The organism is Halomonas salipaludis, from assembly GCF_002286975.1.
GTDB classification, from domain to species: Bacteria; Pseudomonadota; Gammaproteobacteria; order Pseudomonadales; family Halomonadaceae; genus Franzmannia; species Franzmannia salipaludis.
Genome location: NZ_NSKB01000001.1, coordinates 1 through 55,240 on the forward strand (window position 1 = coordinate 1; position 55,240 = coordinate 55,240).

Sequence of the window (55,240 nt, forward strand, 5' to 3'; positions counted from 1 at the left end):
TGCCGTGGTGCCGGCAGCTCAGAGGACTCGGCCCGGCGTTCGAGGCGGCGAGCGGTTCTGACGGAGAGGCCGGCCTTGGCGGCGGCGACCTCCTGGGTCTGGCCTTGTTGGCGTTGCGACATATAGAGCGTGACCTGTTGGCTGGTGACCGCCATACCGGCTCCCTGGTGGGTCGGGACAAGCGGTCAAGCTTAGGGCAACCGGCCACAATAGTTGTCGTCGGCCGGCCAGAGTAATTGTCGCTCTATAGTATTGAAACTTTTTCGCTTTTCTTGACTTCATCATGCTCCTGACCTCGCTTTCATCACCCCTTGTGACGGGATGCTTTGGCTGTCGCATCGGTTCAGGCACATGCTAGGCTTGTTCTATAATGCAAGATATTCCATAAAAACGAGTACGAGCTTTGCAAAAACGTACAGGTGGGCAGCTCAGGCAACCCTCGGTTATTACACAGAAAACAAGGAGTCATCTGGCGTGGAATGACTTTGAGACCGTTCTTGCAATCGCAACCGCAGGGTCTCTGTCTGGTGCCTCACGCGTTCTAGGTGTCAGTCATGCCACGGTGTTCCGACGTCTAGGTGATATCGAACAGCGTCTGGGTGTTTCTCTTTTTGAGAGAAGCCGGACCGGTTACCGGCCAACCCTTGCAGGGGAAGAGCTCGCCGACACGGCGAAGATTATGGATGAGGCTGCTCTGGCAGCCGAACGTAAAGTCGCAGGACGCGACCTGGAACCCAGCGGAGAAATCTGGACAACTACAACGGACTCACTGCTGATGGGGCTGCTCTCTCCCCTGTTCACGCAATTCCGGCACAGATACCCTGGCATCATGCTTGACGTCGCCGTCTCCAACCAGTTATTCAATCTCACCCGCAGAGAAGCTGACGTCGCCATCCGTCCGTCAAATCATCCGCCTGAAAACCTGATCGGTCGACCGCTGACCAGCATTGGACAGGCCGTCTACGGACAGCGAAGCCTTGGTCTGACACCTGGGAGGGGCATCGAGAGCTTTGCCAGCCACCCCTGGATTGGTGCAGGACCACGACTGCAGGACTCAGCACTGGAGCAGTGGATGGAGAATCATGCGCTGCAGACAGCTTGTGTCTACCGTGTAGATACTCTGGTCAATATACTCAGCGCTGTTCGATCCGGTATGGGGCTGGCTGTCCTGCCCTGTTATCTTGCGGACGAAGATCCGAATATTGTCCAGCTCACCGACCCCATCCCCGAGTTGGAATACGGACTGTGGTTTCTGATGCACCCGGATCTGCGAGGCGTAGTGAGGATTCATGCCTTCATGGACTTTCTGACGGAAGCCGTCCGTGCACAGAAACAGCGCCTGGCCGGACCATTATTGAACTAAAGCGGTTCGCCAGTACGAAAACTTCGTAGTAGCGGAAAATGTAAATATGAGAGCTATTTGTTGGATAACCCATCCTCAAGCCTTTTCGGCAGTTGAGGTGGCTATTTAAAGAGCTAGGAAGGCTCTTGGCTTTGTCTAGCGATACATGTAGTTAGGCCAAATATGGTCTTGGCTTTTACATAATGAATTTGCCTCCACAACAGCGTTGCACATGGTGTTGGTCAAGAAAAAGGAACGTACAATTATGACGATACGAAATGCGCTAGAGCGGGATCTGGCAAGGGTGGTTGAAATCTATAATGCTGCTGTGCCGACTAGAAAGTCTACTGCAGATACTCAGCCTGTCAGTATCGAATCGAGGTCCGAGTGGTTTCGTAAGCACGATCCCGAACGACGCCCACTTCTCGTCTATGAAAAAAACGATGAAGTCGTTGCTTGGATGAGCTTCGAAGACTTCTATGGGCGTCCTGCCTATCGGCATACGGCTGAGCTCAGTATCTATATTGCACCTGACCATCAAGGGCAGCACCTTGGCCGTACTTTGCTTAGTGAGGCGATGTCCCTTGCGCCAACCTTGGGTGTGAAAGCCTTGGTTGGCTACGTTTTTTCCCACAACCTGCCCAGTATCGGACTGCTGCAAGCGTTCGGGTTTCAGGAGTGGGGGCGGCTACCTGACGTGGCAGAAATGGATGGCAGCGAGTTTAGCCTGTGTATCATGGGTAAGCGGCTTGCTGACGAGCAGTGAAGTTCCCGTCAATGCACATACTGCATGATAGTCGGTGTTCAATACAGAGGTTACTCAAGGAGCAGTGTTTTGAAAATAACTGATTTACCATTTGGGGTGACTGACTGGTCTGACGTTGAGAAGACCGAACACACCGGAGAACAGGGGATCGCTTACTGGCGCACGCGTAATTTTGGCGATATTCGAGTGCGCATGGTTGAGTATAGCCCCGGCTATCTGGCGGACCACTGGTGTTCAAAAGGGCACATTTTACTCTGCCTTGAAGGTGAACTTCACACTGAGCTTGAAGACGGGCGCTGCTTTGTTCTCCAGCCGGGCTCTAGCTATCAAGTGGCAGATAACGCTGAACGTCACCGCTCATCAACCAAGCAAGGTGCCAAGCTGTTCGTCGTAGATTGATGCAGGTAATCTGTATTATTTTGGATGGCGATAGCGTCTAGCCTAGAAACGTCAACTGGGGAGTCTCGGTTGACCCGATGTCATCAATTTTCTTTGCCTTTGAATTCCAGCGCAAGAATCGGAGTGTTATCCGGTGCGGCTGGCCCTAGCTTAAGTGCATTCCATTAGTAGAAGAGAGAATGCACATGAAAAGCGTCAATAGCTCAATGGGGCTGGTGGAGTGGTTGTTGTTAATCGCGTTGTCGGTGCTCTGGGGTGGTTCATTCTTTTTCGTTGAAGTTGCGGTTGATGCCTTTGGGCCACTAACCATTGTAGCGCTGCGTGTTGGGCTGGCGGCGGTGGCTCTCAACGTCATTGTAGTCGCAATGGGGTTGAGCATGCCAAAGGATAGGAAGGCATGGGCTGGCTTCCTAGGCATGGGATTTTTCAATAATATGATTCCGTTTAGTTTAATCGTCTGGGGGCAGACGCATATTGCGAGCGGGCTCGCTTCTATTCTCAATGCCTCAACGCCCTTTTTCACCGTGGTCGCTGCGCACTACTTGACCAGCGATGAAAGAATGACCGGGGGCCGCCTCATTGGCGTTTTGATGGGCATTTCGGGTGTTGCCTACATGATGGGGGCAGAGGCCCTTGAAGGGCTTGCCACTAACACTCTCGCACAGCTTGCTGTTCTTGGCGCTGCGATCTCCTATGCCTTCGCTGGTATTTTCGGTCGTCGGTTCCGACACTCAGGTTGCTCGCCCTTGGTCACGGCTAGTGGGCAAGTGACAGCTTCGACCGTGGTGTTGATTCCTTTAGCGCTCCTGGTCGAGCGGCCCTGGATCCTGCCTATGCCTACAGTGGAGGTGTGGTGGGCGGTGCTTGGGCTCGCTCTGTTATCCACGGCGCTCGCCTATATCTTATACTTCCGCATTCTTGCGACTGCCGGTGCGACGAATCTTTTACTCGTTACCTTTCTCATTCCGGTCAGCGCCATTCTGCTCGGAACCGCGGTGCTGGGTGAGCAACTCGAGCCGCAGCATGTGGTCGGGATGGCTCTTATTGGGCTCGGGCTCGCCGCGATCGACGGTCGGCCATTGGGCATCATACGGGGTATTTGGCCCCCTAGATCGTAGCGAATGAGTTGGATCTTACTCTCATGCCTCATGAATCGAAGCCGATGCCGAAACGGTCCAGTGTTTTTAGAAACAGTGAGCGATGCCCGGTGTGGTCCTCGCGGGCTAGGTGACGTTGCGCGAGTCGTACTGCGCCGCTGCGTATCGGCTCGGGTGGGAAGGGCACTGGAAAGCGGCGCAGCATGCCAAGGCGTGTGCGTTCTGTTTGTTGATCGTCGAGCATATCGAGCATGGCAAGTGCCGCGAAACGGCTGGCCGAGACGCCTTGTCCGGTGAATCCCATTGCGTAGGCCAGTCGACCCTTGAACGCAGTACCGGCGAAGCAGGTCGTGCGCGCCGAAGTGTCGATGATCCCACCCCACGCATGGCTAAAGCCGACATCCGCCAAGCTGGGGAAGGCGTCACTAAAGTTGGCCTCCAGGCGGGCGTAACTTTCCGGGCGGTGCAAGAGCGCCTCGTCCTGGCGACTGCCGTAGTGGTAGATGGCGTCGAAACCACCCCATAAGATACGGTTGTCAGCCGTCTTGCGGAAATAGTGAAATTGATTGCCAGTATCGGCGATGCCGTGTCTCTCTTGCCAGCCGGTGGCAGATAGCTGAGCGTCGCTCAGAGGCTCGGTGACCAGCGTATAATCGAATATCGGGATTAGCGCCATCCGCAGCCGCTTTAAAAGCGGTACTGCGGCATTGGTGGCCATTGCTACGCGTGAGGCGCGAAGTTGTGCTTGTGGGGTAGTAAGGCAGACCTCTTGGGGTGTTCGGGCCAGCCCAGTAACGGGCGTATGTTCGTGGATGGCTATCCCTTGTTCCAAACACGCCTGACGTAACCCCGCCACCAGCTTGCCGGGGTTGACCAGCGCGTAATTGGGTTCGAAGAGCCCCGTGGCATATTTTGGGCTATCGAAGCGTTCCCGCAGCGCGTCTCCTTCCAGTAACGTCGTTTCGATACCAAATCTCGCATAAGCGGCTTGCATCGATTCAAGCCCTTCGGCTTGCCACGGTGTGGCCGCGACATTGAGCTTTCCATGGCGCTCAAATTCCGCATCGATACCGTAACGTGCGAGGTCTTCTTGCAGTTCATCGAGATTTTCCCGCCCTAGACGTACCAGCGTTGCTGCTTCTTTGGGCCAGCGCGCCAGCGCGTTGGATACCCCGTGCGAAATGCTGGGTGCACAGAATCCCCCATTACGACCGCTGGCGGCGTTGCCACAATGCGAGGCTTCGAGCACGACGATGCTTGCATCTGGATGGCGCTCGCGAGCCTTGAGTGCGCACCATAGCCCTGTGAATCCGCCACCGATGATGGCGAAGTCACAGGTACTTTCGGCGCCGAGTGCCGGGCAGGCCGGCTGTGGCGGTACCGTTTCCGCCCAGTAAGGGGTCTGGATGGCGGCGTCGAAGCGTGTCCTACTCATCGAGATACCACCCCCACGTCTGACGATGGTCGAATCGCGTGATCTGCTTGAGTTCGCGGTAGGCTTCGAAGCCGGCTTCGCCTAGCTCTCGGCCGATGCCGGAACTCTTGTAGCCGCCCCAGGGAGCCTGAACGAAGGTGGGCTGCGAACAGTTGATCCAAATGATCCCGGCACGCAACTTGGCCGCGACTCGGTCGCAACGCTCAATATCATCGGACATGACTGCTGCTGCCAGGCCGTAGGGGCCGTCGTTGGCCATGGCGATGGCTTCGGGCTCTGTATCGAATGGGTTGATGCACACCACTGGACCAAAGACTTCTTCACGCCATATCTCAGCGTCTAATGGCACATCCGCATAAATAGTAGGGGCAATGTAGTAGCCGGTTTGCATGCCGGTTGGCCGTCCGCCGCCGGTGATTCGCCGTGCACCGCTACTGCGAGCACGCTCGAGGAAGCCCATGATCTTGTCGTACTGGCTTTTGGCAACGATTGGCCCGAGTTTGACGCCAGCGTTATCCCCCGGGCCAATGACGATATTCTCAGCCGCTTCTTTCAGCCGCTCCAGCAGTCGAGGGTAGAGGGGGCGTTCAATCAACACACGAGACGTGGCCGAGCAGACCTCGCCCTTGTTCCAAAAAATACCGAAGAGAACCCACTCTACGGCTTTGTCGATATCGCAGTCGGCAAAGATGACAAAGGGCGATTTGCCTCCCAATTCCAGCGATATGGTGCGGATGCCCGCCGCCGCTGCCTGCATCACCTTGCGGCCAGTGGGGACTGACCCGGTAAAGGCGACCTTATCCACCAACGCATGCTCGGTAAGCGGTGCGCCTGCCTCTGGGCCGGTGCCGGTGATTAGGTTGAATACACCGGCGGGTAGACCGGCGGCATCGATGATCTTGGCCAGTTCTACGCAGGACATGGAACACAGTTCTGAGGGTTTGAGCACCACCGTGCAGCCTGCTGCCAGCGCCGGCGCCACTTTCCATACTGCCATCAGCAATGGGAAGTTCCAGGGTGTGATCGCCGTCACGACACCCACGGGTTCACGGCGGATACGACTGTCGAAACGGTCGTCGCCCACGTCGACTGCCGTGTCGCCCCGCGCCTCGGCTGCATCAGCCAGGTCGGCATAATAGTCGAAGCAGAAAGCCGCATCCTCGATGTCCCATTCGGCCTCGGGCAGCGGCTTGCCGTTGTCACGCGTTTCGAGCGCAGCGATCTCTTTCAGGCGTGCGCGAATGCCGGCCGCGATACGTCGTAGTGCCGCCGTACGTTCGGCCACAGGCCGTTCTGACCAGCGGCCGTCATCGAAAGCACGGCGTGCTGCGCGTACCGCGAGATCCGCATCCACGGCATCACCGGCGGCGACAACGGCAAACGTCGCCTCGGTCGCCGGATCAACCGCTGGGAAGCTTCTGCCTGACGCGGGGGCAACGAAGGCTCCGTCGATGTAGAGTTGTGTGGTCATCGCCTATGGTCTCCTGTGGGGTGTCGACTCAGACGTGCTTGCGTCCGCCTCCGGTGTAAAACCAGTCGTCGGGGTAGGGGTACCACCACTCCTGTCGGATTGGTTGGTGATCGAGCACCACCATCTTGGTGCGACGGAAGGCATCCAGGCCTTGGCGGCCCAGCTCCCGGCCCAGGCCGGAGGCTTTCCAGCCACCGAAGGGTAGGGCGTCATTGTCGATCATCGGGTTGTTGATCCAGACCATGCCGGCCTCGAGCCGTTCCGATGCTTCGTGTGCCTCGGCCAGGTCGGTAGTGAAGATCGAGGCGCCGAGGCCGAAGCGGCTGTCATTGGCGGCCTGCAGAGCGGCATCGAAATCATCCACGCGCACCACAGCCACGACCGGACCGAAAAGTTCTTCATTGAGAATATCCATGGCCGGCGTGCAGTCGGTCAGGATCGTCGGCTCATAGAACCACCCCGTCTCGAGCCCGGGAGGGACCCGCCCGCCACAAGCGACCTTGGCGCCCTTGGCGATGGCATCGTTCACCAGGCGCTGGACTTTCTCCCGCGCGGCTTGGCTGACCAGCGGGCCGATCTCTGACTTCTCCAGTCCGTTGCCGATACGCAGGCGCTGTGTCTCGGCGACGAAGGCGTCGATGAAATCGTCATGAATACTGTCGACGACGTAGAGTCGCTCGGTAGAGGTGCAGACTTGCCCCGACATATGAAAGGCTCCGGTGACCGCACCGGCAGCCGCGACTGCCAAGGGCGCATTGGCGGTGATGATCATCGGGTCGGAGCCGCCAGCCTCGATCACCGCAGGCTTCATGCGTTGTGCGGCGGCGGCAGCGACGGCCTGAGCGGTGGCTACCGAGCCGGTAAAGGCGATGGCATGTGTCCGCTCGCTCTTGACCAGAGCCTCGCCTATCGCCGCATCGCCGGGTACGCAGGCTACTAGCCCTTCGGGCAGTTCGTCGAATACCCGCATGAATTCCAGCGTCGAGAGCGTGGTGGCGGCAGCGGGTTTGATAACGCAACCGTTGCCGGCGGCGAGTGACGCTGCGACCGTCCAGCACATCAGCAGGATGGGGAAGTTGAAGGGCATGATATGGGCGGAGACGCCATAGGGCTCGTAGCGGGCATATTGGAGCGAGCCTGATTGCGTCGTGCCTGCGACCTTGCCTGCCTCGTCACGCGCCATCTCAGCATAGTAGCGAAAGATTGCGGCACAGTTGGCCACCTCGCCGATGGCTTCAGGGTAGGGCTTGCCCATTTCGCGGCTCATCAGCACGGCACACTGGCGGACGTCGGCGGCTTCGATACGGTTGGCGAGTCGGTGCAGGTGGTGGGCGCGGGACTTGGCATCCAGGCGCTTCCAGGTGGCCTGAGCCGAGTTGACGCGAGTAAGCACCCAGTCGAGCTCCTCGTTGCTCACCTCGGCCCGTACCCCGACCTCTTCGAGGGTGGCAGGATCGATCACCGGTTGAGCCGGACTTTCGCTGATATGGTAGTTCGGCACCAGGTAGTACCGAGGGGTTGCCGTGTCAGTCATGGGGCGCTCCTTGAGTGTCATGGTAACCGTCGCCTAGGGCGGCGCCTTTGGCCTGCCAGCCGGGCAATTGCGTGTTCAGCAAGTCCCTGATATCGGTGAGTCCGGCACTCGCCAGGCTGTTTTCCAGCTGCACGAGAACGCGGGGCAGGTAGGTGAGATAGTGCGTTTTACCTTCACGCCGACTCAGGCGTAGGAAAGTGCCGGCAATGCGGGTGTGGCGCTGGGCCCCTAGGAGCGCATAGCGGCGACGAATCGCCGTCGCATCTCCCGGCCGTTTGGGGGCACCGCTGATGTAGCGCTCCAGCATCTGCTGCTCCAGCCCCGGTGCCAGATCTCGCCGAGCGTCCTGGAGCAAAGAGACCAGATCGTACTCGCAGGGCCCCAGCACGGCGTCCTGGAAGTCCAGTAGCCCGCAGCGGGCCACGCCTTGGCGCTGCGGTAGCAGCATCAGGTTGTCGACGTGGAAGTCGCGCAATACTAGCGCTTCGGCCTTGCCTGCTACCGGTGTCAGCGCCTTCGCCCATAGTGTGCGGAACTGTCGCGCGAACACAGTATGATCGATGGCCGGGTTGACCTCAGGAGCATACCAGTCGCAAAAAACGTCGAGTTCGTCGAGTAGTGTCGCCATCTCATAGACGGGCTGGGATACCTGTGTCGCACCGTTATGATGGTGCAGATACAAGAGGGCGTCGACGGCGAGGGCATACAGCGCGTGCTCATCTTCGCCCGCGCCGAGGCAAGCCGTGTAGGTGCGGTGGCCGAAGTCCTCCACCAGCGCGAGCCCATGGGCGGGGGCGGCGCCGTGAATTATCGGTGCCGATAGCCCCAGCGTGCTGAGATGGTATGACAGCCTCAGGTAGGCCGTGAAGGCGATGGGATCCTGTCGGTCTTCCATCAGCAATAGCCCGGCCTCCGGTAAACGGAAATAGCGTCGCGGTGAGGCATCGCCAGCCAGTGGCTCAAGGCGTGCCTGCGCATGGCCGTGCTGTGCCAGAAAGCTGGAAGCGGCCGGTGGTAGCGCTGCTAGGCTGTGATCCATCGTCGTCATCGGATCATATAGACCTTTTTTACCGTCTCGTGAATCGTGCATGTCCCTTTCCAGTCCTGCGGGAAGAACGCGGCGGTATCTGGCGTGATCTCGATCACTTCACCGCTCTCATGGACATAGGTGCAGCTGCCCTCAAGGAAGTGACAGAACTCGTCACGCGTGACATGACACGCCCACTTGCCGGGAGTGCAGACCCACAATCCGCACTCGGATTGGCCGTTCGGGCCTTTGTGAAGCAGTACCCCGGAAGTGTGGGACTCTCCCTCGATCATCGTCGGGACCGTACCCCAGTCCACCGTATCGGTGATGTCGAGCGGTTTGTGCATGATAGGTGTCGGCATTTGGATATCCCTTTTAGCTGAGCATGTAGACATTGCGGATGGTTTCGTGAACCTCGGCCTCTCCCTCCCACCCAGCGGGAAAGAGTACACAGTCACGGGTGAGTCCCCGCTAGTTCGATCAGCAGGCGAGCCGCTTTTGCCTGACCGTCTTGCGACTGCATGTGCTCCGAGGTTGCCTTGAGACGCCTGGCCATGGCGGTGTCGCTGAGGCAGGTCTCGATCATTTCGATCAGCTCTTCATCGGTCCAGTCGTAGCGTTCCGAACGGAAGCCGTGTCCGGTTTCTTGAACACGCATGGCATTATCGTGGCCATCCCATACATACGACATGATGATGGCAGGCTTGCCGAAATAGAGGCATTCGGTGAACGAGTTATTGCCACCGTGATGAATCACCGCATCAACCTGGGGTATGACAGACGGCTGGGGGAACCAGCTATCGATGACGATGTTGTCGGGGATGTTGGAGTAATCGTCCTTGTAGTCGCCGACATTCACCAGTGCCCGATAGCGGCTCTTGCCGATCAAAGTGATCAAGCGTTTGAGCAGTTCGGTGTCTCCCGAACCGAGTGAGCCAAAAGAGACGTATAGCAGTGGCCCGTCATCGTTCTTCTTGAATTCTGGAATCGCATAAGGCTTATCCTGGCGTACGCAGCCCTCGAGGTACTGGAAGCGTAAAGGGTCGAGTGGCTGAGCACGGCGATAGGTGACCGGTGCCGGGTATAGCAGCAGGTTAAGGTGAGGCGAGGCCTCAAAGAATTGCCCGAGCGGGTAGGGGGCTTCGCCGGCCGAGGTCAGGAAGTCGTTGAAGTCATCATGAATCGGCTTGATCACCTCATTGAACTTGGCGCGGAAGGCCTGGTGGCCTGCTGTGTCATGCTCGCTCATACCAGACAGATGCGGCGGGATCGCTTCGTCTTCTATTTCGTTTTCCGAACAGGAAATGATCCGTACCCAGGGTACGCCATACTGCTTGATGGCTGGGAAAAGAATAACGTTGTCGACGGCGATCACATCCGGCTTAATGCGCGCGAGAACCGATGGAAGATCCTCTTCTGCCCATTTGGCACTGTCGACGATGGCTTCCCAGCACTCCTTGACATAGTTATCAAGCTGATCGATGGGGGACTTACGGAAATTCGGGATATGCCCGTTGATGAACTCATCCCAGAACTTGGCCATCTGCTCTGGTGGCATCGGCTCCGAGAGGTTGACGGGATACGACTCGAAACCGTAACTCTCATACACCTCGATAAAGCCAGGGTCGGAGAGAAAGACGGCTTTGTGACCTAGCCGTTCGACGGCCTGGGCGATACCCACCGAGTTGAGCGCCGGGCCGTACGCGGCTTCGGGGAAAAAGGCGAAGGTTTTGGTTGTCATGTCGTTTCCTCTCTCGTTGGGGCTTGCGCAGATCGCGCAGCGCTTGTCGTTGTTATTTACGTCACACGCTGGGGTGACTTAGACAGTGAATACGCGGGTATCGTGGGCAGACCAGCCGACGGTGACTTTCTCGCCAACGGCAAACGGATGACCTTCCGCTGCGTCTGCCGTCAGTCGCACCATCAGCGGTTGCGATGAAAGTGGCGTATCGAGATGCAGGTGCAGGTCAAGGCCGTGGTAGGCCATGGCACGTATCTGCCCACTCAGGCAGTTCTCGGCATCCGCTGCCCCCAGGCGTAGGCGCTCGGGACGCACTGCCGCCAAGACGTTATCCCCAGATTTGAGATCGCCTGGAAGTAGGGCGGATATTCGGCTGCCATCGGCGGCGCTAAGTGCGCCCGCGTCAACGCGCGAGGGTAGGAAGTTCATGATGCCGATGAAATCGGCGGCAAAGCGGTCGATAGGATATTCGTAGATGTCGCGCGGGGAGCCGCATTGTAGCAGTGCTCCATCTTTCAGGATCGCAATGCGGTCAGCCATCACGAGCGCCTCTTCTTGGTCATGTGTGACGACGATGAAGGTGATGCCGAACGTATTCTGGATATGCTTTAGCTCGAGCTGCATTTCCCCGCGTAATTTCTTGTCCAGAGCGCCAAGCGGTTCGTCCAGTAGCAGCAAGCGAGGCCGCTTGACGAGCGCTCGACCCAACGCCACTCGCTGTTGCTGGCCTCCGGAGAGCTGGTGGGGTTTTCGCTCGGCTAGGTGGGCTAACTGGATGGTGCTCAGCATTTCGTCAACGCGCTGATTAATTTCAGAGCGAGGCAGCCTCTCCATTTCCAGGCCATAGGCAATGTTCTGCGCCACGCTCATATGTGGGAACAGCGCGTAGGATTGGAACATCAGGTTGACCGGGCGATGATTGGGCGGTACCTGAGAGATATCGCGCCCGTCGAGCAGGATGCTCCCGGATGATGGGATTTCGAAACCGGCGAGCATGCGCAGCAGGGTCGTCTTGCCACTGCCGGATGCGCCAAGCAGTGCAAAGAACTCATTCTCGTGAATATCGAGCGTTACCCCATTGACGGCGCGAAGTTCGCCAAAGCGTTTCTCTATGTTCGCAAGCGACAGTAGGGGCCTAGTCATTGTCCCGGGAGCCTTCCACGGTTGAGGCGCTGTGATATGGCCAGAGCGACGACGGATAGCGTCATCACCAGCACGGCTAGCGCGTTGATTTCGGGCGTTACGCCAAAACGGATCATCGAGAATATCTGCATGGGCAGTGTGATCGAGTTACGTCCAGGGCCAGCCGTGAAGTAGGCAATAATGAACTCGTCGATGGAAAGGGTGAAAGCAAGCAGGGCGCCTGAGACGACTGCCGGCATTAACACCGGGAGTATCACGCGGCGCAAGGTGATGGAAGTCGTTGCGCCAAGATCGCTAGACGCTTCAACGATCGACCAGTCGAAGTTCTTGAGTCGCGCTCTTACGACTGCACAGACAAAGGCGAGATTGAAGACGGTATGGCTGATAATGATCGTATGTAGACCCATGCGTAAATCGAGCATGGAAAAGAAACTGAGCAATGCGATGGCCAGCACAATATCGGGAATAATCATGGGGGCAAAGATCAGCGTTTCGAGGAAATGCCCCCTGCGGCGACGTATCTCCACGCCAATTGCCAGAAGGGTGCCCAGCAGCGTTGCGGAAAAGGTTGAGGCAGCAGCTACAATTAGTGTGTTCAACGCCGCGCCGAGTATATCGCTATTGGTAATCAGTGCTGCGTACCAGTGCGTAGAAAAACCGGTCCAAGCAGTCGGCAGGCCACTTGCGTTAAAAGAGAGGGCAAAGAGCACCGATATGGGAATATAGAGAAAGGCAAATGTTGCCGAAAGAATCAGCAGCATGAGCCGTAGACTGCTGCGGTTAGTCATCGACCTTCTCCGACCGCTGCTGACCCGAAGCCTTTTCACTCGCGAAGGTTTGTAGTGTCAATAATCCCATCATGATAGCGATAAGAATCATTGATAAAGCGGCACCGAAGGGCCAGTCGTTTGACGTCAGGAATTGATCATAGATAAGGTTGCCAATCATCTGAAATTGCCCACCCCCCAAAAGAGCCGGAGTCACGAAGTTACCGATCGATAGCACGAAGACGAAAACAAAGCCGGTGGCGATGCCAGGCACAGTCATGGGGAGCGTGACACGACGAAATGTCGTCCACTCGGAGGCGCCAAGGTCACGCGATGCTTCATGGATCTCTGGGTTTAGCCTGGAGAGGGGGGCATAACAGGCAAGGATGACGAAAGGAAGATAGTTATAGACCAGACCAATGACCACGGCTGTTTCCGTGTAGAGCATCTGTGGCAGTTCGCCTTCTAAGCCGACTGCACGGGTAAAGGAAACAATCAATCCCTCACGATTCAGCAGAACGATCCACGCATAGGTACGTACGAGATAATTCGACCAAAATGGCAGTACCGCGAAGAAGAGCAGAATCGGCTGGTGTCTCCTGGGCATGGAAGCAATGGCGTAGGCGGCAGCATAGCCAATAACAACGGCGATGGTGGCTGCGAGTGCTGCTATGCCGGCTGACTTGAGAAAGATCCTGCCATAGAGTGGGTCGAATACCTGCGCTATATTGTCCAGTGAGAGCTCATAAACGATCCCCCCATAGGTGCCACGCTGAAAGAAGGCCAGCGCCAGGATCAGCAGGCAAGGTACTACCATGAACGCGGTAAGCCATGCCAGAGCTGGTGTCATCAAGTAAATAGGTTTGCGGTCAGTCATTGGCCACTCGATTACTTGCTTCCCGAGGTACGAAAGGTCCTGGCGTATTGCTGATGGCCGTGATAACGCCCGGGGCCCGTCACCCCGGGCGCTGCAGAGCGCTAGTTAGCAGCCTTTATTTCAGAAACCATCCGCGAGTAGGCACGCTGAGCATCACCGACGTTGCGTAGTTGCTCGTAAGTCATCATGTCGTTCGGCGTCATGCCAAGATTGGGAAATTGCTCGATCAGTGTTGGGTCAAGTGCTTCCATCGCCGCCTGGTTGGGAACCTTGTAAAGGATATTCTCGCTTGCCCAGCGATGATTGTCGGCATCTAGCACGTAATTGACGAACTCGTAAGCCGCTGCCTTGTTTTCCGAGCCCTTGAGAATCACCATTGTATCCACCCAGAGGTCGGAGCCTTCCTGAGGGATCACGTATTGAATATCAGCGTTTTCAGCAATGCCGTAGTTGCACCAGCCATCCCAGGCATGGACCATCAGAGCTTCGCCTGATACCAGCTTGGCGTAAAATGTCGTATCGTCGTAGGCCAGTAGGCCTTTCTTCGCTTCTATCAGAAGATCGCGAACATCGGCGAGTTTATCGGGATCGGTTTCGTTGACGGAGTAACCTTGGGCGAGAAAACCTGCCCCCAGGAGCCAGCGGTCGGTAGCCAACATTGTGGTTTTACCCTGCAGCTCATCACTGGGAGTTAGCAAGTCGTGCCAAGAGTCAGGCTGCCCGGTGACCAGGTCGGATCGGTAGCACAATCCGGTGGAACCCCATGTGTAGGGTACCGAGTAATGATTCCCAGGATCATGTTCCAGCTGAGTGGCTTCAGGATACAGATTGGCAAGATTCGGAATTTGCTCGTGATCGAGCTGCTCCGCTAATCCTAGGTGCTGTAAGACTTCAGCGAAAGGGGATGACACGAAGACCACATCATAGCCTCTACCCTTAGAGGCGATGAGCTTTCCCATTATCTCTTCATTGGTGCCGTGCAAGACGAGCTCGGCCTCGTTGCCGGTAGCTTCCAGGAAGCTATCGAGTGCTTCAGGCGCCATGTAGCCGTCCCAGTTGGAGATGACAAGGGCGTCGGCTGAAGCCGCGCCAGCACCGCAGGCAAGGCCGGCACCAAGAAGTAGTCCAATGCTGGATCGAAAACGCTGCATGTCGAGTCCTCAGTGTTGTTCTTATATTGCTCTCCAGGATATATCCGTCGTGGAGATCAGTCGGTGGCCTGCACTTGTTGTCCACCTCGTATGCTAGTATTAATCAAACCAATGATACGTCAATGTGTATTCGCTGTTCTTTTCTGCTAGCGGCTGTGGTTCGTTCATCAGCCTTTTCATGGGAGTGCTTGCATGGCTAAAAGTCGCCGGAACAGTCGACAGAATCATATTGCTTTGGCACAGCAGGTGATTGGCCTCGTGCTGGAGCGGGGAATGAGGCCTGGCGATCATCTCCCCGAGCAAGCCTTTTCCCAGGCCTGTAGTGTCTCGCGTACGCCGATTCGAGCAGCATTTAAGCTATTGGAAGAAAAGGAGATTCTTTCTTGGAGAGAGGAGGAGGGGTTTTTCCTTGAAATAGGTCGGGCAGACGAACTGACCGAGGCAGTGCATCGGCTGGAGGATATGGAGGATTCTCTGGCCCAAAGAATCCTGTCCGACCGTGCTGATCGGCGTATCGGCGATATTCAGTCCGTCAGTGCATTGGTGCGTCGTTATAATGTGACACGCAGTTCGGTACTAAATGCACTAAAAATACTGTCGAGGGATGGGGTGGTGACACAGCTCCCGGGACGGTCATGGGCATTTCAGCCGATGTTCGATACGCCAAAAGCCGTCGATGAAAGTCTCGCCTTCCGCCTCGCGACTGAACCTCAGGCCATTCTTGCACCAGGATTCATCATGGATATCAAGAAAGCGGGGTTGCTCAAGCTGCGGATGCAAGAGCTTCTTGAAACACAAGAGGGGCTTATCACTAGCACCGGCTTTCTGCGGCTTGATACCGAATTCCACAGTTTTATTGCCGAGTGTTCAGGCAACCGCTTTGCCCGAGGAGCGCTTATGGCCCATCATCGGCTGCGTCGTGCGACACAGAAGGACATTTCGATTCCCGATTTCAGGTTGCGGCAGTCACTGGATGAACACCTTGAAATTCTCGACAGTCTCGAGCGTCATCAATTCGAGCTTGCAGCGGACCAGATGGTGCTTCACCTGCGCCGCTCGCGAATTCGGCGCCCGCAAGCTGCCAATCGCGGCATACCACCGCTGATGCGAGGAGCGCATCAATGAGTCATCCCCGCGTGATCGCGTTGTTTCCTGAAGCGAGTTTTGGTGCTGCGCTGAACTGTGTGGGTATTGCACAGCAGTTACGCCATATGGGGGCCTTACCGGTGTTCCTGTGTCACCACGGTTTTACCGGTGTGTTTGCCGAGTACGGGTTCAAGGAGTACCACCTGCCTGCTCCATCCGAGGCTCAGCTGCATAGGAATGCAGACTACTGGCAGGCCTTTATCAATAGGCATCTTCCGCACTTCAACCTCAGCGCGGAAGAGCAGTTAGCCACCTACGTCGCACCCACCTGGGACGCGATAGTGGATACGGCGATCGATGCCGAAGCGGGGGTCGAAAGCCTGCTAGACCAGATTCGCCCAGATGCTATATTGCTCGACAATGTCATCATGTTCCCAGCCATCGTGCGTTCTGGGTATCCATGGGTGCGGATCGTATCCTGCGCTGAAACCGAGATTCCAGACCCCTTGGTGCCTCCTTATCTGTCTGGGCTGGCACCGCAAGACGCCGTGTCAGTGGCTCGATTCGAACAAACCTACTTGAATGTGACAGAGTCGGCGCATCGTCGCTATAACGCGTTTCGGCAGTCACGTGGTCTGCGCCCGTTGCCCCCCGGCTCCTTCCTGGAGAATTCTGACAGGCTCAACTTGCTGCTGGCCCCAAGCGCCGTGCGTTACTCGCGAGCGAGCCCTCTGCCTGCGGATCGTTTCGTCTTTCTGGAAGGCTGTGTCAGGGAAGAGTCGCGTTTTGATCCGCCTGTGCTGCCGGCCGACGATGGGCCTCTGGTCTACATGAGCTTTGGTAGCCTGGGAGCGATCGATACCGAACTGATTGGCAAGATGATCGATACGTTTGCCACGCTACCGGCACGCTTTGTGGTCAATGTCGGCGGGTTCCTCGAGGCGTATCAGCATGTGCCTGACAATGTGTATCTCGGTAGCTGGTTTCCGCAGCCTTCCGTCGTTAAACAAAGCGCGCTCTTTATCCACCATGGGGGCAACAATAGCTTCTGCGAGGCCCTGTTTCACGGTGTACCCTCGTTGGTCATACCCTACTGCTGGGATGGACACGATAATGCGCAACGGGCCCAGGCGACAGGTACGGGACAGCATCTCGACCGGGCGACCTGGTCGCCTGACAGCCTCCGCGCGGCGATCCTATCGTTGCTTCACGACACGCAAATGGCTGCCAGGCTCCAACGCATCTCTCGCGAGATGCAGGCCGATCCCGGGGCGCTACGCGCTGCAGAAGCGGTTATGGCAGCTCTCGACGTACCGAACCAATCTCTATCTGCTGAAAGACGTCGTCGTTGAGGCCTGCTAAGTTATAGTGTTGAGCGTAATTGTGCATTTCAAGTGATAAGCAATCATATGATATGCCTGTTGACATAATGAGAGTGAGGAGGTGTCTAAAAGTGCAGACGAGTACGATTAATCTAGCAGAAAAATTTGGTAAGTTCACAGAGCACTGGTCGCCTCGTGTAGTGGCCGAAATGAACGATTACCAGTTTAAGGTGGTTAAGTTTAAGGGGGACTTTGTATGGCATGATCATAAGGACACAGACGAGGTATTTCTAGTGGTTAAGGGGAGTATGGGAATAGAACTTCGGGATGGCATGGTGCACTTATCCGAAGGCGAAATGTATGTGGTTCCTAAAGGTGTGGAACATAAGCCCTTTGCGGAAAGTGAATGCCATGTGCTTCTCATTGAACCTCGTGGCATCGTCAATACTGGAGACGAAGGTGGCGAGCTAAAGGCGGAAAATGATATATGGATATAGCTTCTAGTTGTAGCAGGATGGTGAACCATGATTATGACCCGAGGTAACTCGTCATGAATCCAAGAATCAGCATGATCACCCTCGGCGTCAGGGATCTGGCGGCGTCGGTGCGGTTCTACGAGCAGGGCCTTGGCCTGCCGCGGATGGAGTCGCCGCCGGAGGTGGCCTTCTTCACGCTCAACGGCAGCTGGCTGGGGCTTTACGGCCGCGAGGCATTGGCCGAGGATGCCGGGGTGTCCGCTGAGGGTACCGGCTTTGCCGGGTTCACGCTTGCCCACAACGTCGAATCCGAGGCCGCGGTCGACGCGGTGATGGCGCAGGCCATTGCCGCCGGCGCCACTTTGGTGAAGCCGGCGCAGAAAGTGTTCTGGGGCGGCTACTCGGGATATTTCGCCGACCCGGACGGCTACCTGTGGGAGGTGGCGCACAACCCACTGTTCTGGGTTGGCCCGCGGGATGAGGACGCCTAGCCGGAGGCGGCGAAAAACTGGATAATGGCAGGATTTCTGCCCTCGCTTCGCCGAAGCTCCCCACGTCCGGTGCCCGTCCATGGAAATCAAGGTCAACTATCTCGACAACCTCCGCCTGGAGGCCAAGTTCGACGACTTCACGGTCATCTCCGACCAGCCGATTCGCTACAAGGGCGATGGCTCGGCGCCGGGGCCGTTCGACTACTTCCTGGCCTCCTCGGCGATGTGCGCGGCGTACTTCGTCAAGGTGTACTGCAACACCCGGGGGATCCCCACTGAGAATATCCGCCTGTCGCAGAATAACATCGTCGACCCCGAGAACCGCTACAACCAGATCTTCAAGATCCAGGTCGAACTGCCGGAGGATATCTCCGACAAGGACCGCCAGGGCATTCTGCGTTCCATCGACCGCTGCACGGTCAAGAAGGTGGTGCAGACTGGCCCTGAGTTCCAGATCGAGACCGTCGAGAACATCGACGAGGACGCCCAGGCCCTGCTGATGGGCGCCGGGGCGGGAGAGGGGACTAGTGCCGAGGGCAGCACCTGGATCGAGGGCAAGGACCTGCCGCTGGAGCAGACCATTGCCAACATGAGCGGCATCCTCGCCGACCTGGGGATGAAGATCGAGATCGCCTCGTGGCGCAATATCGTGCCCCACGTGTGGTCGCTGCACATCCGCGACGCCGCCTCGCCGATGTGCTTCACCAACGGCAAGGGCGCCACCAAGGAGAGCGCGCTGTGCTCGGCGCTGGGCGAGTTCATCGAGCGCCTGAGCTGTAACTTCTTCTACAACGACCAGTTCTTTGGCGAGGAGGTCGCGGGCAGCGCCTTCGTCCACTACCCCAACGAGGAGTGGTTCCAGCCCGGGCCCAACGACGAACTGCCCGACGGCATCCTCGACGACCACTGTCGGGCGATCTACGACCCGGACGGCGAGCTGCGCGGCTCGAACCTGATCGACACCAACTCCGGCAAGACGGCGCGAGGTATCGTGTCGCTGCCCTTCGTGCGCCAATCCGACGGCGAGACGGTGTACTTCCCCTCCAATCTGATCGAGAACCTCTATCTCAGCAACGGCATGAGCGCCGGCAACACCCTGGCCGAGGCCCAGGTGCAGTGTCTGTCGGAGATTTTCGAGCGGGCGGTGAAGCGCGAGATCATCGAGCAGGAGATGGTGCTGCCCGACGTGCCTCAGGCGGTACTCGAGCAGTATCCGGCGATCCTCGAGGGAATCCAGGCGCTGGAGGCTCAGGGCTTCCCGGTGCTGGTCAAGGATGCCTCGCTGGGCGGCCAGTACCCGGTGATGTGCGTGACCTTGATGAACCCGCGCACCGGCGGCGTGTTCGCCTCGTTCGGCGCCCACCCAAGCTTCGAGGTGGCGCTGGAGCGCAGCCTCACCGAGCTGCTGCAGGGGCGCAGCTTCGAGGGGCTCAACGACTTCATGCCGCCGACCTTCAACTCGCTGGCGGTGACCGAACCCAACAACTTCGTCGAGCACTTCATCGACTCCTCGGGGCTGATCTCCTGGCGCTTCTTCAGCAGCAAGGCAGAGGTCGAGTTCGCCGATTGGGACTTCTCCGGCAGTGGCGCCAACGGCAACGCCGAGGAAGCCGCGACCCTGTTTGGCATCCTCGAGGAGATGGGGCTGGAGGCCTACATGGCCGTGCACGATGACCTCGGCGCGCCGGTGTGCCGCATCCTGGTGCCAGGCTACTCCGAAGTCTACCCGGTGGAGGACCTGGTGTGGGATAACACCAACATGGCGCTGCTGTTCCGCGAGGACATCCTTAACCTCCACCGCCTGGATGACGACCAGCTGGCCGCGCTGCTCGAGCGCCTCGAGGAGACCCAGCTCGACGAGCACATGGATATCATCACCCTGATCGGTATCGAGTTCGACGAGAACACGGTGTGGGGCCAGCTGACCATCCTCGAGCTCAAGCTGCTGATCCACCTGGCGCTGGGCCAACACGAGGAGGCGCTGGAGCGGGTGCAGATGTTCCTGCAGTACAACGACAACAGCGTCGCCCGCGGGCTCTTCTACCAGGCGGTACAGGCGGTGCTCGAGATCGTGCTAGACGACGAGCTGGAGCTGGGCGACTACCTCTATAACTTCACGCGCATGTTCGGCGAGGAAACCATGGCCGCGGTGGTCGGCTCGGTGCAGGGCGAGGTGCGCTTCCACGGCCTGACCCCCACCAGCATGCAGCTCGAAGGCCTGGAGAAGCACCAGCGGCTGATCGAGAGCTACAAGAAGCTGCATGCCCACCGCGCCGCCAAGGCGGGCCTGTAAGCCGCGGCATCCGCCATACTCTCGCACCAATACCAAACGCCCCCGAGCCGGTCGCCTGGCTCGGGGCGTTTCTCTATGGGTGTCGAAAACGTTAGGTACCCTTCGACAACAGATCGTGTGTTATACCGTTTCAATAGGAGGCGCTAACATGAACGAACTGATTGTCACCACCTTCGATTGGGTTCCCGAGACGCCGCGCGGCTATGTACGCGACCTCAGGCTGTGCTGGGCGCTGGAGGAGGCCGGGTTGCCCTATCGGGTCGAGGGCGTGCCGTTTCACTCCCGGGATGCCGGGCATTTTTCCCACCAGCCCTTCGGCCAGGTGCCGTGGCTGACCGATGGCGATATCTCGATCTTCGAGAGCGGCGCGATCCTGCTGTATCTGGGCGAGCGCAGCGAGGTTCTGATGCCTGTTGACCCGCATCGTCGTCTCGAGGTCATCGAGTGGCTGTTCGCCGCGCTCAACTCCGTCGAGATGGCGAGCCTGCCCTGGTCGCTGTTCCACTTCGCTGGCGATACCCACGTTACGCCAGGCAAGCTGACGCTGGACAATTTCCTTGCCTCCCGGCTGCAGCATCTCGAGTCGATCCTGGCGCAGCGCGAATGGCTGGCCGGGACCTTCTCCATCGCCGATATCGCCATGGCAGACGTGCTGCGCCTCGTCGATCGGTTCGACGGGCTTGCGCAGTCTCCCACCTGCCGAGAGTACATCTCGCGGGCCACGGCTCGCCCGGCCTTCGTCAAGGCCCACGCCGATCAGCTGGCATTTTACGCCGCGGCGGATTGAAGGCCTGGCTCGGCTTAGTTGAGTACGCTGCTCTTGCGGCGCTGGGTCTTGTCGTCATACATGCGGTTGTCGGCGAGGGTAAGCACCGCCTGCGCGGGCACCTCGCTGGAGCTGGCGCTGCCCAGGCTCAAGCGAAGCGCTACTTCAATTCCCTCCCCCTCGGTGGTAGCGAGGACGCAGTGCTGGCCTTCCAGGTGCGTGCGGATCAAATCACCGACGCGTGCCGGTGCCGACAGGTCTGCGGATGGAAACAGGATCACGAATTCGTCACCGCCATAGCGGGCTAGAATATCGCCCTCGCGGCACTGCAGCTGCAGGCGTTCGGCGACGGTGGTGATGAGCTGGTCGCCAACCAGGTGGCCATACTGGTCGTTGATCTCCTTGAGCCCGTCGACGTCCATCATCAGCACCGCGAAGTCGATCCCTGGCTGCTGCATCTTGCCCTGGATGCTCTGCTGTAGCGCCGACTCGAAGAAGCCGCGGTTGTATAGCCCGGTGAGTCCGTCGCGCTCCGCCGCACGCTGTAGCGCCAGGTGCAGCAGCTTGTTCTCGGTCGCCGCGGCCAGCTGGTCGACGAACAGCGTCAGCACGCGCTCCAGGGCTGCGTCCAGCCGTGGGGCACGCACCACCAGCCAACCCTCGTAAAGGCTGAGCCGTCCTGCCATGGAGGTGGCATAGAGCTGTTCGCCGTCGGACCGTTCATTGAGCTTGAGGGTGCCGCCATCCTGCTCATGCAGCCTCGCCAGCCTGCTGCCCAGGCGACGCTCGTCCTCGAGGCTCAGGCGCAGGCCGGCCTCGGCCGCATAGCGTGTCACCTCGGGGCGCTGCCGCTCCTGAAGGAACACCGCAAACCCATACTCCGGGAAGTCGGCATGCAGGTGCCTCAAGGCGTCATCGAGCAGGGAATTGATGTTCGGCGCGCGGTTGGCCACCATGCCGAGGTCGAGAAGCGCGTGAAAGACCCGATTCTGGTACTGGATCTCGGTAATGCTGCGGCCGATCTTGCGATTCTGCCCGTTCATGACATAAGCCAGTGCCAGCAGGTAAATCACGGCACCGCTTACCTGGTAGATGTCCAGCCCCATGCTGACGTAGGGGCGGAACTCGAACCCCGCCAATACGCCCCAGCCCAGAGCCCCGCCGGCGAACAGCGCGAACGAGACGGCCATTCGGCGCAGGCCGCCCACCACCATGTTGTTCATGAAGCAGGCCAGGCCGATGAACAACGTGGCCCACAGGTAATAGTCGAGCACGCCGCACCAGATGCCGAACAGCAGGCTGTCGAAATAAAGGTTCCTGAACTCGGCGCGCTTGGAGTCGCGGGCCAGCACGGCATGTGCATAGGCCACCGCCGGCCATAGCAGCAGCAACAGGCCAGGCAATATCAGCCGCCAGCCGCTGCCCTCTGCCAAGGCGATCCACACCGTGAGGCCGAAGGTGTGGCAGAAGGCGAAGGCGCGCGGGGGCAGCGTCGCGAGGGCGAGCCGATGGGGGCGTTTCAAGGTGAGTTTCGCCCGAGCTGTAGATGGCTTGGAAACACTCATGCCGCCAGCTTCTCCTGATTGCGCCCATGCCAGCAAGGCGACGTTAGGTCATCTGGTGTATGGGCAGCATAGTGCGTTAGCGGGCATGCAGGGTCTCGATGCTGGCGATCTCCAGTCGAAAGGCACCGTCGCGACGGTCGGCAATCAACAGGCCGAGCGGCTGAATGTCGTCCAGCGCAAGTGGTGAGGCATCCTCCAGCAGGTGGCCACGGCGAATCGCCATGCGCTTCCACGACCATGCCTGCATAAACCGCTTGCATACATGCGGTCATCGACAACCTGGACACTCGCCGTCAACGGCAGTTCGCTGACGCTGGAGCCCTGGTGGGCGTCGCCGGCCGGCTGCCATCCAGTGCGTAGCGAAAGAAAGCGTGGTGACAGGGCCAGGTTTGGGGCAATCTGACTCAGCAGTACTTCCGATAATAATGAAATGAGGGGAAAAATATGCGGGTAATCATCGTCGCGCTAGCACTGCTGGTCTTCAGCAGCAGCGTGCTGGCGCATGGGGGAGGCTGTCGGAAAAGCTCCCCACCAGGGCAGTGCTGTCACATGGATAACAGTGTCGGCAGAGTGCACTGTCACTGAGACATGGTATGACAAGCCAACACCCCGAGCCAGCTCACCGGCCCGGGGTGTTGCCGTTTATGGCATCAGCCAATCCCACGACACCATCGCTACATCTTGCTGACGATCAGCGCCGCATTTACCCCACCGAAGCCAAAGCCGTTGCACAGCACGTGCTGGGTCGCGTGTTGGCGTGCCGAGCCCGAGACGAAATCCAGGTCGCGCAGATCCTCGTCGGCGTTTTCCAGGTTCAGGGTCGGGGGCAGGCGGTCGTGTATGACCGAAAGGGCGGAGAAGATGCTCTCCACCCCGCCGGCGGCCCCCAGCAGATGGCCGGTGGCCGATTTGGTCGCGGAGATCGGGATGCCGGCGAGGGCGTCACCAAAGGCGTTGCGCAGCGACGCGATCTCGGCCCGGTCGCCCACCGGCGTCGAGGTGGCGTGGGCATTGATGTGGTTGATCGCCTCGGGCGATAGGCCCGCCATTCTCAGGGCGGCGCGAATGGCCGCCGCGGCACCCGCGCCGTCTTCTGGGCCGGCGGTGATATGGTGGGCATCCGCACTGGTGCCGTAGCCGCTGAGGATGGCCAGCGGCGTTGCCCCGCGTGCTTCGGCGTGGGCCAGGGTTTCGATTACCAGCAGTCCCGCGCCTTCCCCCATCACGAAGCCGTTGCGGGCCTGGTCGAAGGGGCGGGACGCCCTGGTGGGGTCGTCCTGCTCGGTGGAGAGCGCCTTCATGGCATGGAAGCTGGCCAGCGAGAGCGGGTCGATACAGGCTTCGGCGCCGCCCACCAGCGCCACTTCGGCCTCACCGCTGCGGATCATGCGCATGCCGTCGCCGATGGCCTGCACGCCCGCGGCACAGGCCGTTACCGGGCAGCCCAGCGGCCCACGCAAGCCATAGCGAATCGACACATTGCCCGCCGCCAGATTGGCCAGGAAGGCCGGCACGGTGAAGGGGGAGAGCCGGCGGTGGCCGCGCGACGAGAGGGTGTTTTGCGCCTGGGTGATGGTGGGGAAGCCGCCGATGCCAGAGCCTATGATAGTGGCCGTCGACAGCCGGCCCGCATCGCTTTCGGGGAACCAGTTGGCCTGGGTCAGCGCCTCTTCGGCGGCGCCCATGGCGTAGAGGCTGAACAGCTCCAGCTTGCGACGCTCCTTGGCATCCAGCACCCGGTCCGGGTCGAGGCCGGCTTCCGGGTCATTCGCGATGCCGGGAACCGAGCCCGCCACCTTGATCGGCAGCTCGCCGGTGTCGAAGCGGTTGATCGAGGAGATGCCGGAGCGGCCGGCGAGCAGGCGCTCCCAGCCTGCCTTGACGCCGCAACCAAGCGGGCTGATCATGCCCATGCCGGTGATGACGAGTGGAGATTGCATGGTAAATTCCTGAACAGCTTGGGGTTGTGCCACGCTAGCACCGGACTTGATATGATCAAGATAATATTCAACGTGGGAGTGCGAGGTCGTCATGCCCTACTCGACGAACCACAAGGCCAAATCGCGGGAGCGCATCCTCAAGTCGGCCATCGAGCTGTTCAGCCGCAAGGGGTTCGAGAAGGCCTCCATCGGCCAGATCATGAAGCTGGCCAAGATGACCCACGGCGCCTTCTACGCGCACTTCTCCTCGAAGGAAGCGCTCTACCACGCCTCGGTACGTGAAACCCTGGAGAGCAGCCGCGCGGCTCGGCTGGTCAAGGGGCCGCTCTCGGTGAAGCACCTGACGGAACTGGTCGCCAACTGCTGGAACCTCCAGGAGCTCGAGCGCAAGTGCAAGCCGGGCCCCGAGACGGTACTGTTCAACGAGATCGGCAACGAGAATGCCGAGGTGCGCACGCTGTTCGAAGCTTCTTATCTGCGCATGAAAAAGATGCTGGAAACCCGCCTCATCGCCCTGAGCCGCCTCAAGAAACTCCCCTTCGAGCCCGACCGCGAGGTCGTTGCCGACAAGGCCCGCGTCATTCTTGCCTCCCTGGTGGGCGCCGTGGCCATCGCCAAGAGCCTGCCCGGCGAGCAGGAGCGTCAGAACCTCCTCAACGCCGCCCAGCGCAATATCCTGCAGATGCTCGGCGTCGACGAGAGCGAGCTGGACAGCATGCTGGGCGCCGCAGGGCAAGAGCAGAGCCCCGCGTAGCATATCCCTCTCTTCCCCTAATGCTTTTGTGCAGTGTTGACTTTGTTGGCGTTGCTCAGCGCATAGCGTTTGTTTACGGTAAGGCAAAGGCCACTGAAGATGGCCGTTTCACCAAGACGTACGCAAGGGCTGCCGCATCAGGGATGACACTGCCATCATCCATGTTGCCGGGTAGGGGCGGTAGCGTGCCTGGACTCCGTCATCAACCACTCAACCCAGCGGGCTGCGAACACCGGCGAACTCCTTACCCAGCACATGTGTATAGATCTGGGTAGTTTCCACGCTCTTGTGCCCCAGCAACTCCTGAACGGTGCGGATGTCCGTTCCTTGGCTAAGTAACTGCGTCGCGAAGCTGTGCCGCAAAGTATGGCAGGAGCCGGGGCGTGGTAACGATGCTGCTCGCATCGCATTCTTGACGGCCTTCTGCACCGCTGAAGGATGGATATGGTGAAGAACGACCTTGCCGGCATCATCGAAGCAGGGGCGGCTAGCTGGAAATAGCCATTGCCAGGCCAGGGATGTCCCAGCATTGGGATACTTACGGTCCAGCGCGTGGGGAAGCGTCACAGGAACGCTATCATGGCTCAGGCGATGTTCAAGTTGCTGTCCTTGTCGCCCTTTCCGGCTCTTATCGTCAGTACCTGACGGTCGAAGTCGACATCGCGTACACGTAGGCGGCAGGTTTCGAGTACCCGTAATCCCGAGCCATACATCAAGGAGGCCATCAAGTGCACGGGGCCCGAGAGTTGATTCAGCACGCGAACGACCTCTTCGTGAGACAGCACCACCGGCAGTCGGCGCGGTCGCTTGGCGTGCGCGAAATCACCAATATCGCCGAGAGGCTGATCGAGCACATGGCGATAGAGGAACACGATGGCGTTCAGGGCTTGGTTCTGTGTGGCCGCTGCCACATGGCGCTGCACCGCAAGGTGCTCCAAGAAAGCCCTGACCTCGGGGCCACCCATGCTAGCGGGATGACGCACGCCATTGAAACGAATGAAGTAGCGTATCCAGTAGCAGTAGGTTTTTACGGTGCGAGGGCTGTAGCGTCTCACCTTCATGGTGGCCTTCACGCGATCCATGAGCTTTGGAGGTCGGCTGTGCGCGTCCATAAGCTGCTCCTTGCATTTCCTATTGCTGGATTTATGTACAGTATTATTGGTTCCGACAAAACGCGCAAGCGCGCGAATTCTGCATAGATCGCCTAATTATTCTTAGCCTCATGAGATATCAATGGGTTAGGGGAAACGCGGTAGGCTAGATAAGATTGTTGAACGCGCCGGCGCGTTCAAGTGAATAAATGAGAAGGCAGTCTAATACCTGTTAACCCGTTTAAGAGGTCCAGTTTGAATATTGAAGTAAGTAGTGAAAAATCCGGTGATGAGGCGAGAATACATCATGTTACAGAACAGGCGTTTTTAAGCGCGCCTCACACTGATCATACCGAGCAGTTCATTGTAGATGCTCTTCGCCGCGCGGGAGCGCTGACGATCTCTCAAGTGGCTAAAGCTGATGGAGAAATTATTGGTCATGTTGCGATTTCGCCGGTCACTCTTTCAGATGGTGCAACCGGCTGGTTTGGGCTTGGGCCAATATCTGTTCTTCCTGAATTTCAAGGGCTTGGTATTGGATCTAAGCTAATGCAGAGTTCTCTTGACGCGCTTGAGGAAGTGGGTGCATCTGGCTGCGTGGTGCTCGGCGACCCTGCTTATTATGGGCGCTTCGGGTTCGAGGTTGTAGATGGGCTGGTCTTCCCCGGTGTGCCAGCTGAGTATTTTCAGGCGCTATCGTTTTCCGGCGAGTTCCCACAAGGGGAAGTTTCGTACCATGAGGCATTCTCAGCCCAGGGTTAACAAGGCCAAGCACAGCGACAGCTTTTCCGTTGCGGCTTCGCCTCCACTACAAAGCTGCGCGTGTTGGCGGCGTTAGCCTCACAAGGAGATCAGGGCGTGGTTTACTCGAATGCGTCTATTTATAGGGAAATTTCAGAAGAGGCATATTCAAAAATGTGCTCTCTTTTGGATGAGGGAAGAACGCCGAAAAATGATGGATCCGGTGGCTACATTATTAAGTATGATCCAGCCCGTAATTCATTCAAACAGTCGATGATTGTGGTGGTATTTACGGGTATGTGGCTAGAGGCAATTCTCCATCAGATAATAGTTGCCAGGCACGGCGGCGATGAATTCAAAAAGTATGATTTTAAGTCATATCGAGAAAAGTTAATTTTATTGGGTGTTTCATCTACCGAAGTACTGGATAAAGTAGATTCATTCAAAGCTACACGAAAAGAGTTAGTGCATGAAAAAGTCTTTTTCGATAACAGCGAAATTAAGGTGGCCCAACAAGAGGCAGAGTTGGCTCATCAAGTGATGTCGAGCGTGTCTCATGCGCTGGACATCTAAGGCTAACAAGTCAATTAACTTCGCGCCTACGGCGCCGGACGCAGCAAAGCTGCGCCGGTTATTGAGGCGTTAGGGGGGGGGGGCAATGAAGGCGCCGACTGATCTAGAGTTGCTCGATCACATATATGAAAGTTATTACTCAACGTTTTCGTCATACACCAAAGAAGACGCAGATAGGGATAGCAAAATATACGTCCCTATCGACTGTGCCGAGATCGCTAGGCACTTCGGTGTAGACAGGGATATTGTTTTCGGTCGCCTCTATTACCACTTGGAAAAGAAGTATGGGTACAAGCAAAGTGATGGAGTGAATGTGCATTTTTTTGCTCTGAGGGTAGGCGACGATATTAAATGCATAAACTTCCCACTTTTAGCCTCTGTTGTTGCGGGCCTAAGGCAAGAGTACAGGAAGTTTTGGCTAGCTACTGGCATTTCGATTGGGGCATTGGTCATCTCATCAATTTCACTTGGAGTAAGTCTGTTAGGCCCCTAACCAGTCGGTCAACCGGACGCCAAAAGCATCCCGCTTTTGGTCCCCACCGTTGCGCGCTGGCGCCGGTTACCTAAGCGTTATGTCCTTGAGGTCGCGGAGCAATAGTCAGTCATGGAATATCAATTAGATATTAAAGAAAATGCGCTCGATAGTTTTAATGAGGCGCTGGCTAAGTTTGAGCAAGGTGAAAATGGTGAATTACGCCATTATAAATTTGCCATTTTGCATCTCTCTCATTTTTTAGAGTTGGTTCTGAAGCTTTATGTAGCGTCGGTTGATAAAAATCTTGTTTTCAGCAAGTGCTACAAGCATGTCGAGAAACGAGCCAAAAAGGAATCTATAAATCTACATCAGGCATATCAGTTACTTTGCAAAGAAGGCTTTGATTTCGGATCATTGCTAGCGAGCATCCCCCACCCACATACGATCACGCTCGACCAAGCGCTAGAGTTTTCTAAATGTGAAAAATGTGGCGTTACTGGTGTAGATTTTGTCGACGTAGATTTTTGTAACGACATCGAGTGGCTAAAAGGACTTAGAAACAATATAGAACATTATCAGTTTAGGCTTCCACCGAAGGAAGTGCGCCTTTGTATTGGTCGTTTGGTTCGAGGGGTAGCAGAATTTGTTGATATTTTCAGTCTGTTTGATCTTGAAAGTGAAGTTGGTAAAGAGAGTTATCATGTTTTTGAAGTTTTGGCAGACGAATACGCTCACCTTCTAAAAGAGGCTGAAAGAGAGGTTGTAGAAAAAAAGGAAGAAACGTACAGGGGAGTAAGGCCAAAGCACTACGTGTTTATCGAATGGAACGTTTATCAGTGCCCTGAATGCTCGAACAATACAATGATACCATCAGACGATTCCAGCACCGGGTACAAATGCACCTTTTGCTCAAATGAGGAAAGCGACGAAATAGAAATTCCTTGTGATTGCTGCGGAGCGATGGCAACAGTAGAAGAAATGGCTACCTGGAAAATGGATGATGGTACCATCGAGAATCGGTGTTATTTTTGTTCTGGACAATACTATGCTGATAAAGATGACTGACATAACAATCGCGTCAATAGGGACTGGTTTTCCGCTGGCGCTCCAAACCAGCCCATTACGCGGGCGTTAGGGTCACGAACTAGTAGGAAGTATTTGGGAACTATGGAAAAGAAATTTCGGGGAAACGTCGCTGCGGCAAAAAGGCTGCTACTCACTAGGGCAGGAAATAGATGTTCCAACCCGAACTGTGGTGTTCGCTTGATTACTGATGACGGAATTCCCATCGCGGAGATCTGCCACATAGAGGCAATTTCGGAAGGTGGTCCCAGATACAACCCAGAAAAAATAATTAACAAAGAAGACGCTCGGAAAAGAATTGCTGATCTAGATAATTTAATCATTCTCTGTCCAAGCTGCCACAGGCTAGTGGATAGTGATCCTATCTATTACGATGCAGATTGGCTTAGGACCGCTAGAGAGGAACACGAGCGAAAAGTCTTAAATCAACTCGAATCAAAAAGCGCTCCTACTTCTAATAAGGAACTAAATCGCACGGTCACAAGCTTTCACCAAAGCCTGGATATCTGGCGAGAGAATATTGAAAATGGAGATGAAGAGTTCTGGCAATCCTTGTTTAAAACCAATCCAAAGCTAATAGCCCAAGCTATTCCGAACCATATTATTCAGATTGGCGATAAATGTTACCTTGGTGGGAAGGGTGCTGAGAATAAAGGCGGGAAGGTCGTTGATTTTCTATATGCAACCAATTTTAGCAAGAATTTTGTTGTTGTCGAGATTAAAACTCCAAAAACAAGGTTAATCGGAAAGGAGTATAGGACTTGTGTTTTCTCTCCAGCTGAGGACTTGACTGGCTCTATTGTGCAAGTCCTGTCATACAAAACTACTTTGTTGAAGGATTTCCACTCTGTCCAAAGAGACAACTCCTTTCAAGCTTTCGAACCTACCTGCCTTGTTATTGCCGGCAACTTAGAAATGGAAGCTGACGATGCGGGTAAGCGTGCTTCGTTTGATCTGTATCGCTCAAACTCGAACGTGCTAATAATCACCTACGATGAGCTTTTTTACAAAATAGAAAGTCTTTTGGAGCTGCTCGATGAAGGCTGAGACCCTAACAATCGCGTCAATCAGGACGCTCGCTAGCTCGCGCCTATTACGCGGGCGTAAGGCGTAAGGTAAGGACTCAATTATGAGAATTGATTATCTTGAGGATGCACCGGATTTTATCCCGTTACTTGCTCGTGAAATGGCGGAGCACTGGAGCAGCATTATCCCTGGAGAATGCTATGAGCGACGGTATGCGAAGCTAATTTCCCACCAGAATCGCGATCAGCTACCACTCGCATGGGTAGCGCATGAAAATGGTGTTCTGTTGGGCACAAGTGCTTTGAGAGTTTGTGACTTGGAAGGGAGAGAAGACTTAACCCCTTGGCTTGCAGGTATCTTTGTCATGCCGGATTACAGAGGCCGTGGAATCGCAGCTAAACTTTGCGAAGTTGCAGAAAGGAAGGCGTGGGAATGGGGAGTTGCAAGATTATATCTGCACACTCCTGATCAGCAAGGGCTCTATCGAAAACTAGGGTGGAGTAGTTTAGAACTAGAGGATTGGAATGGGGTTCAGACAGAAATTATGGTCAAAGATCGCGAAGCCTAACCAGGCGCATCAGTTCGCAGCCTTCGGCCGCCGGACGCTCGTAAACTCGCGCCGCTGTGCTTGGCGTTAGGCGATTACTCAACTCGGAGGCATGATGACAGTTAAGGAACCAGTCAAAAGCGTCGTAAATCAAAACACTCTACCTGTGGGTTTTCCTACACATGCTCATGGGACAGAATTTTGGGAGTGTTTGGGTAGAACAGTTGCCACATTTGGGTTCCTCGAAGAAGTGTTGGTAAAAGCTATTTTCGCTTTTACCGCTACTACGGAGTACAGCGAAGCTGAAATCGAAGAAGCATACTCAAAGTGGGTTCCTAAGCTAGAGAGATCCCTGTCTGATCAGCTTGGCGCGTTAATAGACACCTACGGAAAATCTGTACGCGATAATTCAGACGCGACAATAGAGAATCTTGATGACTTAATAAATGACCTTCGAGCCGCATCGAAAATACGTAATGTTTTGTGTCATGGCTCATGGCGTATGCCAGATAGTAACGGGGCGTCAATTCCGTTCTTTGTAAATCGCCAGAAAGAGGTTTTTGAAACATCAATTGATGTTGCTTTTCTGAACCAGGTTCAAAAGCATGCAGTAGAGTTAAGCTGTGCCGTAATAAATACTGTAACTCATATGGGGTGGCAGTTTCCAAGTAGTAATGGGCCGGGCGAAGTAGTATGGCGCTAAATATCCAGCATCGTCGCCTAACAAATAAAGGCACCGGACATCAAAACCGCCGCTTCGCTCTGGTTTTGCTGCCGGTGCTTTAGGCGTTAAGGGAAGCCAAAATTAAAGGGGGTAGATCGATTTTATTTTGATCAATGTAAATGGAGAAGGTTGATTTGTTTTTAACCAGGCTGACCGATTTAAAATCTATCTGACCCCCTTTGGTTCATTGCCCCCGTTCCCCGCCTAGCCCCTAAACCTGCGCGTATCCCCCGTCAACGAACACCTCGCTCCCTGTCATAAAGCTGCTATCGTCGGACGCCAGGAACGCCACCGCACCTGCGGTTTCCTTGGGATCGCCCAGACGCTCAAGCGGTACGGTCCGTTTCATTTCGCTCAGGGCTTCGGATGGGAGCAATTCCATCAGCTTGTCTGTTCTGGTCGGGCCAGGAGACATGACGTTCACGCGAATGCCGGTGCCCCTGAGATCATGGGCCCAACTACGCACCAGGTTTCTGACGGCCGCCTTGGAGGCGCTGTAGATGCTCATCGCGGGGGTGCCCATGCTGCCGACCGTGGAACCGGTGAGAATGATGGAGCCGCCGTTCGTCATCAGGGGAAGGGCCTTCTGGACGGTGAAGAGGGTGCCTTTGACGTTGATGTCGAAGATGTAGTCGTAGTGCTCCTCGGTGATCTGTCCCAGGCTCGCGAATTCGCCGACCCCCGCGTTGGCCACCAGTACGTCCAGTTGCCCTTTCTCTTTCTGGACTGTCTCGAATACGCGGTCGAGATCCTCCGGCTTCGTCACATCTGCCTGGAGACCCCTGGCGTTGGATCCCAGTACCTCAGCCGCGTTGTCGAGGACGTCCTGGCGCCGTCCGACAATGAAGACGAAGGCGCCTTCGTCGATGAGGCGTTGGGCCGAGGCCAGGCCGATGCCGCTGGCTCCGCCTGTGATTAGTGCGATTTTACCGTTTAGTCGACTCATGGTTGGGTCTCCTTGTGTGTTGACTCGATTCGCTTTCACGATATATAAGTCACTTACAAATGTTCAAGTATGCACCTTTTGGTAAGTATCGTTATGGCGAAAGGAAACTCAGAAAACCCGCGTTTCATTTGTGGCCTGCATGCGACGCTGCACGTGATCTCCGGGAAGTGGAAGCCGTTGATTCTGTTCTTTTTAAACAAGGGCCCGACGCGTTACGGCGAGCTCAAGCGAAGCGTCCGGGGCGTGAGCGACAAAATGTTGATCCAACAGTTGAAGGAGCTCGAGTCCGACGGCATCGTCCAGCGAACCGACTATGGAGAGATCCCGCTGCGCGTCGACTACTCGCTGACGCCTTTCGGGGCAAGTCTGGTGCGGGCCATGGAGCCGCTTTGCGGCTGGGGCGAAGCACACGAAGAGGACATTGCCGCGGCGATGGACCGCCGGAAAACCAGCCGGTAGGAAGCGAAACCGGGTGGCGGTTGGTGGATAGGCACCCAATCATGCCGTCCGGCGAGTCCTCCGGGTAAACCCGCACATTCAGTGTTCTGGTTCATAGCGCCATGGGTCCTGTTGGTGCAAAGTATCAGGGAGGCGGTATTCGGTATCGGATGCCAAAACAACGGGTGAACGGGCCCATAACCAAGCGGTCAACCGGACACCATACCCCTTGCGGGCTATGGTTCCCTACGCTCCGCTTCGGTGCCGGTTACCGCTAGCGTTAAGTGGAGAATTCGATGCTCCAAGGCAGTTGGGATAAGGTCGCCAGTGACGTCGATTTCAATCTAGAAATTGATCTAGCGCGATTTCTTGACTTGATCAGCCGAAAAGCTAAGGTGCTAGACTTTGGGTGTGGGTATGGGCGGATTTCCAACGAACTTACTGAGTCCGGGTACACTGATGTAATGGGCGTTGATCCTTCCTGCGCAATGATCGAACGTGGAAGGAAGGCGTTTCCAGGGTTGCCTCTCCTGCATTTGGATGGGATGGATCTTCCGTTCAGCGAGAATGCATTCGATGCCGTCGTCATTTGCGCGGTACTTACGTGCATTCCTTCACTTGATGAGCGGGGTAGAGTGGCTGCGGAAATAACCCGTGTGTTGAAGCCAGGCGGGGTTGTTCATATATCGGAGTTCTGTTCGGAAGAAAGTAAGAGCTTTATTTCCGGCCTCGGTTTACCGATGCGGTACAGTAGCCCGAAAGAGCTCCGCGACCTATTCGCTAGTTTTTCCTGCTTTCACGATGAGGTTGTGAGTGCAACTACTATGAGTGGTGATTCCACGTCCAGCTACCGCGCGTTCATCCGAAAGGCACTTAACAAAGCAATGCACGCGACAAGTGCGTGATTGCCGGCGTTGGGCCTAGAAGAAAAGAGGAGAAACAGCTTTGAGCGAATTCAATTTCCGCCAAGCGCGATCAGGTGATCTTGTGGCGCTTGTTGAGATGCTTGCTGACGATGATCTCGGTCGAACTCGCGAGTCACCGGGTACGCCGCTTGATAACGGCTACGCGTCAGCGTTTGAAGCTATAGAAAAAGATCCGAACAACGAGATCATCATCTGCGAATCAGAAGGCGAGTTGCTTGGCATGCTTCAAATAACCTTCATACCCTACTTGACTTATATTGGAAGCTGGAGAGCCTTGATTGAAGGCGTCCGCGTCTCTTCGTCTCAAAGGTGGGCAGGAATCGGCGGTCAGCTCTTCGAATGGGCCATCGAAAGAGCTAAAGAAAAAGGTTGCGTAATCGTCCAACTCACAAGCGATAAAAAACGTCCAAACGCCATCCGCTTTTACGAAAATCTCGGCTTCAAAGCGTCACATGAAGGAATGAAGCTATGGCTCAACTAAGGAGCCCAACAGGTCGCTGCAGTTGATGTCCGCTAGCGCGGCCACAACTGAGCTTTGGCGTGTGTACCAGGCATGGCACAGAACTAGAGAGGTGAAAGTCCTCTTGCTAGGTGTTCGCAGAGCCGAAGGCTAGGAGAAGGGCAAGGGCGTCATCGCGAGGTGGGGTCTGGAGGAAGCGCAATCCAAAGCTGCGGGGCGACGAACAGCAACCCGATATGAGGTGTGGTACATCCGGGGCGAGCGGGCACGTGACCGCGAAGCCCTCCATCTGCGGCGGGGGTGTGCTTTATAAATCGGGCGTTTACGCAGCGACAGTTCTGTGTCTTACCCTGGGAGGCCTGTCAGTGGTTCAGGGAAAGAGCTGAACCCCGGGCAACCGGTGTTGACCGACAGGCAGGAGTCAGCAGAGGGCATAGTAGGTTCAGCCGTGGAACCGAAGGCCCGAACAGAGACAGGAGTTGAGTGTCCGTGCAGAGGAGCAGGATGGTATCAGCAAAGCAGCTCACGCTGCCCCTGACATTACCAGGGGATGAACCTGCGCCTGGAGAGCGGGCCCGTCCCGACTCCGCTTAACCCTCACCGTGGATGGCGCGCGTACTGAGCAAGGACAACCTCAGTCGTGCCCTGAAACAAGTTCGACGTAACAAAGGTGCGCCGGGCATCGACGGCATGACGGTCGACGAGTTGCCGGACTATCTGCGCCAACACTGGCCAGCTATTCGCCAGCAGCTGATCCGGCAGACCTACCGACCGCAACCGGTGCGGCGAACCATGATCCCCAAGCCGCAAGGCGGTCTCAGGCCACTGGGTATTCCCACGGTCCTGGACCGTTTCATCCAGCAAGCGATTGCCCAGGTAGTCCAGCAAGATTGGGAACCTTGCTTCCATCCCCGCAGCTACGGCTTTCGCCCCGGACGCTCTGCGCATCAAGCGGTCCGATACGGACAGCATTGCGCTCGGGAAGGCCGCAACTGGGTGGTGGATCTGGACCTGGAAGCCTTCTTTGACCGGGTGAACCATGATCGGCTGATGGCACGCCTGAAACGGCACACGCCGGACAGGCCGTTACTCAGGTTGATCAACCGATACCTGAAGGCAGGGGGCCAGATCGACAACTGCAAAGCCCCGACACCCGAAGGCGTGCCGCAAGGCGGGCCACTGTCTCCGGTGTTGGCGAATGTGGTACTGGATGAACTGGATTGGGAACTGCACCGGCGCGGTCTACGTTTTGCGCGCTATGCGGATGACTGCCAGATATTGGTAGGCAGCCGTCGTGCGGGCGAACGCGTCATGGTGAGTCTAACGCGCTTTATCGAAGACTCACTGCGGCTCACAGTGAATACACGAAAGAGCGCGGTGGATCGGCCCTGGAAGCGCAGATTCCTGGGCTTCACCCTCAGCCGGAAAGGGCAGCGCTTGAAGGTGGCTAGCGAAGCCATCTCCAAGCTGAAAGCCCGGATCCGGATACTGAGCCGCCGAACACGGGGCCACTCACTGGTCCAGGTGATCGCAGACCTGAAAGAGACCCTGCTTGGTTGGAAAGCGTACTTCGACGAAGCCGAAGTGCTGAGCTCGCTGCGGGATCTGGACAAGTGGATACGGCGGAGACTGCGAAGTTACGTGTGGAAGCAATGGGGTCGAAGGGGATATCGTGAACTGAGAAAGCGGGGCGTCTCGGTCAGGTTGGCCTGGAACACTGCGAAATCAGCTCATGGGCCGTGGCGCCTGAGCCGTTCGCCGGCACTGGCGCAGGCGCAGGCACTTCCCGCCCACTACTTCCGGTGCCGTGGACTGCCGGAATTGGCAGTACGGTAACGGGTTGAATCAAGTCACTGAATCGCCGTGGTACGTGATCCGTATGCCCGGTGATGTGGGAGGAGGGGCATCGTGAGGTGCCTCCCTATCCCGATTAGCCACTGCGAGTGACTCATAGCCAAGCGACTATCTAGGGCCGTCCAAGTCGGAGTAGATTTACATGGGACTTTTGACCTTCAGCCTCAACATCACTCTGGACGGTTGTGTCGACCACCAGGAGGGAATTGCCGACGACGAGACGCATGCCTTCTTCACCGGTCTAATGGACGAGTGCGGGGCGATGCTGTGGGGCCGTGTCACCTATGAGATGATGGAGAGCTACTGGCCAGCAGTTGCCCGCGGGGATGTGGAGGCACCGCCGGCAGTGCACGAGTGGGCGGTAAAGCTGGAGGTCAAGCCGAAGTATGTCGCTTCGAGGACGCGAACGGACTTTCGGTGGACCAACAGCCACCACATCGCTGGCGATCTGCGTTCGGGCGTGCAAAAGCTCAAGGACGCAACTCCGGCTGGTGTGCTCGTCGGTAGCGGCAAGCTTGCAACTGAGCTGGATCGGCTGGACCTGATTGATGAGTACAAGTTTCTTATTCACCCAAGGATAGCTGGCCACGGTCCGACCCTGTACCAGAGCGGGCTGCCTAACACACGGCAGCTTGAGTTGGTTTCGGCGAAGCCGCTTAGTAACGGCGCAGTCTCCATGCACTACCGGCGCGTGCGCGGCTAACAATTTGCTGCACGCGGAAAAATTACTCGCTGCGCTCGCAATTTTCCGGTGAGCAAGGCGTTATGCGTAGAAATGGAGGATTGAATGCCCAAAGAGTTGTTTTTCCCAGTTATTGAAACCGAACGATTAACATTGAAGCCTTTAGCAATTGATGACTCGGATAGCCTACTGGAAATTTTTTCAGATCCTGAGGTTATGCGGTATTGGAATACTGCGCCTTGGACAACAATTCAGGACGCTATTGACTTCATTAATGAAAGTAACGATTCGATGCGGCGTCAAGAGTCGCTCATACTTGGCGTGTATCTGAAGTCTACAGGCGAATTGGCTGGAAAATGTATGTTGTTTAGCTACGACCAAGAATCCAAGCGTGCCGAGATCGGTTTTGGTTTGGGGTACTCTTGTTGGGGAAAAGGTTATATTAACGAGGCAGGAGAAGCCTTGATTAAGTACGGATTCGATTCATTGGGACTGCGGAGAATTGAAGCAGAGATTGACCCAGACAACCAGTCTTCAGCGAAAGCTCTAGTGAAACTCGGGTTTTCCCAAGAGGGTCTGCTAAGGCAGCGTTGGGAGGTCAATGGAATCGTCTCTGATTCGGCAATGTATGGACGATTGGTAAGTGACTGTCCAGTACAGCATAACCAGGCAATGCAGGCGACAAGCGCCTGATTGCGGCGTTAGCAATCCATCGGATTCCCGAGGTGATAATGGACTTTTTTGATAAGTCAGACATTCAAGGGTCTCTTCGACGAATTGAAGAGCTTTTAGACTGTGGAATATTCGAACCGAAAAACTCATCGCATGTACTGATGAGAGCGGCATTCATCGAACTGCTGATTTCACTTAGGGACTTGATGTATAAGACCGAGAAATACTCTTCCCGAATAGCTTTTAAAGATGATGTTCCCGTAGGAGGGCGGATAAATGATGTTAGTGATCTGATCAAGTACGTCAGAGACGCACTTTGTCACCCGGATTCGGATAATCACTACATCGAAAAAGGTAATATGAAAGCCACGTTCAATGTGGCGTTTGGTAGAGCAAAATTATTGAAAATAGGTGACTTCGAACAAGAATCGCTATATGACGACGACATTTGCTTTTTCTTTGGGTCGAAAGGAATTTACCTCAGAAGGCATATAATCCGGGCGTTCGAAGAAGCGAAGGGTAAACTTGAGCCGATAGTAAATTGCTAGCAAGCGCATGCAGCCGACAAGCGGCTGATGCGAGCGTTGAGGCTGTAGAAAAAGCCCACAGCCTCCGTCGTTTTGGTAGGATCGGGAAAACAGCCTAGGAGTGGTCAGCATGCCCCGCTTCAAGCCCTACAACCATGATCAGAACGCCATGGTGGTGATCAACTACCAGGACCAGCTTCAGCCCGGTACGTTCGAGCACGCCGTCCACTACCTGATCGAACACAAGCTGGACCTGTCGGTTTTCCATCCCCAGTACCGCAACCACGATACGGGCCGGCTGGCCTATGACCCTGCCATACTGCTGAAGATCATCCTGTTCGCCTATTCCAAGGGCATCACCTCCAGCCGCGAGATGCAGTGGTGCTGTGAAACCAACATCATCTTCAAGGCGTTGTCCTGCGATACCGTCCCTCATTTCACCACCTTGGCGAAGTTCGTCAGCAGCCATGCCGATGAGATTGAAGAGCTCTTTGAGCAGGTGCTGCTGGTGTGCCATGAGCAAGGCCTGCTAGGCAACGAGCTCTTTGCTATCGACGGCTGTAAGGTGTCCTCGGATGCCTCAAAGGAGTGGTCTGGCACCTTCAAGGAGTTGGGCGAGAAGCGGGAGAAGCTGCGACGTTTGATTCGTCATCACCTGCTGGGGCACTATGCGCGGGATGAAGCCGAGACGGAGGCCGACCTTGATCGGGATATCCGTCGAGCCAAGACGATCCTCTCGCTAGATGCTGCCATGAACAAAGTCGATCGCTTCCTAAAGACGCACAACCCAAGGATGGGCCAGGGGAGCCGGAGTAAGGAAGTGAAGAGCAACATTACGGATAACCAAAGCGCCAAGATGACCACCAGCAAGGGCACGATCCAGGGCTATAACGGCGTGGCCACGGTGGACAAGAAACACCAAGTCATCATCGATGCCCAGGCGTTTGGAGAAGGGCAGGAGCATCATACACTGCAACCGGTACTCGAGAGGGTGAAGGCCCGCTTCAAGAAGCTGGGGATTGCTGACAACATCTACCAACAAGGCACCGTCGTCACTGCTGATACGGGCTTCGCCAATGACAACGTTATCAGGAATAACTTTGAACAGCCGTAGGCTGGCCCGCAGGGCGAGTCTCATGGATGAGACGAGTAAGCCAATATGAAGTACCTGCACGAACGACAGATCAATGGCTATGTGCCAGATAATTAGTTCCGTAGCCGAGACCCGAGGTTTGCCGAGCAGAAAGACAAGTACGGCAAGCGGCACCAGAACCTGCCAGACAAGGGATGGAAAGCCACTTTTCCGGCCAGCGAATTCCAGTTCGACCCGGTCACCCTTAGCTGCATCTGCCCCATTGGGGAACCCCTGACTTACCGGGGACAGCGGGAAGCTGAGAATGGTAAGGTTCGGGCGCACTTTGAAGGTCGACTGCTGCAATGCCGGCACTGCCCCAAGAAGCACCGGTGCATGCAGAACCCCGCCTCGACAAATCACCGCAACGGAGCTGGCCGACAAGTCTCCTTTACGATAAAACGCGACGGACAACCGAGCTACACAGACTGGATGAAGCACCGAGTGGATAGCCAGCAGGGTAAGGAAATATATAGCCATCGAATGTCAGTGGTGGAGCCGGTATTCGGCAACATCGGCACCACGAAACGCTTGAACCGATTCGGGCTCCGTAGCAAGAGAAGAGTACAGGGTCAGTGGCAGTTATACTGCTTGATACACAACATTGAGAAGCTTGCCAATTATGGTAGATTAGGCACGTGATACAGGGGCTACAAGGCCTAAATGTGGCCGCCAAATGCTGGTGATGAGTGTCTTTGACATCATCAAGGTACCGAAATGGTCAGCTAGGTACCTTGGCCAAAGAAAATGTCCATTTGGTGGGCGATACACAAAATCGGAAAATAGGCGGTGGGAAGGGCTAAGAATTAGGTTTTTCAACAGCCTCGTTGGGCTGAACGTACACAGTAGAAGGAGGTGAACGCTATGAGTGACAAGCGTGATGCCGTCGATTTCGCTGCAATTACGGCCGCACAAAAGGAGACATGGGACAAGGGCGACTTTCACCAGATTGCTCGACAAAATGTTTGCATTGCCGAGGCTCTTTGTGAGGCAGTTGATCCGCACGCTGGGGATCGCGTCCTGGATATTGCGTGTGGCAGCGGAACTGCAGCCCTGGTCGCGGCGCGAAGATATTGCGAAGTGACTGGTATCGACTATGTCCCCGCGCTGATCGAACGTGCGAAGCAACGGGCGATTGCCGACGATCTGGATATCGAGTTCAAGATTGGGGACGCACAAAGCCTTCCGTTTCCCGATGGTTATTATAACGCCGTACTATCTGTGTATGGCGTCCAGTTCGCACCTAATCAAGAACAGGCGGCGCGCGAAATGCTCCGTGTCTGCCGCCCGGGCGCTAAGATCGGACTAGCAACACCGGTTCCGGAAGGTTGGAGCGGCGATTTTTTTGCGACAAATGCCAAGCACATGCCACCTCCCCCTGGAATCAATCCCCCACTGCGTTGGGGAACCGATTCGGGACTCGTCGATCTTCTCGGTGAAGGTACGCGCACTATCTACAGCGAGAAACGAACGGCATTGCAGTACTACCGGTCGGTTGATCATGCTGTAGAGCTATTCCTGTCGTTCTTTGGCCCAGCAATCCGAGCATCCGAAGCCGGTGACAAGGCAAGCCTACGAGATGATCTAAAAGCTGTATTCAATCGCTATAACCGTGCATCCGACGGCACAGCAGTGATTGAAAATACGTACCTACTAACGATTGCAGTCCGGGCATGATCACACCTGGAACTGCCAATGACTGGCCCAAAAAGGCCATGCACCGGATGCCAAAAACCCTGCTTCGCGCCGTTTCTGCCACCGGTGATGGCAGACGTTAGGAGCCTCAATTACCATGACCATTGATCCATGGCTAAGCCGTTGGCTACCCCTTGTTCTTGAACGTGTAAACGATGGCCGCGTTCTTGAGATTGGTTGCGGACCTGGAGATGACACAGCGACGCTTTCAGCGGCCGGAATGAAAGTGCATGCTTTCGACATTTCAAGCTCGGCAGTAAGAAAGACTAAAATCCGCGTTCCCTCTGCAACGGTTGAGTGCAGAGATCTACGGGAACCGTTACCCGAGCAAGCAACTGGTTTTGGCGTCATCGTCGCGAGCCTTTCGTTGCACTACTTTGCTTGGAGCGATACTCAAGTTATAGTTCGACGCATTCGTTCGGCCCTCCGTCCTGGTGGAATTCTCCTCTGCCGCCTAAACTCCACCGAGGATCACAACTTCGGAGCAAGTGGAAATCCGGAAGCTGAACCTAACTTCTTCCTGGTCAATGGGGAGCCCAAGCGCTTCTTCGATAAGTGTTCCGTCGAGTCGCTGTTCGCAGAAGGCTGGAACACTCTCTCACTGGAGCATTTCACGACGAGGAAGTACGTCAAGGCGAAAGCACTGTGGGAGGTTATCCTTGAGCGCAGCGACGCCTAACCATTCGCTCGAGCAGACGTGCAACGACCAAGGCGCCTGTCGCTGCGCGCTGTCCAGCTCTAACGTTAGACGCCACGCACATAGGGAGCTTGCAATGCAACCAACTGTTGAAGAACGTCTTCGCTCGCTAGGTCTAGAATTACCCTCAGTTGCCAAGCCAAGGGGTAACTTCCGCCCCTGCGTCATCTCGGCGAGCATGCTCTATCTGTCCGGCAAGGGGACCCCTCTGCGCGAAGAGGGAGGCACCGTTCCAAAAGTAAGGGCGGAAGTTTCTGTCGAGCAGGGCCGGGTCTATGCTCAAGAGGTTGGCCTGTACCTTCTGGCGCTCATCAAAGAGGCGCTTGGAAGCTTCGAACGGGTGCAGCGTGTCGTCAAGGTTTTTGGCATGGTGAATGCCGACCCAAACTTCACTTCTCACACGGAAGTCATCAACGGCTGTTCTGACCTGCTTGTCGCAGTTCTTGGCGAGCGCGGTGAGCATGCCCGTTCCGCCATTGGTGTTGGCTCATTGCCCAAGGGGTTTGCTGTGGAAATTGAGGCCATCGTTGAGTTCTCGGAGCACAGTGACGCCTAACCTTTCCATGGAGCGGACGCCTTCCAGCCGGCTGCGCCCGCTTCCGGTCGCCACTCATGTAAAACGTTACGCGGAATGAAAGGGTATCGGGCCGTGGATGAATTGGAACGATTGGAACGAGAGCTGCACAGTGCTGGTACTCGGCAATCTGAGAGTCGGTTGAAGGAGCTTCTCCATCCGAACTTCCGAGAAATCGGCCGGTCTGGTCGTGAGTATTCACGGGCAACCATCCTGGAACGACTGGCAGATGGTGAGCCGCCTAAAGTTCATGCTGATCAGTTCAGAAGAATCGATCTAGAGCCGCAGGTGGCTCTGATTACTTACAAATCCGCCCATATTGCGGAAGGCGGTGGGCTCTACAGGCATAGTTTGCGGTCTTCGATTTGGATTCGGGGAGAGGAGGGGTGGCAAATGGTGTTTCATCAAGGTACTCCGGCGCAGGTGGCTTGCGATGAATCCGCGTAACCAGTCGCTCGAGTTCGCTCCGGCCCTGTTCGGGCCTGCGCCGGACGGGCTTTCCGCTCCGCTCCGCTCCAAGCTCGCCGCTCAGCTCGGCGTTATACATGAGACGGAACGCTTATGAGCCTGAAAAATCACTTTGAATTGCTAGCCACTTACAACCAGTGGATGAACTCGAAGGTTTATGCGGCTGCGGGGCAACTCTCTGCGACAGATTTGGTGAAAGACCGTGGGGCCTTTTTTGGCTCCATCCTGGGAACTCTGAACCACATCCTCGTTGGCGATACCATTTGGCTCAAACGTTTTGCTACTCATCCATCCTGCCTGAACTCATTGCGGGAGGTCGCTGACATTAAAAGTCCTGAGAGCCTAGATCAGATGCTCTTTGAAGACCTTGGTATCTTATCTGAGCAGCGAATCTGGCTGGATCGCCAGATTATCAACTGGACAGCCGAGTTATCCGAAGGTGATCTGGATTTCGTCCTCAGCTACCGAAACACCAAAGGGGTTGCTGCCAATAAACGATATTCGAGCCTGGTACTTCATTTCTTTAACCATCAGACTCATCACCGAGGGCAAGTCTCTACTTTGCTGTCACAGGCAGGCATGGATATCGGGGTTACTGACCTATTGGCCCAGATCCCGGAGGAGACTCATGTATAACCAGCCGCTGTTTCCAGACAATTTTTCCACCGCTTCGCGGCTCCAAAATTGCCGCAAAGTTTCGCGTTAGGCGGATAAACCTCGGAGGAATGAATGGAAATCAAATGTATTGCCGGGTTCGCTTCGATAACCAAATATCCAGAGGCAAGTGCCTCTTTGTATCAATATGCGTTAGGGCTGCCGCTGGAGAAGATGGACGATTATCGCTTCATGGATAAATTCCCTGGGGCGCACCATTTTGGTGTATGGCCTCTTTCAATGGCAGCCCAGTCTTGTTTTGGGCAGGACACATGGCCCGAGAGTGTTCCTGAGCCCACGGCCACGATTGAGTTTGAGCTCGCGGATGCCGCTGCTGTCGAGGCGGCAGTGCGAGAAATGAAAGAAAATGGACAGGAGTTCATCCACGAAACTCGAACTGAGCCGTGGGGCCAGACAGTCGCGAGATTCATGAGTCCTGAGGGAGTATTGGTCGGTCTGAGCTATGCGCCGTGGCTTCATGAGTGAACGCCTAACCATAGCGTCAACGCGGACCGGCTTTTCCGCTGACGCTCCAAAGCCGTCCGGCTACGCTGGGCGTTAGATTTCCGGAGTTCCGGCAAGGAGCTGAAAATTGAAAAATATGTTAGAGAAAGGAAAAGAGGTTCTGTCGGAGCAGTCTTTCAGCTTGCTTTTGGGAGCAGAGTTGGAAGTTTTTGAGGCCGGAACTGCTGAGTTGAGTCTTGAAATTAGGGATGACCTCAAGCAAAACAATGGTTTTGCGCATGGTGGCGTCGTTAGCTATTTGGCTGACAACTGTATTACCTTTGCCGGAGCGTCGGTACTAGGAAACTGTGTCACTTCAGAGTACAAAGTAAACTATGTTAGGCCTGCGATCGGAGATAGATTGGTCGCTAGGGCAACAGTTTTATACTCAGGAAAACGTCAATCTACGTGTGAGTGTAAGGTATATGCCCAAACAGATTCCGAGGAAAAGTTGGTTGCGGCCTCTCTTGGAACAATAAACAAGATTGATGCATCGTAATCTAACCAGGCCAGGCACAGCGACGGCTTTTCCGTTGCGGCTTCGCCTTCACTATAAAGCCGCACGTGCTGGCGGCGTTAGCTTTAGGAGAGGGGCCTTGACTCTTCAGGATGAACTTTCCGCCTTCTACGAGCGGAATGGCTTTGGTCAGGTCCTCGGGACACGGCCGCGTACCGTGCCGGTGTTCACCGGCTGTCTGCTGGTGCCATTGCCCAATATCGAGCTGCGTAACCGTTACCTGAAGTACCACGACCTGCACCATCTAGTTACCGGCTACACCGTTGGGCGAATCGGGGAAGGTGAGGTCAGCGCTTGGGAGCTCGGCTCGGGCTCCATGTTCGTATCGCCGATGCTCGGCGTCATGAACCTGATCGCGCTATCTACGGGGCTTGTTCTTCAGCCGCGGCGGATGTGGCGGGCGTTCATGCGCGGGACGAGGAGCCGGAACCTGTATCGCGCGGCGGATCGCGCGAATGTGGACGCGGGCGGGTGGTCCAACCTCGACTCGCTGCGCGCGTACTGCCTCGACCATGTGCAGCCGCGCGGATTACTACGGCCTCGAGCGGTGGAGTTTGGCATCTACTGCGTTTTGGCCATGTGTATCCATGCCGCAATCGCCGGCCCTGCTGTGGTTGCCCGTCTCATTACCGACATCACGCTAGGGTACAGCGTGTTTCAGGCGGTCAAGCCGAAGAAACGCGATGATATATATTGAACTAAAGCTAACTCCGCATGGAGCCGACGGCTTCGCCGCAGCTCATGCGGGGCGTTAAATCAGTAGTGGTACCGAAGCTGGGCGATTAGCAGAGCGTCATCCGTGACTTTGTAGACCATGCGGTGCTCTTCGTTAATTCGGCGGGACCAGTAACCAGCGAGGCTATGCTTGAGCGGTTCCGGTTTACCGACACCTTCGAACGGCTCGTGCTTGATTTCCTTGATCAACTTGTTGATTCGGTTAAGGATTTTTTTGTCAGTTTTTTGCCAGTACAGATAGTCTTCCCAGGCGGTCTCGGAGAAGATAAGTTTCATTCAAGAAGTTCCTTTTCCTGACCACCACCTTGCTCCAGCTCGGCAACGGATTCCAGCAAACGACGGGCGTTCTTTGGTGCGCGCAGGAGGTACGCGGTTTCTTGCAACGCCTCATAGTCCTCAAGAGAGATCATGACCACGGATTGCGACTTGCTTCGGGTGATGATCACAGGAGAATGGTCCTCACAGACCTGCTCCATGGTTTTTGCTAGATTGGTTCGAGCAGCTGTGTAGCTAATGGCATCCATAAGGTTGCTCCTGTACAGGATGTTGTCCTGTTCAAGATATCGTACATGAAAGAATTTGACAATCGGCTGTACAGCGACCGATTTTCCGCCGCTCAAGAATGACCTTGAGTTCGCCCCCGATGCTGTGGTGCTGGCGCTCGGGGTCAACGATGTGCTTCAGATGCGTAGTGCCAGCGCCTGGAGAGAGGACCTGCGCGAGCTGGTCTCGGCGGTGCGCGAGCGTTGCGGACCGGTGCCTGTCGTCTTCGCAGCCGTTCCACCCGAATCAGGAGGCCGAGCTCTTCTGTGCCGATCGGTTCCACCTGTCTCCCGCTGGCTACAGACTATGGGGGCAGCACTTGGCTGTGGTTGTCGCTACTGCATGCGGGGGCTCTCAGGCCTAACGCGGGCTCGCTCCTTATGCTTTTCGTTAGGCAATTATATATAGGAGACCATGGATGCTAGGAGTTCATGATGTTTGGCTTTTTTTGAGTGCGAGTATCCTGCTTTGGATTACTCCAGGACCCGACACCATGTACATTTTGGCGAGAACAGTATCCCAAGGTTGTCTGGTGGGGATGCTATCAGTATTCGGTGTAAGCACAGGAGTTCTAGCACACTCTGTATTTGCAGCAGTCGGGCTTTCCGCTATCTTGGCGAGCTCAGCACTAGGGTTTACGGTGGTGAAATTTATCGGTGCTGCATATCTGATCTACCTTGGCATTCAAGCCTTGCGCAGTGACCGAAAACTCTCATCATTCTCTGGCGTGGCGGCTCAAAGTCGTTCGAAAATATTTCGCCAGGGCTTCCTCACCAACCTACTAAATCCCAAAATCGCTATTTTCTTTCTCGCATTCCTGCCGCAATTTGTGGCACCCGATAGTAATAACGGCCCTGCTGTTCTCCTGCTTTTAGGCGGTATTTTTGTTCTGGGCGGCACACTTTGGTGTCTTTTACTGGTTGGGTTCGCCACCAGCTTCACAGAGGCTGTCAGGTCAAATGCCCGTTTATCAGGAGCTGTAGGTAAAGCCACAGGGGTTGTGTATATAGGTCTTGGTTTGAACCTACTTCGGGCGAAAATGTAGTGCTGGACTTTGGATTTTGCCTAACAAATCAATAGAGTTCGTTCCGGCCTGTGGACTCCCCGGACGCCTCTGTCGGGGCACCGCTCATTATCGGCGTTAGCTGCGAGGATGTCAGTCCAATGAAGATTCGGAAGTTTAAGCAAGGTGAAGAAAAAGAACTCTACGAGATCTTTTACAACACCATCAGAACGGTAAACATCCAAGACTATAGTGAAGATCAAGTGGCGGCATGGGCGCCCAGTTATATTGACATGGAGTTTGTTATGCAGAAGATCAGAGACATTGATCCATTCGTTGCGGTCGAAGATGGAAGGATCATTGGCTACGCTGATATCCAGCCTGACGGTTACATTGATCATTTTTATTGCCATCATCAGTTTCAGGGGCAGGGGGTCGGTAGGCGCTTATTTGTCGCTCTTGAGGAGGAGGCGGTAGAGAAAGGTATTCCCAGCATGTACTCGAATGTAAGTATTACCGCCAAGCCCTTTTTCAAGGCTATGGGATTCTCCGTTGAAAGAGAGCAGTTGGTAAAGGTTGGCGATCAGCAGCTTAAAAACTACCGGATGGTTCGGAGATTATGATCACAGCTAACATTCGCGTGAAAAGCGACGCCCGTACCTCGCTTGCTTTACGCGGGCATTATACCGTACGACCTTAGGAGTTCCGACGATGCCTAAAACCATCTTGATAACCGGTGCAAGAGGTCGAATCGGCTCAGCCCTCGTTTCCCATCTTGATACTCTTGACGAGCGATACGACCTCCGCTTGGCGGATCTTGATGCGGTGGATAAGCGAGAAATCGAGCTAGACATTACAAATCTCGCTGCATGCCGTGACGCATTTAAGGACGTCGATACCGTCATACACTTGGCCGGTGTACCTTCCCCGGAAGCACCGTTCGAGGCAATTCTCCCAGTCAACATAGGCGGGACATATAATGTTTTTCGCGCAGCTTCTGATGCGGGAGTGTCTCGTGTTGTCTTCGCAAGTAGTGCTCAGGCGATTGAAGGGTACCCGCTTGACGTGCAGGTGCGCACAGATATGCCTGTGCGGCCCAAGAATCTTTACGGTGTGAGCAAGGCATGTGGAGAAGCCTTTGCCGCATATTTTGCGTATCAGGAGGGGGTCGAAGCTGTAGCGGTTCGTATTGGCGCCTTCGAACAAGCAAGCGACTGGCAACGGATGAGTGAGCGCGATCTCAGCGCTTGGGTAGACCCCCAAGATCTTTGCGAGCTCTTTGTCCGCTGTATCGAAGCAGACTTGAGGGAAGAACCGTTCGCAATTGTTCACGGTATCTCGGACAACCGATTCAAAAGGTTAGACCTGTCTGATTCGCGAGCACGCCTAGGGTACGAACCAAAGGCCGACTCTTTCTCCGTTTGGCGAGTCGGTCTCTATAATGCGAGTGAGCCGGCATGACTATTTGTTGCAAGGGGCGTCTTGATGTACCCTTGAACTGTGTCGTTACGTTTCATCGTCGACAATGCATCGAGTATTTAAATGAATGTAGAAATCATCGATGATCGAGAATTTATCACCTCTGTTCAGGAGCAAGGCGGTGTTTGGGTGCTAATGGCAGGCCAATCGCTTTATGCCCTACAAGCGGAGGGTGGCTGGGGTCTTCCTGTTTGGTCGTCAGCAGAAAAGGCAGAAGTGTTCGCCGAGAATCTTAACCAAACAGGGTTGTCCCCGGTATTCGTACCGATGAGCAATTTCCTGGGTGCTGCCTGGTTGGGTTCGTCGAGCCTACAAATTGCCGATGTCTTAGCTTCGCCCTGCTACGGCCAAGAGTCTCTCATCTACACAGCTGAGGAACTCCGTGCCAGACTCAATACGTAACAATGCCATTAAATCTGTTCCGGGGCGATGGCCCTCCATCGGACGCCCCTGTCAGTTCATCGCTTATGGCTGGCGTTGGATGGCAGAAAACGAATAGAGGTGACCATGTTCAGAGGCATTAATGTTGTCTCCATATCAGTGTCCGACCTTGATGAGGCGCGAAATTAGATGTGATGACCCCGAGATATTTCCAGGGTATGTGACCTTCTGCAGCTTCTACGATCCTTTTGGAAATCGACTGCAGATGTGTAGTCCGGCTCCAGATTCTCGGAACCAGAAGTTGTGATACCGATCGCTCAACGCAGTAAAATTCCCCACTCCCTGCGGTCGTCGGACGCTCGCTCCTTGCGCCGTTCATGTTGAGCGTATCGAAGATGCGTTCAACGAAGGTGACAGGGCGTTTTTACGTGTACAAGCCCAACAAGCACTAGCAGCAGATGTTACGTGCGATGCGCGCTCGAGCTACTGCTAAAGCTGGTCGTTGGGCCGCACTACCTGCATCCTATTGGCCTCAGAGCCAGCGGCGCACCCTGGCCTTGTAGCTGAGGTAATTTTCACCGAATTTTCTAAGCATTGCCCGTTCCTCGATGGGAATGTACCAATAGTTTGTGAGGAGGCCGAATCCTAATAATGCGAGTAACGGAGTTGCTGAACCTTGCACTATCCAGACTCCAGTAAGGGTGATGAGAAAGCCCAGGTACATGGGATTGCGGGAGAATCGGAAAAGGCCGTCGGTTGTGAGAATATCGGGGTCTTTGAAAGTGTTTATATTGGTTCCAAGCTTTTTGAAAAGATGTGCATGCCATTGAGAAATGAACAGCCCGAGAACAATCACCGGTATTCCGATCCAGCGGGCATGCGCCTCCCAGAACCGCACGAGTGGGATGTACTGATTTAGTATGATCATATGCATGATAGTGAACAACATAACAGCGGGAGGTGGCAGAAATATGCGCATGAGTATCTCCGAATTAGTGTGTGATGTCGCGCAACTATGCCTCGTGTACAAGGCCATGTCATTAACCCGGGTTATCTTGCCGTGATAAACAATCCGACTCCATTGATCGCGAAGATGGTGCTTGAGCAGTTGCCCTCTGAAATACTGCCGGACTGGCATAAAGTTGATGCAGCTGTCCGGGTTAAACATGTACGAGCTGGCGATTTCCTGTTCAGGGTGGAAGAGCAGCACCCTGTTGTTTACTTCGTGAAACATGGAATTATTAAAATGGTTTATGAGACCATGGACGGGAAGGCTTGGATCAAGGCGTTTGCAGAAGAAGGCAGGTTTTTTGCAAGCCTGACGGCTCTGGAAACGAATGGACATACCAGCTTCTCAGCGTATGCTGTGTGCAATGCCACTGTTGAACAATTGCCCTATAAGGTGCTTCTCGAATTAGCAGATACTCATCCAGCTTGGCAAAGAGCCCTCAGGCGCGCATTCGAGATCTACGGATTTCGAAAGGAAACACGTGAGAAAGAGTTGCTGACGCTTTCCCCGGAGGAGCGTTACGTGCATTTCATTAAAGACCGGGAACGGCTAGCTGAGCGCCTAGCAGATAAGGACATAGCAGGTTATATCCGGGTCACACCTGTTGCCCTTAGTCGAATAAAAAGGCGAGTTCGGTAAATTCCCAGCAGAGTGCTTTACCCCGTTGGAAGAAATTTCCCCAGCATGCGAGCAAACCGGCATCATCATTCGTTGCAAGGATGCCCTGACGCGACTGTGATTCTTGTCGTTATGAATAAGGAGTTATTTATGAAGCTGGAGCTGCCGACACTGGTGTCACGAGATCCTGAATCATTGGTTGATTGCATTGCATATCGCCGCAGTTATAGAGAGTTTAGTGAAGCCGCGTTGTCGATTAACGCTCTTTCCCTGTTACTTTGGTCTGCCCAAGGAATAACTGGACAGGATGGTAAAAGGGCGACGCCGTCAGCCGGTGGGTTATACCCACTGCACCTCCGAATCTTGGTGCAACGAGTTGAGAGTCTAGAGCCTGGTGTTTACGATTATACGCCTGATGCTCATTCACTAGAACGAGTTGGTGGCCATGTTACGGAAGGAGTAGTCCGTGAACTTGGTATTGGCGATCAACCATGGCTGGAAGAAGCAGCGCTTGTCATTGGAGTCACAGTGGAACTCGAAGCTACCATTAAGCACTTTGAGTCTCAGCCACCCAATGGAGAGCGCGGTGTTCGATACGCGTATATGGAAGCTGGTGCTTTGACACAAAATGTTCATCTCCAGAGTACTGCTCTTGGAGTCGGTTGTGTTCTAGTAGCGGGATTCGATGATTCAAGGGCGAAGAAAGTATTGAGGCTGCCTTCAGGCTTGGAACCAGCAGCACTATTGTGTATCGGGATCAGGAAGAAATAAGTGGTTGTGGTATTGCAGCAAGCGCTGCTCTAGCAGGTATAAGCTATGTAGAGGCCAAGCGTAGGGCAAACGCACTGGGCATTTATGCCGCAGATACGTCGCCCTAGTTGCTTGAACTTTATGCCAGATACCCCTCGGAGCGCGCTGATGGGGAGCTCCAGGTGTTAGGCGCTCTGGACACTGTGATAGACCGACTAGTATCATCGTTGTATGTACCGTCGCTTTATAACGCTCCGGTTACGGAATTTATTGAAAAGCTGCGCTGAATGTTGGCGACGCTGTCGCTACTTCCATTATCCGTGACCTGGGCCGGGCTTGATGTAGATAGCCGTTGCCCAACAATGCCAGGCAACCGACGTTTGCACCACCCTCGGCTGGTGGCAGCGTAATGAGGATAAACATGATACGTGATTTCATTGCTTCGGATATGGATAGTGTTCTGAGTATCTGGCTAGAATCTTCGGCCAAGGCGCACGACTTTGTTGATCGCGCGTTCTGGGAATCCAAGCTGGATGATATGAGAAACATCTATATACCAGCCTCAGAGACTTATGTGTACGAATCGGGCAGTGAGGTGAAAGGTTTTTTTTCGCTCTATGAGGATACGCTGGCGGCCATTTTCGTGGCACCTGATTGCCAGGGACAAGGAATTGGTCAGATTTTGATGGCAAAAGCCAAATCGCTGCGTGAGCGTATTACCTTAGACGTCTACAAGGAGAATCAGAAGACCGTAGACTTCTATGAGCGCTGCGGTTTCCGGGTAGTGTCCGAAAAAAAGGACCCACACACAGGGCATGCTGAGTTGGTGATGGAGTTTCACTCATGCTAGGGGGCAGGCTTTGTCTGAAAAGTCGGCGAACGAAGGACAGACAGGGCAAAAATCGATGTGAAGACGGACTGGGCTCGCACACGAGTTTACGCGGTGTAAATGAGTATGCCGACTAAAATAACCCTTAACCACCTGCGCCGTTATGCCATTTCGCGCAGCCTGTTCAAGCCGCGAGCCTTGCAGCGCGCCATCACCAAACTGGGTTTCGTCCAGTTTGATCCGATACGTGCACCCGCACGGGCGCAAGACTTGACGCTGCGCCATCGTGTCACCGACTACCGAGCCGGTGACCTGGAAGCGCGTTACCCTCGTCTGGCTGTCGAGGAAGATTTCTTCGTTAACTACGGTATTCTGCCGCGGTTCACGCAATGCATGATGCACCCTCGAACGACGCGCACCGAGTGGCCGCCCTCACGCTGGGCACAGGCGCGTGCCGTACTGGAGTTCGTGCAGAGCCGCGGTGTGGTTCACCCACGCGAAGTGGACGCCGCCTTTGAGCATGGCGTGACCAAGAACTGGTTCGGCGGCAATAGCCGGGCCAGTACCCAACTGCTGGATGGCATGCACTATCGTGGTCTGCTGCGCGTGGCACGACGCGAAGGCGGCACGCGTCTTTACGCACCAGAGCTTGCCCATGAACGTGACCACCCGATGGACCCTGATGTTAGCCTGGACGCACTGATCGACGTGGCAGTGGCGAAGTACGCGCCGCTGCCGGCGGTCACGCTCAGCCGCCTCGTCACATGGGTGGCTTCTTCGGCGGTTCCGCAGTGGCGCGAGCGCCGCCGTGATGCACTGGCGCGTACCAAAGCACGGCTACCCCAGGCCACGGTGGGTGGGTGCCATTGGTACTGGCCGGTCGGCGAGAACCCCGGCAGTCGTCGCTTTGCCAACGACGACGTGTTGGACGAGCGTCTGCGCCTGCTGGCACCGTTCGACCCGGTGGTTTGGGACCGCGAACGCTTCGAACGCTTCTGGGGCTGGGCCTACCGCTTCGAGGCCTACACGCCGGCACCACAGCGCGTGCGTGGCTACTATGCGTTACCCATGCTGTGGCGTGGCCAGGTCATCGGCTGGGCCAATGCTGCCGTGCGTGACGGGCATTTGCAGTTGCAGCCAGGCTATGTGAGCGGACGTGCCCCGCGCGATGCTGCGTTCGAGTCTGCATTGCAGGAGGAGCGGGTGCGTTTGGAGTGGTTTCTCGGGCTGTGAGCGCTTTGGTTAAGGGCTGCACCTGATGGCCCGTTTCGATATCTCTTGGAATGAGGGTGGGGCCGACTACTTCGCTGCCAACGCCACGCTCACTTTCGAGCGATTCGGCCGGCCGATGGCCTGGGTGATCCAGGTGCCGGTGTCGGCAAGCTTGTTCAGGTCGATGCCGGTCTCGATGCCGAGGCCGTTGAGCAGATAGACGACGTCTTCACTGGCGACGTTACCGGAGGCGCCCTTGGCGTAGGGGCAGCCGCCGAGGCCGGCGACGGAGCTGTCGATTACGCTGATGCCTTCTTCCAGCACGGCGTAGAGGTTGGCCAGCGCTTGGCCATAGGTGTCGTGGAAGTGGGCGGCGAGCTTTCCCATGGGGATGTCGCGGCTCACGGTTTCGACCATGCGCTTGGCGGCGAGCGGGGTGCCAACGCCGATGGTGTCGCCGAGGGAGACTTCGTAGCAGCCCATCTCATAGAGCGCCTTGGAGACGTCGGCGACCTTGGCGGGGGCGATCTCGCCTTCATAGGGGCAGCCGAGCACGCAGGAGACGTAGCCGCGCACGCGCACCTTGGCTTGCTTGGCGCGTTCCAGCACGGGCTCGAAGCGCGCCAGGGATTCGGCGACCGAGCAGTTGATGTTCTTCTGCGAGAAAGCTTCGCTTGCTGCGCCGAATACTGCCACTTCCTCGACGCCGCACTCGAGTGCTGCTTCCAGCCCCTTGAGGTTGGGGGTGAGGGCGGTGTAGGTGACGCCTGGCCGACGCGTGAGGCCGGTCATCACTTCACGGTGGTCGGCCATCTGCGGCACCCACTTGGGCGAGACGAAGCTGGCGGCTTCGATGTAGGTGATGCCGGCGGCGGCGAGGCGGTCGATCAGTTCGAGCTTGGTGGCCGTGGCGATCGGGCTGGGCTCGTTCTGCAGCCCGTCGCGGGGGCTGACCTCGACCAGGCGTACCTGTTTTGGGAAGGGCATGGCGGCCTCCTGGTGACTGGTTTATGACGGGCAGCGCTGCGCGCTGCAATCGCGAATGAATTCGCTCCTAAAGGAAAATACCGCCAAACGCCGATGTAGGAGCGGCTTTAGCCGCGATAGGATTGGCTCGGCCAGCAGCGCTGCGCGCTGCAATCGCGACTGAAGTCGCTCCTACACTGGGTGGTGCTGTTCGCTGTAATCGCGACTGAAGTCGCTCCTACACTGGGTGGTGCTGTGCGCTGCAATCGCGACTGAAGTCGCTCCTACACTGGAGTGGCGCTGGTCGCTATTCGTCTGGTGTGAACTCGAGCAGCACATCCCCTTGGCCGACGGTATCGCCGGCGGCGAAGTGGAAGCTTTCCACCTGGCCGTCGGCGGGGGCGGTGAGGGTGTGTTCCATCTTCATGGCTTCCATGACCATCAGCGGCATGCCTTTCTCTACCTTCTGGCCGGCTTCGACGAGCAGCGCGACCACGGTGCCGTGCATGGGAGCGGTCAGGGTCGATTCTACTTCGTGGTGGCCGTGGTCGATGGCGTCGATGCGGCGCCACAGTCGGCGGCTTTCACCGCGAGGATCGACCATCACGATGCTGTTGTCACCCTCCAGCCGTGCCTGCAGGCGGCGGCGATGGCCGTCGAGGGTTATCGCCACGGCGTCGCCTTCCAGCGGCTGCAGGCTGGCGGTGAGGGTCTCGCTGCCGATGGTGAGGCACCACGGGGCGGCGTCGCTCTCGCGGGTGCCCTCTACCACTATGGTGCTGGTTTCATCCTGCCGGTCGCACAGGGCGATGCGGATGCCGTGCGGGGCGTTGAGGCGGAAGCCGTCGTGGCGGTCCCAGGGGGAGTCGCTCTCCCGCTCGTGGCCTAATTGGTCCAGGGCGATCAGCGCTGCGCTGGCGTATTCCTCTGTAGTGGGGTGCTCGGCGGCGAACAGGGTGGCGTGGTGGCGCTCGATAAAGCGGGTATCCAGCTCGGCGGCCTTGAACGCTGGGTGGGTGGCCAGACGCTGCAGGAAGGCGCGGTTGGTCACCACGCCCTGTACGTCCAGCGCGGCCAGCGCTCGGTTGAGAGTGGCGAGTGCCTGGTCGCGGTCGTCGCCGTGGGCGATCAGCTTGGCCAGCATCGGGTCGTAGTGCATGGAAACGGCGTCGCCGCTCTCCACGCCGCTATCCAGGCGCACACGCGCGCGGCCCTTTTCATAAGAGCTAAGGCCGGCGCCTGCGAGGTCCATAGCGAAGCGCGTCA

At 56.0% G+C, this 55,240-nt stretch carries 63 protein-coding genes and 1 pseudogene (1 of these 64 cut by a window edge); 43 read left to right on the top strand and 21 right to left on the bottom strand.

Annotated elements, in window-relative coordinates; all coding sequences use genetic code 11:
- Positions 1-403 precede the first annotated feature (403 nt).
- From CK498_RS00010 to CK498_RS00025, 4 genes are all read left to right on the top strand, one after another.
- Complete coding sequence (locus CK498_RS00010; protein ID WP_095618825.1) at positions 404-1,363, top strand: LysR family transcriptional regulator; 960 nt, start codon at positions 404-406, stop codon at positions 1,361-1,363.
- Positions 1,364-1,607: 244 nt separating this feature from the next.
- Positions 1,608-2,108 (top strand): GNAT family N-acetyltransferase, encoded by a 501-nt coding sequence (locus tag CK498_RS00015; RefSeq protein ID WP_095618826.1) that lies wholly within the window; start codon positions 1,608-1,610, stop codon positions 2,106-2,108.
- A 69-nt stretch (positions 2,109-2,177) separates the two neighbouring features.
- Positions 2,178-2,507, top strand: coding sequence for a DHCW motif cupin fold protein (locus tag CK498_RS00020; RefSeq protein WP_095618827.1), 330 nt, complete (start codon positions 2,178-2,180; stop codon positions 2,505-2,507).
- A 185-nt stretch (positions 2,508-2,692) separates the two neighbouring features.
- Positions 2,693-3,625, top strand: coding sequence for a DMT family transporter (locus tag CK498_RS00025; RefSeq protein WP_095618828.1), 933 nt, complete (start codon positions 2,693-2,695; stop codon positions 3,623-3,625).
- A gap of 28 nt (positions 3,626-3,653) precedes the next feature.
- Here CK498_RS00025 and CK498_RS00030 read toward each other — a convergent pair whose 3' ends face one another.
- The 10 genes from CK498_RS00030 to CK498_RS00080 all read right to left on the bottom strand — a co-directional run bounded on the left by CK498_RS00030 (position 3,654) and on the right by CK498_RS00080 (position 14,750).
- Positions 3,654-5,039, bottom strand: a complete 1,386-nt coding sequence (locus CK498_RS00030) for an NAD(P)/FAD-dependent oxidoreductase (protein ID WP_095618829.1) — start codon at positions 5,037-5,039, stop codon at positions 3,654-3,656.
- Positions 5,032-6,510: an aldehyde dehydrogenase family protein gene (locus CK498_RS00035; RefSeq protein WP_095618830.1), complete on the bottom strand. Its 1,479-nt coding sequence runs from the start codon at positions 6,508-6,510 to the stop codon at positions 5,032-5,034. Before CK498_RS00035 ends, CK498_RS00030 begins: the two co-directional genes overlap by 8 nt.
- A 28-nt stretch (positions 6,511-6,538) precedes the next feature.
- Positions 6,539-8,044, bottom strand: coding sequence for an aldehyde dehydrogenase family protein (locus CK498_RS00040; protein WP_095618831.1), 1,506 nt, complete (start codon positions 8,042-8,044; stop codon positions 6,539-6,541).
- On the bottom strand, positions 8,037-9,134 hold the full coding sequence (locus CK498_RS00045) for an aminoglycoside phosphotransferase family protein (protein WP_217987663.1): 1,098 nt from the start codon (positions 9,132-9,134) through the stop codon (positions 8,037-8,039). The genes CK498_RS00040 and CK498_RS00045 overlap by 8 nt, the downstream gene beginning before the upstream one ends.
- Positions 9,089-9,433: a cupin domain-containing protein gene (locus tag CK498_RS00050; protein WP_095618833.1), complete on the bottom strand. Its 345-nt coding sequence runs from the start codon at positions 9,431-9,433 to the stop codon at positions 9,089-9,091. Before CK498_RS00050 ends, CK498_RS00045 begins: the two co-directional genes overlap by 46 nt.
- 92 nt (positions 9,434-9,525) lie before the next feature.
- The gene (locus CK498_RS00060) at positions 9,526-10,812 is read right to left on the bottom strand and encodes a nucleotide disphospho-sugar-binding domain-containing protein (protein ID WP_095618834.1); all 1,287 of its coding nucleotides are present in this window, start codon (positions 10,810-10,812) and stop codon (positions 9,526-9,528) included.
- Positions 10,813-10,890: 78 nt separating this feature from the next.
- Positions 10,891-11,955 (bottom strand): ABC transporter ATP-binding protein, encoded by a 1,065-nt coding sequence (locus tag CK498_RS00065; protein WP_095618835.1) that lies wholly within the window; start codon positions 11,953-11,955, stop codon positions 10,891-10,893.
- On the bottom strand, positions 11,952-12,743 hold the full coding sequence (locus CK498_RS00070; RefSeq protein WP_095618836.1) for an ABC transporter permease: 792 nt from the start codon (positions 12,741-12,743) through the stop codon (positions 11,952-11,954). Before CK498_RS00070 ends, CK498_RS00065 begins: the two co-directional genes overlap by 4 nt.
- Positions 12,736-13,599 carry an ABC transporter permease gene (locus CK498_RS00075; RefSeq protein ID WP_217987664.1) on the bottom strand — a complete coding sequence of 288 codons (864 nt, stop codon included), beginning with the start codon at positions 13,597-13,599 and terminating at the stop codon, positions 12,736-12,738. Before CK498_RS00075 ends, CK498_RS00070 begins: the two co-directional genes overlap by 8 nt.
- Before the next feature lie 101 nt (positions 13,600-13,700).
- Entirely contained in the window at positions 13,701-14,750 is a 1,050-nt protein-coding gene (locus CK498_RS00080; RefSeq protein ID WP_095618837.1) for a polyamine ABC transporter substrate-binding protein, read from the bottom strand.
- Between the two features lie 192 nt (positions 14,751-14,942).
- Here CK498_RS00080 and CK498_RS00085 point away from each other — a divergent pair, with 192 nt between their 5' ends.
- The 6 genes from CK498_RS00085 to CK498_RS00110 all read left to right on the top strand — a co-directional run bounded on the left by CK498_RS00085 (position 14,943) and on the right by CK498_RS00110 (position 21,205).
- Positions 14,943-15,875 (top strand): GntR family transcriptional regulator, encoded by a 933-nt coding sequence (locus tag CK498_RS00085; protein ID WP_095618838.1) that lies wholly within the window; start codon positions 14,943-14,945, stop codon positions 15,873-15,875.
- Positions 15,872-17,188, top strand: a complete 1,317-nt coding sequence (locus CK498_RS00090) for a nucleotide disphospho-sugar-binding domain-containing protein (protein ID WP_095618839.1) — start codon at positions 15,872-15,874, stop codon at positions 17,186-17,188. The genes CK498_RS00085 and CK498_RS00090 overlap by 4 nt, the downstream gene beginning before the upstream one ends.
- A 101-nt stretch (positions 17,189-17,289) precedes the next feature.
- The gene (locus tag CK498_RS00095; RefSeq protein ID WP_095618840.1) at positions 17,290-17,655 is read left to right on the top strand and encodes a cupin domain-containing protein; all 366 of its coding nucleotides are present in this window, start codon (positions 17,290-17,292) and stop codon (positions 17,653-17,655) included.
- Positions 17,656-17,708: 53 nt separating this feature from the next.
- Positions 17,709-18,125: a VOC family protein gene (locus CK498_RS00100; protein ID WP_095618841.1), complete on the top strand. Its 417-nt coding sequence runs from the start codon at positions 17,709-17,711 to the stop codon at positions 18,123-18,125.
- Positions 18,126-18,204: 79 nt separating this feature from the next.
- A complete protein-coding gene (locus CK498_RS00105) occupies positions 18,205-20,418 on the top strand; it encodes an OsmC domain/YcaO domain-containing protein (RefSeq protein ID WP_095618842.1) in 2,214 nt (737 codons plus the stop codon).
- A gap of 148 nt (positions 20,419-20,566) precedes the next feature.
- Positions 20,567-21,205, top strand: a complete 639-nt coding sequence (locus CK498_RS00110; protein ID WP_095618843.1) for a glutathione S-transferase family protein — start codon at positions 20,567-20,569, stop codon at positions 21,203-21,205.
- 14 nt (positions 21,206-21,219) lie between these two features.
- Here the strand turns inward: CK498_RS00110 and CK498_RS00115 are convergent, their stop codons facing one another.
- The 3 genes from CK498_RS00115 to fabF all read right to left on the bottom strand — a co-directional run bounded on the left by CK498_RS00115 (position 21,220) and on the right by fabF (position 24,689).
- On the bottom strand, positions 21,220-22,707 hold the full coding sequence (locus CK498_RS00115; RefSeq protein WP_229358911.1) for a sensor domain-containing diguanylate cyclase: 1,488 nt from the start codon (positions 22,705-22,707) through the stop codon (positions 21,220-21,222).
- A gap of 118 nt (positions 22,708-22,825) precedes the next feature.
- Entirely contained in the window at positions 22,826-22,972 is a 147-nt protein-coding gene (locus CK498_RS25595; RefSeq protein WP_176475668.1) for a CIA30 family protein, read from the bottom strand.
- Between the two features lie 451 nt (positions 22,973-23,423).
- Positions 23,424-24,689: a beta-ketoacyl-ACP synthase II gene (gene fabF, locus CK498_RS00120; RefSeq protein WP_095618845.1), complete on the bottom strand. Its 1,266-nt coding sequence runs from the start codon at positions 24,687-24,689 to the stop codon at positions 23,424-23,426.
- 91 nt (positions 24,690-24,780) lie between these two features.
- Here fabF and CK498_RS00125 point away from each other — a divergent pair, with 91 nt between their 5' ends.
- Positions 24,781-25,443 carry a TetR/AcrR family transcriptional regulator gene (locus tag CK498_RS00125; protein ID WP_095618846.1) on the top strand — a complete coding sequence of 221 codons (663 nt, stop codon included), beginning with the start codon at positions 24,781-24,783 and terminating at the stop codon, positions 25,441-25,443.
- Positions 25,444-25,653: 210 nt separating this feature from the next.
- Here CK498_RS00125 and CK498_RS26745 read toward each other — a convergent pair whose 3' ends face one another.
- Together CK498_RS26745 and CK498_RS26750 are read right to left on the bottom strand one after the other, a co-directional pair.
- Positions 25,654-26,010, bottom strand: coding sequence for a tyrosine-type recombinase/integrase (locus tag CK498_RS26745; RefSeq protein ID WP_324615485.1), 357 nt, complete (start codon positions 26,008-26,010; stop codon positions 25,654-25,656).
- Between the two features lie 17 nt (positions 26,011-26,027).
- Positions 26,028-26,555: a phage integrase N-terminal SAM-like domain-containing protein gene (locus CK498_RS26750; protein ID WP_141246886.1), complete on the bottom strand. Its 528-nt coding sequence runs from the start codon at positions 26,553-26,555 to the stop codon at positions 26,028-26,030.
- Positions 26,556-26,789: 234 nt separating this feature from the next.
- Here CK498_RS26750 and CK498_RS00135 point away from each other — a divergent pair, with 234 nt between their 5' ends.
- From CK498_RS00135 to CK498_RS00165, 7 genes are all read left to right on the top strand, one after another.
- A complete protein-coding gene (locus tag CK498_RS00135; RefSeq protein ID WP_095618847.1) occupies positions 26,790-27,296 on the top strand; it encodes a GNAT family N-acetyltransferase in 507 nt (168 codons plus the stop codon).
- 96 nt (positions 27,297-27,392) lie between these two features.
- A complete protein-coding gene (locus CK498_RS00140) occupies positions 27,393-27,848 on the top strand; it encodes a hypothetical protein (RefSeq protein WP_141246887.1) in 456 nt (151 codons plus the stop codon).
- 85 nt (positions 27,849-27,933) lie between these two features.
- Complete coding sequence (locus tag CK498_RS26320; protein ID WP_095618849.1) at positions 27,934-28,341, top strand: hypothetical protein; 408 nt, start codon at positions 27,934-27,936, stop codon at positions 28,339-28,341.
- Positions 28,342-28,452: 111 nt separating this feature from the next.
- Positions 28,453-29,388 carry a hypothetical protein gene (locus tag CK498_RS00150; RefSeq protein ID WP_095618850.1) on the top strand — a complete coding sequence of 312 codons (936 nt, stop codon included), beginning with the start codon at positions 28,453-28,455 and terminating at the stop codon, positions 29,386-29,388.
- A 102-nt stretch (positions 29,389-29,490) separates the two neighbouring features.
- On the top strand, positions 29,491-30,453 hold the full coding sequence (locus tag CK498_RS00155) for a Shedu anti-phage system protein SduA domain-containing protein (protein WP_095618851.1): 963 nt from the start codon (positions 29,491-29,493) through the stop codon (positions 30,451-30,453).
- Positions 30,454-30,535: 82 nt separating this feature from the next.
- Positions 30,536-31,000: a GNAT family N-acetyltransferase gene (locus tag CK498_RS00160; RefSeq protein WP_095618852.1), complete on the top strand. Its 465-nt coding sequence runs from the start codon at positions 30,536-30,538 to the stop codon at positions 30,998-31,000.
- A 94-nt stretch (positions 31,001-31,094) separates the two neighbouring features.
- Positions 31,095-31,682 (top strand): hypothetical protein, encoded by a 588-nt coding sequence (locus tag CK498_RS00165; RefSeq protein ID WP_095618853.1) that lies wholly within the window; start codon positions 31,095-31,097, stop codon positions 31,680-31,682.
- Positions 31,683-31,914: 232 nt separating this feature from the next.
- Here CK498_RS00165 and CK498_RS00170 read toward each other — a convergent pair whose 3' ends face one another.
- Positions 31,915-32,649: an SDR family NAD(P)-dependent oxidoreductase gene (locus CK498_RS00170; protein ID WP_095618854.1), complete on the bottom strand. Its 735-nt coding sequence runs from the start codon at positions 32,647-32,649 to the stop codon at positions 31,915-31,917.
- 93 nt (positions 32,650-32,742) lie between these two features.
- On the opposite strand from CK498_RS00170, the gene CK498_RS00175 reads away from it, so the two are divergent.
- The 16 genes and pseudogenes from CK498_RS00175 (at position 32,743) to CK498_RS00250 (ending at position 45,146) form a co-directional block, all read left to right on the top strand.
- Positions 32,743-33,108: a winged helix-turn-helix transcriptional regulator gene (locus CK498_RS00175; protein WP_095619544.1), complete on the top strand. Its 366-nt coding sequence runs from the start codon at positions 32,743-32,745 to the stop codon at positions 33,106-33,108.
- A 275-nt stretch (positions 33,109-33,383) separates the two neighbouring features.
- On the top strand, positions 33,384-33,992 hold the full coding sequence (locus tag CK498_RS00180) for a class I SAM-dependent methyltransferase (RefSeq protein WP_095618855.1): 609 nt from the start codon (positions 33,384-33,386) through the stop codon (positions 33,990-33,992).
- Between the two features lie 40 nt (positions 33,993-34,032).
- Entirely contained in the window at positions 34,033-34,494 is a 462-nt protein-coding gene (locus tag CK498_RS00185; protein ID WP_229358912.1) for a GNAT family N-acetyltransferase, read from the top strand.
- A 585-nt stretch (positions 34,495-35,079) separates the two neighbouring features.
- Positions 35,080-36,309: a group II intron reverse transcriptase/maturase gene (ltrA, locus tag CK498_RS00190; RefSeq protein ID WP_217987665.1), complete on the top strand. Its 1,230-nt coding sequence runs from the start codon at positions 35,080-35,082 to the stop codon at positions 36,307-36,309.
- Between the two features lie 160 nt (positions 36,310-36,469).
- Positions 36,470-37,030 (top strand): dihydrofolate reductase family protein, encoded by a 561-nt coding sequence (locus tag CK498_RS00195; RefSeq protein ID WP_095618856.1) that lies wholly within the window; start codon positions 36,470-36,472, stop codon positions 37,028-37,030.
- 84 nt (positions 37,031-37,114) lie between these two features.
- Positions 37,115-37,702: a GNAT family N-acetyltransferase gene (locus CK498_RS00200; RefSeq protein WP_095618857.1), complete on the top strand. Its 588-nt coding sequence runs from the start codon at positions 37,115-37,117 to the stop codon at positions 37,700-37,702.
- Positions 37,703-37,740: 38 nt separating this feature from the next.
- Entirely contained in the window at positions 37,741-38,229 is a 489-nt protein-coding gene (locus CK498_RS00205; RefSeq protein WP_229358913.1) for a hypothetical protein, read from the top strand.
- 109 nt (positions 38,230-38,338) lie between these two features.
- A pseudogene (locus CK498_RS26955) lies at positions 38,339-39,982 on the top strand (transposase).
- Positions 39,983-40,204: 222 nt separating this feature from the next.
- Positions 40,205-41,017, top strand: coding sequence for a class I SAM-dependent methyltransferase (locus tag CK498_RS00215; RefSeq protein ID WP_095618859.1), 813 nt, complete (start codon positions 40,205-40,207; stop codon positions 41,015-41,017).
- A 115-nt stretch (positions 41,018-41,132) separates the two neighbouring features.
- The gene (locus CK498_RS00220) at positions 41,133-41,714 is read left to right on the top strand and encodes a class I SAM-dependent methyltransferase (RefSeq protein WP_095618860.1); all 582 of its coding nucleotides are present in this window, start codon (positions 41,133-41,135) and stop codon (positions 41,712-41,714) included.
- Positions 41,715-41,808: 94 nt separating this feature from the next.
- On the top strand, positions 41,809-42,288 hold the full coding sequence (locus CK498_RS00225; protein WP_095618861.1) for a RidA family protein: 480 nt from the start codon (positions 41,809-41,811) through the stop codon (positions 42,286-42,288).
- Between the two features lie 75 nt (positions 42,289-42,363).
- A complete protein-coding gene (locus CK498_RS26825; protein WP_095618862.1) occupies positions 42,364-42,753 on the top strand; it encodes a nuclear transport factor 2 family protein in 390 nt (129 codons plus the stop codon).
- A gap of 114 nt (positions 42,754-42,867) precedes the next feature.
- Complete coding sequence (locus tag CK498_RS00235) at positions 42,868-43,410, top strand: DinB family protein (protein ID WP_095618863.1); 543 nt, start codon at positions 42,868-42,870, stop codon at positions 43,408-43,410.
- Between the two features lie 93 nt (positions 43,411-43,503).
- Complete coding sequence (locus tag CK498_RS00240; protein ID WP_095618864.1) at positions 43,504-43,914, top strand: VOC family protein; 411 nt, start codon at positions 43,504-43,506, stop codon at positions 43,912-43,914.
- 115 nt (positions 43,915-44,029) lie between these two features.
- Positions 44,030-44,431, top strand: a complete 402-nt coding sequence (locus tag CK498_RS00245) for a PaaI family thioesterase (protein ID WP_095618865.1) — start codon at positions 44,030-44,032, stop codon at positions 44,429-44,431.
- Between the two features lie 97 nt (positions 44,432-44,528).
- Positions 44,529-45,146 (top strand): hypothetical protein, encoded by a 618-nt coding sequence (locus CK498_RS00250; RefSeq protein WP_095618866.1) that lies wholly within the window; start codon positions 44,529-44,531, stop codon positions 45,144-45,146.
- Positions 45,147-45,205: 59 nt separating this feature from the next.
- Here the strand turns inward: CK498_RS00250 and CK498_RS00255 are convergent, their stop codons facing one another.
- Together CK498_RS00255 and CK498_RS00260 are read right to left on the bottom strand one after the other, a co-directional pair.
- Positions 45,206-45,460 (bottom strand): Txe/YoeB family addiction module toxin, encoded by a 255-nt coding sequence (locus tag CK498_RS00255; protein ID WP_095618867.1) that lies wholly within the window; start codon positions 45,458-45,460, stop codon positions 45,206-45,208.
- Entirely contained in the window at positions 45,457-45,708 is a 252-nt protein-coding gene (locus tag CK498_RS00260; RefSeq protein ID WP_012137510.1) for a type II toxin-antitoxin system Phd/YefM family antitoxin, read from the bottom strand. Before CK498_RS00260 ends, CK498_RS00255 begins: the two co-directional genes overlap by 4 nt.
- Before the next feature lie 55 nt (positions 45,709-45,763).
- On the opposite strand from CK498_RS00260, the gene CK498_RS26830 reads away from it, so the two are divergent.
- The 5 genes from CK498_RS26830 (at position 45,764) to CK498_RS00285 (ending at position 48,611) form a co-directional block, all read left to right on the top strand.
- On the top strand, positions 45,764-46,135 hold the full coding sequence (locus CK498_RS26830; protein WP_095618868.1) for a GDSL-type esterase/lipase family protein: 372 nt from the start codon (positions 45,764-45,766) through the stop codon (positions 46,133-46,135).
- Between the two features lie 10 nt (positions 46,136-46,145).
- The gene (locus CK498_RS00270; RefSeq protein ID WP_095618869.1) at positions 46,146-46,772 is read left to right on the top strand and encodes a LysE family translocator; all 627 of its coding nucleotides are present in this window, start codon (positions 46,146-46,148) and stop codon (positions 46,770-46,772) included.
- A 119-nt stretch (positions 46,773-46,891) separates the two neighbouring features.
- Positions 46,892-47,353, top strand: a complete 462-nt coding sequence (locus CK498_RS00275) for a GNAT family N-acetyltransferase (protein WP_095618870.1) — start codon at positions 46,892-46,894, stop codon at positions 47,351-47,353.
- A gap of 88 nt (positions 47,354-47,441) precedes the next feature.
- The gene (locus CK498_RS00280) at positions 47,442-48,191 is read left to right on the top strand and encodes an NAD-dependent epimerase/dehydratase family protein (protein WP_095618871.1); all 750 of its coding nucleotides are present in this window, start codon (positions 47,442-47,444) and stop codon (positions 48,189-48,191) included.
- Between the two features lie 81 nt (positions 48,192-48,272).
- The gene (locus CK498_RS00285; RefSeq protein ID WP_095618872.1) at positions 48,273-48,611 is read left to right on the top strand and encodes a DUF2750 domain-containing protein; all 339 of its coding nucleotides are present in this window, start codon (positions 48,273-48,275) and stop codon (positions 48,609-48,611) included.
- Between the two features lie 511 nt (positions 48,612-49,122).
- Here CK498_RS00285 and CK498_RS00290 read toward each other — a convergent pair.
- On the bottom strand, positions 49,123-49,569 hold the full coding sequence (locus CK498_RS00290; protein WP_176475670.1) for a methyltransferase family protein: 447 nt from the start codon (positions 49,567-49,569) through the stop codon (positions 49,123-49,125).
- Positions 49,570-49,605: 36 nt separating this feature from the next.
- Between CK498_RS00290 and CK498_RS00295 the strand changes: the two genes are divergently transcribed.
- The 4 genes from CK498_RS00295 (at position 49,606) to CK498_RS00310 (ending at position 53,029) form a co-directional block, all read left to right on the top strand.
- The gene (locus tag CK498_RS00295; protein WP_217987667.1) at positions 49,606-50,238 is read left to right on the top strand and encodes a Crp/Fnr family transcriptional regulator; all 633 of its coding nucleotides are present in this window, start codon (positions 49,606-49,608) and stop codon (positions 50,236-50,238) included.
- Positions 50,239-50,367: 129 nt separating this feature from the next.
- Positions 50,368-50,988: a SagB/ThcOx family dehydrogenase gene (locus tag CK498_RS00300; protein WP_176475671.1), complete on the top strand. Its 621-nt coding sequence runs from the start codon at positions 50,368-50,370 to the stop codon at positions 50,986-50,988.
- 400 nt (positions 50,989-51,388) lie between these two features.
- Positions 51,389-51,817 (top strand): N-acetyltransferase, encoded by a 429-nt coding sequence (locus CK498_RS00305; protein ID WP_095618876.1) that lies wholly within the window; start codon positions 51,389-51,391, stop codon positions 51,815-51,817.
- A gap of 99 nt (positions 51,818-51,916) precedes the next feature.
- The gene (locus CK498_RS00310) at positions 51,917-53,029 is read left to right on the top strand and encodes a DNA glycosylase AlkZ-like family protein (protein ID WP_217987668.1); all 1,113 of its coding nucleotides are present in this window, start codon (positions 51,917-51,919) and stop codon (positions 53,027-53,029) included.
- A 66-nt stretch (positions 53,030-53,095) separates the two neighbouring features.
- Here the strand turns inward: CK498_RS00310 and CK498_RS00315 are convergent, their stop codons facing one another.
- The gene (locus CK498_RS00315; protein WP_095618878.1) at positions 53,096-53,995 is read right to left on the bottom strand and encodes a hydroxymethylglutaryl-CoA lyase; all 900 of its coding nucleotides are present in this window, start codon (positions 53,993-53,995) and stop codon (positions 53,096-53,098) included.
- Positions 53,996-54,281: 286 nt separating this feature from the next.
- Positions 54,282-55,240: the 3' portion of an acetyl/propionyl/methylcrotonyl-CoA carboxylase subunit alpha gene (locus tag CK498_RS00320; protein WP_095618879.1), read on the bottom strand. 1,099 nt of this gene lie beyond the right edge of the window; only the last 959 of its 2,058 coding nucleotides appear in the window; its start codon lies beyond the right edge, outside the window; it ends in the stop codon at positions 54,282-54,284.

Bases quoted from the DNA above. Each gene is read 5' to 3' on its own strand.
- CK498_RS00215 (WP_095618859.1), top strand. From the start codon at position 40,205: ATGAGTGACAAGCGTGATGCCGTCGATTTCGCTGCAATTACGGCCGCA.
- CK498_RS00220 (WP_095618860.1), top strand. From the start codon at position 41,133: ATGACCATTGATCCATGGCTAAGCCGTTGGCTACCCCTTGTTCTTGAA.
- CK498_RS00305 (WP_095618876.1), top strand. From the start codon at position 51,389: ATGATACGTGATTTCATTGCTTCGGATATGGATAGTGTTCTGAGTATC.
- CK498_RS00035 (WP_095618830.1), bottom strand. From the start codon at position 6,510: ATGACCACACAACTCTACATCGACGGAGCCTTCGTTGCCCCCGCGTCA.
- CK498_RS00290 (WP_176475670.1), bottom strand. From the start codon at position 49,569: ATGCGCATATTTCTGCCACCTCCCGCTGTTATGTTGTTCACTATCATG.
- CK498_RS00050 (WP_095618833.1), bottom strand. From the start codon at position 9,433: ATGCCGACACCTATCATGCACAAACCGCTCGACATCACCGATACGGTG.
- CK498_RS00195 (WP_095618856.1), top strand. From the start codon at position 36,470: ATGGGACTTTTGACCTTCAGCCTCAACATCACTCTGGACGGTTGTGTC.
- CK498_RS25595 (WP_176475668.1), bottom strand. From the start codon at position 22,972: ATGGCGATTCGCCGTGGCCACCTGCTGGAGGATGCCTCACCACTTGCG.
- CK498_RS00175 (WP_095619544.1), top strand. From the start codon at position 32,743: ATGGCGAAAGGAAACTCAGAAAACCCGCGTTTCATTTGTGGCCTGCAT.
- CK498_RS00255 (WP_095618867.1), bottom strand. From the start codon at position 45,460: ATGAAACTTATCTTCTCCGAGACCGCCTGGGAAGACTATCTGTACTGG.
- CK498_RS00085 (WP_095618838.1), top strand. From the start codon at position 14,943: ATGGCTAAAAGTCGCCGGAACAGTCGACAGAATCATATTGCTTTGGCA.
- CK498_RS00280 (WP_095618871.1), top strand. From the start codon at position 47,442: ATGCCTAAAACCATCTTGATAACCGGTGCAAGAGGTCGAATCGGCTCA.
- CK498_RS00315 (WP_095618878.1), bottom strand. From the start codon at position 53,995: ATGCCCTTCCCAAAACAGGTACGCCTGGTCGAGGTCAGCCCCCGCGAC.
- CK498_RS00300 (WP_176475671.1), top strand. From the start codon at position 50,368: ATGAAGCTGGAGCTGCCGACACTGGTGTCACGAGATCCTGAATCATTG.
- CK498_RS00165 (WP_095618853.1), top strand. From the start codon at position 31,095: ATGACAGTTAAGGAACCAGTCAAAAGCGTCGTAAATCAAAACACTCTA.
- CK498_RS00060 (WP_095618834.1), bottom strand. From the start codon at position 10,812: ATGACAACCAAAACCTTCGCCTTTTTCCCCGAAGCCGCGTACGGCCCG.
- CK498_RS00015 (WP_095618826.1), top strand. From the start codon at position 1,608: ATGACGATACGAAATGCGCTAGAGCGGGATCTGGCAAGGGTGGTTGAA.
- CK498_RS00065 (WP_095618835.1), bottom strand. From the start codon at position 11,955: ATGACTAGGCCCCTACTGTCGCTTGCGAACATAGAGAAACGCTTTGGC.
- CK498_RS00025 (WP_095618828.1), top strand. From the start codon at position 2,693: ATGAAAAGCGTCAATAGCTCAATGGGGCTGGTGGAGTGGTTGTTGTTA.
- CK498_RS00295 (WP_217987667.1), top strand. From the start codon at position 49,606: ATGCCTCGTGTACAAGGCCATGTCATTAACCCGGGTTATCTTGCCGTG.
- CK498_RS00155 (WP_095618851.1), top strand. From the start codon at position 29,491: ATGGAAAAGAAATTTCGGGGAAACGTCGCTGCGGCAAAAAGGCTGCTA.
- CK498_RS00200 (WP_095618857.1), top strand. From the start codon at position 37,115: ATGCCCAAAGAGTTGTTTTTCCCAGTTATTGAAACCGAACGATTAACA.
- CK498_RS26320 (WP_095618849.1), top strand. From the start codon at position 27,934: ATGAAGGCGCCGACTGATCTAGAGTTGCTCGATCACATATATGAAAGT.
- CK498_RS00150 (WP_095618850.1), top strand. From the start codon at position 28,453: ATGGAATATCAATTAGATATTAAAGAAAATGCGCTCGATAGTTTTAAT.
- CK498_RS00070 (WP_095618836.1), bottom strand. From the start codon at position 12,743: ATGACTAACCGCAGCAGTCTACGGCTCATGCTGCTGATTCTTTCGGCA.
- CK498_RS00275 (WP_095618870.1), top strand. From the start codon at position 46,892: ATGAAGATTCGGAAGTTTAAGCAAGGTGAAGAAAAAGAACTCTACGAG.
- CK498_RS00110 (WP_095618843.1), top strand. From the start codon at position 20,567: ATGAACGAACTGATTGTCACCACCTTCGATTGGGTTCCCGAGACGCCG.
- CK498_RS00040 (WP_095618831.1), bottom strand. From the start codon at position 8,044: ATGACTGACACGGCAACCCCTCGGTACTACCTGGTGCCGAACTACCAT.
- CK498_RS00030 (WP_095618829.1), bottom strand. From the start codon at position 5,039: ATGAGTAGGACACGCTTCGACGCCGCCATCCAGACCCCTTACTGGGCG.
- ltrA (WP_217987665.1), top strand. From the start codon at position 35,080: ATGGCGCGCGTACTGAGCAAGGACAACCTCAGTCGTGCCCTGAAACAA.
- CK498_RS00045 (WP_217987663.1), bottom strand. From the start codon at position 9,134: ATGCACGATTCACGAGACGGTAAAAAAGGTCTATATGATCCGATGACG.
- CK498_RS00245 (WP_095618865.1), top strand. From the start codon at position 44,030: ATGTTAGAGAAAGGAAAAGAGGTTCTGTCGGAGCAGTCTTTCAGCTTG.
- CK498_RS00090 (WP_095618839.1), top strand. From the start codon at position 15,872: ATGAGTCATCCCCGCGTGATCGCGTTGTTTCCTGAAGCGAGTTTTGGT.
- CK498_RS26825 (WP_095618862.1), top strand. From the start codon at position 42,364: ATGAAAGGGTATCGGGCCGTGGATGAATTGGAACGATTGGAACGAGAG.
- CK498_RS00260 (WP_012137510.1), bottom strand. From the start codon at position 45,708: ATGGATGCCATTAGCTACACAGCTGCTCGAACCAATCTAGCAAAAACC.
- CK498_RS00205 (WP_229358913.1), top strand. From the start codon at position 37,741: ATGGACTTTTTTGATAAGTCAGACATTCAAGGGTCTCTTCGACGAATT.
- CK498_RS00160 (WP_095618852.1), top strand. From the start codon at position 30,536: ATGAGAATTGATTATCTTGAGGATGCACCGGATTTTATCCCGTTACTT.
- CK498_RS00310 (WP_217987668.1), top strand. From the start codon at position 51,917: ATGAGTATGCCGACTAAAATAACCCTTAACCACCTGCGCCGTTATGCC.
- CK498_RS00225 (WP_095618861.1), top strand. From the start codon at position 41,809: ATGCAACCAACTGTTGAAGAACGTCTTCGCTCGCTAGGTCTAGAATTA.
- fabF (WP_095618845.1), bottom strand. From the start codon at position 24,689: ATGCAATCTCCACTCGTCATCACCGGCATGGGCATGATCAGCCCGCTT.
- CK498_RS00170 (WP_095618854.1), bottom strand. From the start codon at position 32,649: ATGAGTCGACTAAACGGTAAAATCGCACTAATCACAGGCGGAGCCAGC.
- CK498_RS00285 (WP_095618872.1), top strand. From the start codon at position 48,273: ATGAATGTAGAAATCATCGATGATCGAGAATTTATCACCTCTGTTCAG.
- CK498_RS00075 (WP_217987664.1), bottom strand. From the start codon at position 13,599: ATGACTGACCGCAAACCTATTTACTTGATGACACCAGCTCTGGCATGG.
- CK498_RS00105 (WP_095618842.1), top strand. From the start codon at position 18,205: ATGGAAATCAAGGTCAACTATCTCGACAACCTCCGCCTGGAGGCCAAG.
- CK498_RS00270 (WP_095618869.1), top strand. From the start codon at position 46,146: ATGCTAGGAGTTCATGATGTTTGGCTTTTTTTGAGTGCGAGTATCCTG.
- CK498_RS00100 (WP_095618841.1), top strand. From the start codon at position 17,709: ATGAATCCAAGAATCAGCATGATCACCCTCGGCGTCAGGGATCTGGCG.
- CK498_RS26750 (WP_141246886.1), bottom strand. From the start codon at position 26,555: ATGGACGCGCACAGCCGACCTCCAAAGCTCATGGATCGCGTGAAGGCC.
- CK498_RS00240 (WP_095618864.1), top strand. From the start codon at position 43,504: ATGGAAATCAAATGTATTGCCGGGTTCGCTTCGATAACCAAATATCCA.
- CK498_RS00180 (WP_095618855.1), top strand. From the start codon at position 33,384: ATGCTCCAAGGCAGTTGGGATAAGGTCGCCAGTGACGTCGATTTCAAT.
- CK498_RS00125 (WP_095618846.1), top strand. From the start codon at position 24,781: ATGCCCTACTCGACGAACCACAAGGCCAAATCGCGGGAGCGCATCCTC.
- CK498_RS00080 (WP_095618837.1), bottom strand. From the start codon at position 14,750: ATGCAGCGTTTTCGATCCAGCATTGGACTACTTCTTGGTGCCGGCCTT.
- CK498_RS00235 (WP_095618863.1), top strand. From the start codon at position 42,868: ATGAGCCTGAAAAATCACTTTGAATTGCTAGCCACTTACAACCAGTGG.